Here is a 57,671-nt window from a genome sequence, read left to right as displayed (position 1 = left end):
TGTCTGTTTTTACCCTGCATGTCGTTTGCGGCGAACTTTTCTAATTCCTCCACATGCCCCGTACCATCGACCTTATCAGACGACATGGCGTCGTAGTCGGTCACGTCACGATCTGCTGCCATAGCCGGCGTATTGGAAGTGCCGTAGCTTTCCACCGTGCTCCACGCATCGGCATCGTCAAACCGCCCAGCGTGCGTTTGTCGGCCTTCGCCGGCGCCGCTGGGAGGTTGGGTCATGACCTGCTCCTCGACTGGTCTGGCACCTGGATCGGAGCGCTGCTCGGCGTGATCTACGCACACGGTCGTGTATGGAATGGCCTCTAATCTCTCGTAAGGAATATCATCACCGCAGACCTCACATATGCCATAGTCCCCGTTATCGAGTTTTCGTAACGCGCGATTCACTGCATCCAGTTGTTGATCTATGGTGTCATTCACCGCAATATCCCGGTCGCGTTCAAACATTTCCGTGCCTATGTCAGCAGGGTGATTGTCTGCCGTGGATAATTCGCTGATGGAAGATTTCAATGATTCTTCCATTCCTGCGGCGGTCTCGTCATTTATTTCAAAGTGTTTCTCCAATTGCTGTTTCTCGTCTGTCAACATGTTCCGCAGCTTTTGCTGCTGTTCGCTGGTCAGCTTGCTCATCGGTATGTCCTCCTCCGACAGTATAGTCGCAACGCCGCTTGTATCACGAGCGAAGGTCGCGTGTTCTTTTTTACCCCGTTTGTTTAGCGGATGACGCAGACGTGGGGATGGTGTAACGCGATGGCTTATGCCCTGATGCTAATGGATGCTTAAATGCGTGGTTGGTGAGTTTGTTGTACGCAAGGACGTGAACAGTACCGGCGGAGCGAGAGCAGCTGGCATCTGTAGTTAGGGCGGTTGAAGGCAGCCCAGCTTGGGCGGAGTATCAGCGCGCCACTGCCGTGGAGATGGTCAGGAGACGGCAGTATGGACGTCAATTCGGTGGGTAAGCAGCAGGTGAGTATGCACATGCAGCGGACTCGATCGGGATTAGGCAGTCATGCACGTAAAGCGAGATGGTCAGGATCAGGCAAAGCGTGCACATGAAGCGGGATAGTCAGGCTCAGGCAGTCGTGCACATGAAGCGAGATGGTCAGGAATAGGGAGCCGTGTACGTGGAGCAAAGTCGGTGGAGTATTCACATGCAGCGGATATGGGCAGGAATCGGCAGCGTACATATGACGCGGACGGGTATGGGCATGCGCAGGCTTCGTGCACGTACAGTGAAGTTGTTCGGGCGTGGGCACGATCAACATGCAACTTAGTTGGGGAGAACTGCAGGACGAGGAGGAGAGTACTTTCGTGCGGAGCGTGCGGGCAGGTCACAATTGCAGCCGAACGTTGGGTTGCCGCGGGGATGGCGCGGCAAGGCGAGTGTGGACAGCGTGGAGAGGGTATAAAACAAGGCGTATGCGGCGGTGTATGACTTAAAAACTCCCCCTAGCCAAGCTCAGGGGGAGTGAGGGTACGACATGCAAACGGATAAAAGAGATGAATACGTTGAGCACGCTGTAATGCGTGCACATAAAACTTATGCACTCTGAGCCGTGATTTTACAGACGGCTGGACACGGCCGTGCGATGCATGGCTTTTTTTAATGGCGTTGTGCTATCACTGCAAAGGCACGTTTCGCTGCTGCAACAGTAGTCGCGATGTCTTCCTCGGTATGGGCGGCTGTGACAAACCACGCTTCATACTTAGAAGGCGCAAGACAGATGCCCTGCTCTAGCATCAGGCGGAAAAACAGGGCGAACTGTTCGCCGTCTGTGTCCTGCGCTTCGGCATAATTTGTCACGGGGTGATCGCAGAAATGTGTTGACAACGCCCCACGTATGCGGTTGATTGTCAGTGCGATCCCATGCTCGCGCGCTGCTGCAGCCAAGCCTTCCGCCAGGTTGGCCGTCAGTGCATCGAGCCGGTTGTAGAGGCCTGGCTCCTGCAGTGCCTGCAAGCATGCGATGCCTGCGGAAATGGAGGCAGGGTTACCAGCCATGGTTCCGGCTTGATAAGCGGGGCCGAGCGGAGCTACCTGCTCCATGATATGTTTGCGGCCTCCGTAACCCCCGATCGGCAGTCCGCCGCCGATAATTTTCCCAATGGCCGTCAGGTCCGGCTGGATAGCCGACAGGCTTGGCGCCTGTATACCATCGAAGGTTTGCGCCGCGCCATAGTGGAAGCGGAACGCGGTGATCACTTCGTCATAAATGACTAGCGAACCGTTGCTCCGTGCGGCGGCACACAGCCCCTCAAGGAAGCCCGGCTTGGGCATGACCATGCCGAAGTTGCCGACAATCGGCTCAACCATCACCGCGGCAACGTCATCACCCCAGCGCTCCAATGCGGCCTGCAATGCTTCCAAGTCGTTGTAGGGGACCGTGATCACTTCATTGGCGATGCTCATTGGGATTCCCGCGCTGTCCGGAATGCCCAATGTCGAAGGTCCAGAACCGGCTGCTACGAGCACAAGATCCGAATGGCCGTGATAGCAGCCGGCGAACTTTATTATCTTATTGCGATTGGTGTAAGCGCGAGCCACACGTATCGTCGTCATCACCGCCTCGGTGCCGGAGTTGACGAAGCGTACCTTATCCAGCGACGGAGTAGCTTCTTTGATCATTTTGGCGAATTGTATTTCCAGCTCTGTGGGCGTACCGTACAGCGTACCGTTCTCCGCCGCACGGCAAATCGCCTCGGTCACATGAGGATGTGCGTGTCCAAGAATAATCGGCCCGTATGCGGCCAGGTAATCGATGTACCGGTTACCATCCTCGTCCCAAAAGTGTGCGCCCTGTCCACGCTTCATGAACACCGGCGAGCCGCCGCCGACCGCCTTGAATGAGCGAGAAGGGCTGTTCACGCCGCCAACGATGTGCTGAAGCGCTTCTGCGTATAACGCTTCCGAACGAGGTTTAGCCATATGTGCAATATCTGGTTTTGTCATGTTGTAAAAGCTCCTTTATGTGTAGACTTCTTATTTCAAGAGAAGACCTTTGACTACAATCACCGCTTGACCTCGGATGAGCACTCTGTCGCCGGTCAACTGCAGATGTAAGGTACCGCCTCGCGAGGAGACCTGCGCGGCACGGAATGAACTTTTACCAAGGCGATCCTTCCAGTATGGTGCGAGCCCGCAGTGCGCCGATCCGGTCACCAGGTCTTCATCAAGGCCGACTGGGGAAAAGAAACAGCGTGCAACGAAGTCGAAATCCTCAGTATCCGAGCGGCTGGTCACTACGAGCCCACGTGCAGGCAGCTGCTTGATCTGCAGAAAATCAGGCCGGAGATCTCGGACGGCAGTCTCTGATGGTAATTCGGCGATGTAGTCCAGCCGGTTTTTATATATCGTGACCGGTTGAAGCCCGTGCAAGGCGGCTATTAGCTGCGCCGGCGCGTCACAAGGCGAAGGTGTTTCCACGGGAAAATTAAGCTCAATGCTGCTGTCCATCCGCTTCGCCGTTAAAATTCCACTGAGAGTATGAAAATGAAGCTGTGCATATTGATGTGCCACACCGGTTTGCCACAGAACATGTGCACTGGCTAGCGTGGCGTGGCCGCATAGATCAACTTCTTCCACAGGAGTAAACCAGCGCAGCCTGTATTGGCCGCCCCCGATCTCGGTTAAGAAAGCTGTTTCTGACAAGTTCATTTCGGCAGCTACCTGCTGGAGCCAACGGTCGTCGTCCGGGAAATCGTTCAAGATGCAAACTGCTGCGGGATTACCGCTGAACCGCGGTGTCGGTGAATGCATCAACCGTGTAAATAGGTATCATTCCAAACCACTCCTTTATCTCTCCCTCTGCTGTGAGCTTAACCATACCATCACAGGCATGGCAATTCACGCTCTAGCGGGCACCTGCCTTGTCCGCTTGAATCCATTATAGGCCTGTATCACCGCTACGAACAACCTATTTGATAGATGCCAGAGTCACATGAAGTTATCCGAGTGGACTGAGACACTTGAGGGATGGGCGGCGGCGGAAACGTAACCGAGTGGACTGAGGCAATTGAGGGACTAAGCGGCGCCGGAAACACAGCCGAGTGGACTGAGGCACTTTGAGGGATAGGTGGTCGCGGCTACATAGCCGACTAGACCGTAGTAGCGGAGGGCCGGATGTGGGGGAGGAGTGCAAGTGTACTGTGCGTCGGGAGGAGCGGCGCTTTGCTGACGGCATATGAAAGCAGCCACTGTGAGCATGGGCCGCTATGATGTCCATTTTTGGACATACATAGCGGCCCATGGCTGCTGTCTGTTCTACTGTTGTTGGGCTCGGCCGCGGTTCAGCTGCCTTCCCTTGTGGCACCAGGGGAGCGGGTGCTGCCGCTGTCGTTCAGGGACGGCAGTGCAGCAGCGCCGTTGACTCGGTCAGTGGTGCTAGATGAACGGTCACTGCTGTTGCTTGTCGTAGTTGCGCTGCTTCTGATCGTGGAGCCCGAAGCGCCAGTGCTAGTCGTGTCATTAGACGAGCCGGCGGAGGTGCCACCGCTTCTGCTCGTCGGACCGGAAGTACTAGACTTGACCGTGCTGTTCGCGCCTGTCGACGTGCCTGGCGAGGTTCCGCTGCTGTCGGCAGAGCTGGTGCTGCGGTTGTTGGTCGTGCTCTTCGTGTCAGGTGCCGGGACCTGGCTGGTGCCGCTGATTCTGTCCGCTGAGCCGGTGGTCGGACTGCCGTTCGTACTCTTGGTGCCAGTCGAAGTGGGTGCTGTCGCGCCGCTACTGCGATCTATGGAACCGGCGGGCCGGCTGCCGCCCACACTAGTTGAATCTGCTGGCGGTTTAGTGGTGGTACCGCTGCTTTTGCCAGTGGAATCTGTCGTCCGGTTCGAGTCCGTGCTCTTCGTCTCCCCTGTACTTGTCTTGTTCGATGAGCTAGTGCTGCCGGAGGCGTTCGCAGTCGGCTTTGCAGCCGTGCCGCCGGAACCGCCTGTCCTCGCGGGGCTGGTTTGCGCACTAGGGGCCGCATTGTAGCTGGTCCCACTGCTTTTCGAGCCGCTAGTATTAGAGGTACTCGTCGAGCCGTTTTTAGCGCCGGAGCTTGAGGAGACGCCCGACCCGGTATTGCTTTTAACGAATGGTTGTTCATCATCCTGTAATTCACCGTCGAGGGCCTGATCTCCGCCGAATAGCTCACGGATGTATGCCTGAAGCTTTTTACGATCAACGGTGAGCACCGCTGCTCCACCAACACGTTTTTCAATGAGCAGTTCGGCAGGGGGGATCTGTTCGCTCACCATTCCCTCAGTTTTCGCCTCATAGCCCAAAGAGCCTAGCTTCAACATATCGGTTGTCGACAAATTGGTCTCGATGTAGGGGTCGATGCTGCTCAATATACGCGGCAGCTTAATAATGGACGAGGTGCTCTGCATCTTCTGAGCCAGCGCCCCCAAAAACTTCCTCTGCCGTTCGGTGCGCGAAAAATCGCTCAATGCATCGTGCCGGAATCGGACGTATTGCAAGGCCATTTTTCCATCGAGGTGCTGCATGCCTTTTTTCAAATTAATGTCATATTCGTGTCCATCCGCTGCATCCGAATACTTCATGTCTTTTTCCACTTCAATGTCAATCCCGCCAACTGCGTCTACCAACGCGATAAAGCCCTTAAAATCGGTATAAACATAGTATTGCACAGGAATGCCCAGTAGATCGCTGACGGTTTTCATCGCTAGATTCGGTCCGCCTGTAGCTAGTGCGGTGTTAATACGATCTTCGCCGCTGCCCGGTATTTTAACATAGGTGTCACGCAGTATGGAGAATAAGTATGCTTTTTTTGTCACTGGATCGATAGATGCCAAAATCAATGAATCGGAACGGGGGACTTCGTTAGGCTTCAGCCCGCGAGAATCTCCGCCTAGCAACAAAATGTTAACCCGCTGTTTACCTTCCCATTTCGGTGGGACAAAGTTGTCGCCGCTGGTGCCGCTCTTGGAGGTGAGGGTGCCGAATAGTTTGCTGCCCTCCGGTTTACTTTGGATACTATTCGAAAATTGTACAAAAGCATATGTATAATAGCCGATTCCCAAAACGAGCAGTACAGCTAGCGACAGCAGCGTCCACTTGATTTTTTTTGCCATTCAAGAGGCCCCTTTCATCTGGTGTCGGTACCTTTTCCTTTGTAGTAGCTTCGTGTATCATTGCAGTTATAGGGTTTGGAAATACCAAGGGATCATGCACGGGGGAGTCTGGAAACGTCTGGCACTTTGCGTGAGAAGATGTGTGTCCAGGCACGGATGCAGCTTGAGCTGAATGCTAGAATCCATTGATTAACCTATTATAATTGGTTTGTTTTGAATATATCAAGTTTCGGCAATTTTGGACAAATCTCATCACACGAACGGTGGCGTTTTTCGACGGGCAACTACGCTCACAGGTCATGCAGCATGATCGCCAGGCTCACGGTATATGCGGTGTTGAGGCCATGTGCTGCTATGATCACGGTGCCCTCGGCATATGGCGCACCTATCCGTGCGATCGGATCATCACCAGGCACGCGGCATGCCGTGTTAAGGCAATGCGTGGCGTGATCGCCATGCGCAATTGCGTGGCTTCGTCGCGCCATTGCATAGTCACGCCTACTTGTTCGAGACCACAACGAATGCAGGAGGAGTTTATGAACGCCATTGAAGTGAATAATCTGCGTAAGGAGTTCAGGGTACAAAAGAGCCGGCAGGGACTCACAGGAGCCTTACGCGATTTGTTTAGACGCGATTACAATCATGTGACAGCGGTGAAGGACATCAGTTTTCAAATTCCGAAAGGGGAAATCTGCGGCTACATCGGCGAGAACGGCGCCGGCAAGTCGACCACCATCAAAATGCTCACCGGTATTTTGGTACCAACATCAGGCGATATCCGGGTCAACGGCTACGTCCCTTTCAAAGAACGCGAAGCGTTCGTTAAAGGAATCGGCGTTGTGTTCGGGCAGCGAAGCCAGCTATGGTGGGACATCGGTGTCATTGAATCGTTTGAGCTTCTGAAAAAGGTGTACCGCGTGTCGGAAGCGGATTTCAAGCAGCGGCTGGATGAGCTGGTGCAGAGGCTGCAGCTGGAAGAGCTGTTGAACCGCCCAGTGCGCAAGCTGAGTTTAGGTCAACGAATGCGCTGTGAGCTGGCAGCGTCGCTGCTCCATAATCCGCAAATTTTGTTTCTCGATGAGCCGACGATTGGTCTTGACATCGTGGTGAAGACTGAAATTCGGGAATTCCTTAAATCGATGAATCAGCGCTATGAGACCACCATCTTGCTGACGACGCATGATCTGCAGGACATTGAAGCTTTGTGCTCCCGAGTTATTATGCTCGACGACGGTCGTGTGATCTATGATGGCGGATTGGAAGAGCTGAAAGCCAAATGGGGCAAAGGAAAGGAAGTTATTCTTCAGTTTTCCAGCCCGGTCACAATTGAACGGCTGCAGCGGCTGACAGCGGGACTCGAAGTGGGCTGGTCCCTCGATAACGATTTGACAGCGAAAGTGTGGATCCCGCACAAGCAGGTTAATGTCTCCGAAGTACTGAGCCGCATTGTTGGCGTGATGGACATCGAAGATATCAAAATCGTCGAAACGAACACCGATGATATTGTACGCGAGATCTACAAGTCCGGTTCCGCCGACACGAAATCCGAATATAGATTCAATCACACGATCAAGACAGAGGACGTGGCTGTTCGTGCATAGCGCTTATATTGAGATGATCCACATGCGTTTTCTGATGATGCTAGCCTATCGTGTAAATTATTACAGCGGCATTATTGTTTATGCGCTCAACATAGGAGCGTATTATTTTTTGTGGAAGGCGATATACGGCGGCAGTGAGACACTGGGCGGCATGACCGTTGCGCAAATGACCACCTATGTGGCAGTGTCCTGGATGGCACGAGCGTTTTATTTTAATAATCTGGACCGAGAAATCGCTGCTGAGATCAAAGATGGCAGTGTCGCGATTCAGTTCATCCGTCCTTATAACTACGTTATCACCAAAATGATGCAGGGACTGGGCGAAGGCTTGTTCCGGTTCTTCCTATTTTCGATACCGGGCATGATATTCATATCTTTCCTCATTCCGGTTCAACTTCCAACAGATCCTGCTATATGGAGCATTTTCCTATTTATGCTTCTGATGAGCTTTTTGATCAACACACAGATTAACATCATCACCGGCTTATTCGCCTTTTTTCTCGAAAACAACGAAGGCATGATGCGTATGAAAAGGGTGCTGGTCGATCTGTTCTCCGGGCTGGTTGTGCCGATGTCGTTTTTTCCGGTGTGGGCGCAGGGCGTGCTGCAGCTGCTTCCTTTTCCAGCCATTACATACCTCCCGGGCTCCGTTTTCACTGGCAAAGTGACCGGCGCCGCTGTGTATCACGCGCTAGGGGTGCAGTTGTTATGGTTTGTGCTGCTTATCATACCGCTGTATTTGCTCTGGCGCGGCGCGCGCACCCGTATGTTTGTGCAAGGAGGATGATGAATTTATGTTTTACGCTGGCTTGCTTCTGGATTATTTAAAAAATTATATGAAAACGCGTTTGACTTATCGTGCGGACTTTTGGATCGAGGTCTTGTCCGACCTGATGTTTAACGGGCTGAACTTGTTCTTCATCCTGATCGTATTTCAGCATACCGCCTTGATCGGCGAATGGAATGAGCATGAAATCCTGTTCATCTACGGTTATTTTATGGTCCCGTACGGTATTTTTAGTACCTTTTTTAATTTGTGGGGTTTCACGGAACGCTATATTGTGAAAGGCGAGTTAGACCGCATTCTGACGCGGCCGGCCTACAATCTGATCCAGTTGATGCTGGAAAACATGGATCCGTCCTCGTCGTTCAGCGCTCTGACCGGATTTATTATTATGGTCTACTCCTGGACACATCTTGGATTCAGTCTCACTTGGTATGACCCGTTTGTACTCGTACTGCTGGTGGCGGGCTCGATGATGATCTACGGCGGTATTTACATTTTATTCACTTCACTATCGTTGTTCTCGGACTCACCGACGGGCATTCTTCCTTTCTTGTGGAATTTGCAAAACTATGGCAGGTATCCGATGACGATTTACAACAAGCTTCTCGGCTTCATGCTGACGTGGGTGCTTCCATTCGGTTTTGTCGGTTTTTATCCGGCGGCGTTTTTCCTTGACCGGGAAAATTGGGGCGACTTTGCACTTCTCACGCCGTTGGTCGGATTAGGTTTCCTCACGTTTGCAATCATCATATGGAATTTTGGCATTAAACGTTACCGGGGAGCGGGCTCTTAAATGCGTTCCTTACTCTTGGAAAATCGAATTTAAAAGGGAGTTGTTTTTCGATGGCACAGGCAGAGCAAGGCCAACCGGCACCGGACTTTACGCTTTTGGCAGCGGATGGGGAGAAGGTGAGTTTACAGCAGTTCCGCGGCAAGAAGGTCGTGCTTTATTTCTACCCGAAGGATATGACCCCAAGCTGCACACAGGAGGCGTGCGATTTCCGCGATTACAACTCGCAAATTCGCGAATTGAACGCGGAGGTGGTCGGCATCAGCCCGGATGACCTAAAGTCCCACGGCAAGTTTAGCGCGAAACATGAGCTTCCTTTTGTGCTGTTGTCCGATCCCGATCACGAGGTGTGCGAGCTCTATGGCGTGTGGCAGTTGAAAAAGATGTATGGTAAAGAGTATATGGGCGTGGTGCGTTCCACCTTCATCATAGATGAGAATGGTATGATTGCTCGGGCATGGCGGAAGGTTAGAGTCAAAAACCATGTCAATGAAGTGCTGGAGGCATTGAAAGAGCTGTAGCAGGGCCGCCTGTACAACGAAGTGAAGTTGTAAACTCAGTGCAAACACTGGTCGGGAGCCGCTTGGGACTTAGTCCTGGCGGTTTTTTCGCGTTCGCTAGGGATAGTCTCTGGCGTCACCACGGAAAACGACCAATGTCAGATGCTGCAAGTGATCGCTCGGGTGGCACTTAACTTGCTTTAGCGGTGACAGTTACATTGCGCGCTGGATAGTCAGTGACGTGTAGCCTGGTGTATTTGGTCGAAATTTACAATAACTACACACGAAGTTGCATTTCTATTAACAAATTGAATGTAAACTTTGATGGACTACCAAATAGAGACAAATAAGGAGTGGGCACCATTGAAGTCAGTTTTAAAGCGGAAGTGGATTCCGTTATCCATGGTTGCTGCGGCGATGATGATCACCGCATGCTCGCAGAAGACGGGGCAGTCCAACGACGGCAGAGCATGGCTGGCCGGGGATCACCATGTGCACAGCGAGTGGAGTGTGGGCTGGGACAATGCGACAAATCCGCCTACACCAATTAAAGCAGGAGATGCGAAATATGCAATTTCCCGAAATGCCGAGATGGCCAAAAAATACGGGTTGGAGTGGATGGTCTCGACGGATCATGGCGGTCCGCTGCATTCCAAGGTCAATCTGGAACAGGCGTACCCTGCTGTGCAGGAGGCGCGAAAAGCGGTGCCGGACCTTGTTTTGTTTTATGGTATGGAATTCGACACACCTGCAGCCGATCATACGTCTCTGATTATCCCAAAAACCGATGATGAGGCACAAAAACTGCACGGGATCGAGAGCCAATTCGCTAAACGTGAGCCATGGCCGGAAGACAAGAGCTGGAACACAGAAGAAAAGATGATCAATGCACTGAAATACATAAAGGATTTGAACGAGCCGCCAGTTATGTTCAACAATCACCCCGCCCGTTCCGCGAAAGATAAGGGCGTATGGGGGGACGATACACCGGAGGAGTTTCGCAACTGGAACGACACCGCGCCGAATGTAGCGGTCGGCTTCGAGGGGGCCCCGGGGCACCAAGCAGGAGCGCTGGACACAACCGGTGCTCTGGATCCTGAAGGAGAGCGCGGTGGGTATGGCAACTTCCCGACGATGGGCGGATACGATCAAATGACCGCTGTAGTAGGAGGATTGTGGGATTCCATGCTTGGCGAGGGACGGCACTGGTGGACTACATCGACGTCTGATCAGCACGTGCACTATACAGATGGCGGTACGGATTTCTACCCGGGCGAGTATTCCAAGACGTACGTAAAGGCCAACAAGGACCATAAGGACATTCTCGAGGGTTTGCGCCACGGGCGTATTTTTAACGTGCTTGGCGATCTGATCAGTGAGTTGGATGTCACGGTGGAAGAGGCTGCGCCTGCCTGGAAGCTATGGGCAGACAACAAGTCCGCAGCTGTTGGTGAAACGTTGACATTATCCCAAAAAGGCGCCGACGTGAACGTGACGATCCGTTTGCGCGATCCGAACGCCAACAATGCGCACGGCGACAATCCGAATGTCAATCGCGTGGATTTAATTATGGGCGAGGTCACGGGATCTGTGAAGGATCGTTCGACAGCAACCAATCCGACGTCAAAAGTGGTGCAGCGTTTTGATCAAACTCACTGGAAAAAGGATGGCGAATATATCACCATTTCTTACACGCTGAAGGATGTTGAAAAGAACAGCTATATCCGTCTGCGTGGAACCAACACCAATGAAATGGAGCCCGCAGTTGATCCGAAGGGCGAAGACCCATGGAAGGACCTGTGGTTTTATTCCAATCCGATCTTCATCAAAGTAGAGTAATTTTTTTCGCCTTGTGTGGAGCGTGGGGGACGTGTATCCTCCACGTCTCTCGCACATCAGCGGAATTAGCAGAGGATGGTTGCACAAATGAACTTCAAGTGGTTGAAAACGCTGGCTATTCTCATTCTGCTGTGCTTCTCCGCGCCGACGATGACAAAAGCGCATAATGGTACAAGTGAAGCATACTCGGAATTGACTGTAGAGAGCAACGAGGTCGTCTATAAGCTGAGGATCGATTTGGAAGAGCTGCTCCAGGTGACACGGCCGAGTGCGAATTCAAGCGCCGACATCTTATTGCCACAAGAGCAACTGGACCGACTGGTGAACGAGTCGAAATCTGTCATGGAGCAGTATATCTTGTCGCACATGATTATATACGCAGATGGAGAACCCCTCGAAGGAGAGGCAGCTGATCTCCGCTTGACAGAAGTGAATGACAGAGCATTTGCCGCTGCTGAGCTGCGCTACACCGTTCACTCCACGCCGCAGCATATCGCGTTAGACTACAACTTATTTTTTGATGACGTAGATCCAGCCCATGCGAACTATTTTCAAATGACAATGGATGGAAAAACGCAAGAGTCAGTCCTAACTTATGAGTTTCGGCAAATCGAACTGGGCGAGATGAGTGTTGTGCGGGCCAGCAAGCAGTTTTTACTGCTCGGCATGGAACATCTTTTTACCGGTTATGACCATATATTATTCGTCGTCGCCTTGCTGCTCGCAGCTTCGTCCGTCAGAAAAATTTTGGTGACCGTCACCGCGTTTACCGCTGCACATTCCCTCACCCTATTGCTAGCCAGTCTGCAGATTTTCTCTCTGCCGGCCAGTTTAGTGGAACCGGTGATTGCGCTCAGCATCATCTATGTTGCCTTAAACAATATGCTTCGGGGGCCGTCCAATCACAATGCATGGCAGGCGTTCGGCTTTGGTCTCATTCATGGATTCGGTTTTGCCGGAGTCTTGTCCGAAATGAAATTACACACCGGGGCATTCGCCGCTTCTCTGTTATCTTTCAATATTGGCATAGAGATAGGGCAGTTGATTATCGTCTTGCTGCTGTTCCCACTGATTCAATTTGCCAGAGCCTCACGACCGGCTATAAGATGGTCTATTCCCGCATTATCCGTTGTAATTTCGCTGTTTGGTACTTTTTGGCTAGTCGAGAGAACATTGTTATAACCAGAGCTATGAGAGGAAGGTCCCGATGATTCAGATCAGCGGTTTGGAGAAGTATTACACGATGAGTCATGAAAAGCTGCTTGTGCTTGCACTTGAGCATCTGCAGGTGGCAAAGGGGGAGCAGGCTGCTGTAACAGGCCCAAGCGGATGCGGCAAAAGCACGCTTCTGCATATGGTGGGCGGAGTGGTTGTGCCTGAGCAAGGATCCATCGTGGTTGACGGCGCGGACATTACTTGCAAAAACGAGAAGGAGCGGGATGCGTATAGAGCTCGCCAAGTAGGCTATATATTTCAGGATTTCTACTTGATCCCTAGCATGACTGCGGAAGAAAACGTGAGATTGGTACTGCCGGCCATGCGCAAACAAGAGCAGACGGCGCTGCTGGACGAATGGTTTGAGAAGGTAGGTTTGTCTGAGCGCAGAAACCATCGCCCCGGCCAGATGTCACGAGGACAACAGCAGCGGGTCGCTATTATTCGAGCTTTGATCAACAAGCCGAGTGTGGTTTTAGCGGATGAACCTACCGGCAGCCTTGATTATGAGACGGCGGGAATGATGATGGATCTTCTGCTCGGCCTCTGTAAGGCGAACGGTCAGACGCTGCTGTGCGTCACACACGATTTGCCGTTGGCGGAACGCTTCCCCCGTGTGATCCGGATGCAGGAGTGCAACAAAGCAGTGCAAGATCGGCGGGTGATCGCGTGAGCATTTGGCGCATGTCCTGGAACAACATCGGCTACCGCAAAACACTGTCCATGCTCACAATCTTATCCGTTGCTATCGCTACGGCTCTCATCGTATTTATCAGCCTGTCACAAGCAGGTATGCAAAAAGGGGCCGCCAAAGGTTACGCCCCATTCGATGTAGTGATAGGCGCGGAGGGCAGTTCCGTGCAGATGGCATTGAATACGTTCTACCATGTGGGTGCGCCGACCGGAAACATAGAATACGGCATTTTCGAGCAGCTACAAAGCACTAACCTGGCGGATGCGGCATACGCCGTCACCAAAGGGGATAACTTAAAGGGCTTCCAGATCGTAGGCATTAGCGCCGCATATTTTAACACCCGGTATCCCGGTGTTGTGCCGGCAGAAGGCGCTTACTATCAACACGACGGGGAAGTCGTTATCGGCGCGCATGTGGCTGAACAGCTTGGCCTGAGGGTTGGGGATGAGTTCCAAGGCGGGCACGGTCTGGTGGAAGCCGCAGAAGAGGATCATCATAACTTCACGTACAAAATAGTGGGGATCATGCCATATCTGGGCACGCCGGACGATAAGGCTGTCTTCACCACACTGAACCACGCTTGGATTGTGCATCCGCATGACGCAGGCGGCGAGGCTGAGCACGTTGACCGCGACGCGCACGGTCACGCGGCCAGTGCAGAGACACAGCATCATGAGGCGAGCGCACAAGCTGGGGATCACACGGCAGAGAGCGTGGAGCAGCACGCTGCTGTGGATGGCGAGGGAGAGCATCATGAGGCGAGCGCGCAAGCTGGGGATCACACGGGAGACAGCGCGGATCAGCATGCTGCAGAGCATGGCGAGGGAGAGCATCATGAGGCCAGCGCGCCAGCTGAGGATCACGTGGGAGACAGCGTGGATCAGGATGCTGCTGAGCATCGCGAGGGAGAGCGTCATGAGGCCAGCGCGCCAGCTGAGGCTCATGCGGCAGAGAGCGTGGAGCAGCATGCTGCTGTGGATGGCGAGGGACAGCATCATGAGGCCAGCACGCCAGCTGGGGATCATGCGGGAGAGAGCGTGGAGCATCATGCTGCTGAGCATGGTGAGACAGAGCAGCATGCGGCCGACGCGCAAGCCGCGAGTCAAGCAGGTGATAACCCGGTACCACATGCGGACGGTGCGGGTGCACATGCACATGAGGAGACTGAGCATGCGAAGGGGGATATTACAGCTATTGTTGTGAAGCCGAAGGGTTTGCTGGAAATGCAAATGTTGAAGCAGAAGTTTGGAGAGCTCCCCGGCGTTCAGGCGGCTTACAGCAGCAAGGCGGTTGCGGACGTGCTCAACATCGTTGATGTCGGTGCAAACATCGTGGCCATCATCGCCGGCGCCAGTGCACTTATTGCGGCAATTTCAATTCTGTTATCTTTGTGCGCCGCAGCAGCGGAACGGCAAAAGGACATAGGATTGCTCAGATTATTAGGCAAACCTCAATCCACCATTATGGGTGGCGTGGTGCTGGAAGGTGCCATTTTAACAGGTCTAGGATGCATGCTGGGCTTGCTGCTCGGACATGTAGGAGCTTGGATGCTGAGCGGTATTATTTTTCAATACGCAGGCGTCGAAATTCAACCTTGGACCCCGGTTGTTGCGGAACTGTATATTATCGCTGCGGCATTAGTCATCGGGGTGCTGTCATCCATTTGGCCGGCGGTCAGATCATATCGCGTGCATCCGTTGGAGCTGTTTCGCTAAGGGGGGAAAGATGATTAGAACAATAGCACTTCTGCTTGCTGTCTGCGTCTGCATAACCGGATGTGCGACATCCAATGGAAATGGCATTGCCGGGGCCGAAGCTCCACCTCCCGAGCCATCCATAGAGCAAGCTGCCGCCGATCAAGCGGGTGGGAAGAAACCGCCCCAACCTGCACAAACGGTATCCGATGTGAAAGACGCGAATACGCCCGCGAACTTTTTGACATGGAAAGAATTTTTCGATGATGACAAGCAGTCGCAGCCTTCGGCAAAGTTTAAACAATTCAACGGGCAGAACGTGGTCATTGATGGGTATATGGGAGAGATTTTGTCTATGGATAAAGGATGGTTTTTACTGATCCCGAGGCCGGGCGCAGAGTGTCCATTTGATAACGGGGACCAGAGCTACTGGAATTCCATCATGATCGTGTTCGTCAAGGACAAAGAGCAGCTGAGGCACACTAACGGAGCTCTTCGAGTTACTGGTAGATTGGACGTCGGCGTCAAACAGGATGAATCAGGCTATAAGACAATGTTTCGTCTGTATGATGCGGAATTCGAGAAAAAGTAAATCGCAATAACGGAGGACCCGATACGGCATGTATCGGTTTTTTTGCTGTTCTTCGTAAAAAAATAATTATGGCATACGTTGGAGCGCCCTCCCATATAGTCTAGTATTCGAATTTTTACTAGATTAACGCGGAGGGATCCATGATGTGTGAGTTACGTAATTTTATTCCTTTTCAACGGCTCGGCGTATCGGCCGGATTTGTAGTGATCCTTCTGCTGCTGTCACAGCTTCTCGCGGCAGGTCGAACGCTGGCTGCCGTTAATACGGCAGTCCAACTCAATGAACAAGAGGTTTATTCGCAATTGAACAGCGGCAAGCGGGTTTTGCAGGACAAGAATTATGTAAAACCTGAACAGCCGACGGTTTATTTAACGTTTGACGACGGTCCTAGCGAACATACGGGGGCGGTACTGGACATCTTGAGAGCGGAGAAGGTCGCCGGCACCTTTTTTATGCTGGGTGAGCAGGTGAATTCGCGCCCCGAGCTGGTGCGCCGGGCATTGGCAGAAGGTCATGCCATCGGTAACCACACTTATAATCATCGCTATAAAGAGCTGTACAGCAGTGCCGAGCCGTTTTGGCAGCAGGTGCAGCAAACGGAGCAAGCCCTGCACGACGCGGCGGGTATCAGGACGAGCTTGTTACGCGCGCCGGGGGGAACCTACCGTCATTTTGACGCGTTCTATTTCTATTATATGGATCAAGCCGGGTATGAGGTGCATGATTGGAGCATCGATAGCGGCGATTCGAAAAGAGTGGGTGTGCCGGCGAATGAAATTTTGCAAACCGTGAAGAAAGGGCCGCTCGGCCATCAGGTGATAGTACTGATGCATGATGGAACCGGCCATGCGGAAACGGTTAAAGCGCTGCCTGGCATTATCAGCTGGTTTAAAACGAAAGGCTATGCTTTTGCTGCGCTAAGCCCGCAGGTCAAGCCGATACACTTTTCTTTGAGCACACCAAAGTGGCCGCAATCCGTCAACATTGCAGAACACCAGCGAATGCTGAAGCAGACGGGGGAGTATCGGCTGGCGCTGCAGGGCGGGCGCGACCGTGTGGCAATGGAGGACAGGAGCGGGCAAGAGGAAGTGAAGTCTGTCGTGCGCACAACGATGAATCGGGATCCGCTGTATGGGCATACCTCATTGGAGCCAGGGACTAGCCAGCTCAATGCGATGGTGAGTGTGGGTACCGGGATGTATCAGTCGCCTCTGTACGCGCACAGCCGGTTGGAGTCCGAGCTTGGGGCGTCGGGAGTGGCTGCAAGCGTGGGGACCCCAATGAACTGGGCGTCCGTGGACGGGAGGCGCACCAGGGAGGAGCCCAAGAGCGGGCGGCTGGCAATGCCACTGAGTGTGGGTGCGGAGACGAAGCCAGTGCACGAGCGTGCAGCGATGGAGCCCGGCAGCGAGAGGTTTGAAATGGGGGCGAGTGCTTGGCAGCAGCAGGCGGCGTCGCTACCGCGGCACATTGCCGCGGGAAGCGGGGACACCCACAGCATCCATTTGGGGAAATACCGTGGCACAGAGGACGACCATTTGGTACCGCTGCGTGCATTGCTGGAGGGGTCGGGCGGTCGAGTAGAGTGGCATTCAGCTGATCGTACGGCCGCGGCACTGCTTGGATTTACATCTGTCGAGTATGATTTCTCCCACTATGAAATGCGCCTCCACCAACGAGGCAAAAAGACGACTTATCATCTTCCGCATATGCAGCTGATAGATGGAACTGTCTATGTGCCGCTGCGATCGACAGCGACAATGCTCGGTTTACATATACATATCGCACTATGAGCCATTTCTAGCAGAACGCACGACCTATCAGTGGGCAGATGCACCGCATAGTCTAAATGAGATGGAAGCGGGGAATACTAGAATCGTAGAAGCTGTATCTATGAGGAGGTGTTCGGTGATGCATGTGCATTCATCTCAATTTGAACCGCCGCAGGAAGTATTGGAGCGGGTAGTCTATCAATTGGAAAAAGTGATTATCGGCAAACGGGATACGATAGAAAAACTATTGGTGGCTTTGTTGTGCGGTGGCCATGTGCTGCTGGAAGACGTGCCGGGCGTTGGGAAAACGATGCTGGTGCGTGCTCTGGCACGAACGATGAACTGCAGTTTTAAAAGAATTCAATGCACGCCCGATCTGCTGCCGGCAGACTTGACCGGGAGCAGTGTTTTCAATCAACAGACGTCAAAATTTGAATTTCGGCCGGGCCCGCTAATGGCAAATCTGGTGTTGGCAGATGAGTTAAACCGCACCACGCCGCGCACGCAGGCTGCTCTGCTCGAAGCCATGGAGGAAAACAGGATCACCGTGGACGGGGAAGCGTATACGCTGCCGGAACCGTTTTTTATTTTAGCCACTCAGAATCCTTTCGATTTTGAGGGGACCTTTTTGCTTCCGGAAGCGCAGCTCGATCGCTTTTGTATCAAGCTGAGGCTTGGCTACCCGGAGCCGTCGGAAGAAATGGAACTGCTCAACAGAGTTGAGCAGCGGCATCCTGTCACGCAACTGCGGCCGCTCCTGCTGCCGGAGGAATTCGCCGCTCTGCAAAACGAAGCGCGGCGTGTGCATCTGGATGATACGATTAAAGGTTATATCGTCGAGCTGGCGGCGGCTACCCGAAAGCACAAGGATCTGCTGCTCGGGGCGAGCCCTCGCGCGTCAATCGCCTTGATGCGGGTGTCACAGGCTAGGGCTTTTCTATCAGGGCGAACTTACGTCATTCCCGACGATGTCAAACAGATGGCGGGGCCGGTGCTGGCACACAGATTACTCCTTACGCCCGAGGCGATGATGGGCGGCCGGGACAAGGAAGCCGTCGTAGACGACATTCTTGCTGCGACCGCAATCCCATCCAAGCGCTACGCTCCGGCAAGGTAGGGGGCGGTATTTTTGCGTAATTCATTCACTTTGCTGGTTTTGTTAGGATGCGCCTCGGCAGCAGTCTATTGGGCTGTTCAATTAGGAGGCCGTGCCGCCTGGCTTTGTGTGTATGGAGCAACCATTGTACTGGCGTATTTATGCCTCATACATGTTGGCGTGCTTCGGGGAGTGATCGTGCGCCGCCGTCTGAATCACAAGCGCTGCGCGGCTGGAGAGGCAACGCGCATAGAACTGCAGATGCAATTTCGCAGACCGATTATATCATCCAGCTACCTTGCGATCGAGGAGGCGTGGAGGCATATTGGCACAGGTGAATGGATTCTGCTGCGGGAGATTTGTCGGCCTGTGTCATCACGGAGTGTTAGTGTGGCGCTGACTTTGCCGGGACTGCCGCGGGGGTTATATCGGCTAGAAACGGTGCAGGTCACCATAAGCGACGGGTTCGGACTGCTGCGTCGAAGCAGGCGAATGGCAGCAGGAGAGCACGAGCTGCTGGTGCTTCCGAGGCCGCTGCCTGTGCCGGTGTCGGCAGACGGCGCGGGAGACGATGCCACGCGCTTCAGCCGCCAGCCGCTGCAGCGGCAAGCCGCGTCCCCGTTCGTATACGGGACGCGGCCCTATGCGCCGGGGGATCCGCTGAACCGGATCCACTGGCGCAGCACCGCGCGCACGGGTGCGCTGCGCGCGAAAGAGTCAGAGCAGCCCGGCTCCGACCGGCTGCTCATCTGCATTGACGCGGCCGGGGGCCGTTCGAACGCTGAGGCGTTCGAGTCGGCCATTGAGGCCGCGGCGGGGTTGGCCAAGCGCGGGCTGGAGCTTGGCCTGAGCGTGCGCCTTGCCGCCGGTGACCGGCAAGGGCGTGCTTTGGAGGCGCGCGGGCACGAGCGCCTCCCAGCGCTGCTGCAGCTGCTGGCGCTGCTGCCGTGCGATGGCGATCGCCCCCTGGCGGCATGGGTGCAGCGGGAGACGCTGCAATTGGGCCCGGGGGCAGGGGTCGCCGTCGTCACGGCTCGGCCGGATGCGCAGCTGCTCCGCCTGCTGTGCCGGCTGCGCGGGCGCGCCGTGCACTTGGTTTGCATCCACGGCGCGGGCGATCAGCCTGGCACCGTGCAGCATTGGCGGCAGCAGGCTGAGGCCGCTGGCTGCCGTTTTACGGCGGTGCCAGCGGGCAGAGCATACGCTGCCGAAGGGGGTGAGCGCGATGCCCGGTCGCAAGCCTAGGCCGGAGGCTAACCGGTCGCCAGCGCATTCCCGCAGAGCGCAACTGCCGCAAGGTACAGCACCGCCGATGGAGTCCCTGAGCGTGCCAGAGCCTGAGAACACTGTGGCGGGGAATCAGTCCCGGAGTGCGGCAGAACCTGAGAGCACTGTACCGGGCAAGCAGTCACGACGCGTGCCACAGCCTACAGGCATCGTACCGCCGATGGAGTCCCTGAGCGTGCCACAGTCTGAGAATGTACCGGGCAAGCAGTCACGACACGTGCCACAGCCTGCAGGCATCGTACCGCCGATGCAGTCCCTGAGCGCGCCACAGCCTCAAGGTACCTCGTCGTCCTCACATTGGTACCGCGGAGCTGCCGACATCGCAGAGCAGTCGTGGGGGATACGACTCTGGTCTGCGATGTTGCTTTTTTGGCTGTTACGCGAATGGCTCTTGCCCCTGCAACAGCTGTCCGATGTGACGCAAGTGCATACAATCATGCCTTTTCTGATTACGTTCGGGCTATTTCTGCTCATTGATGTGCTGCGTGTGCCCGGAGGATTAGGCTGGCTGCTGAAGTTGGCAATTATCGCAACCGTCACCGGTGCACTTCATAGCGGCAGCTGGCTGCCCTCCGGCGAATGGTGGGGCGGATGGCTGAATGAACTATCCATAGATGTCATGGATATCATAGACGCGGACTTCGCCGCTTTGGAACCCAGCACCAGGACGGCTATGTTTTTGTCCGGCTGGTCATTCTTCATATGGGTGCTGCACTCGTTCGCCTCAGAGCGGCAGTCCATAGGCTGGTTCGTGTTGATGACGTTGGGTTATCTTGTACTGCTTCAGCTCATGTTTAACATAGACATGTCGTTTGCGCTGATAAGTACTGCGGCGGTCGGACTAGTGCTGCAGGGCCTACTGTACGCTGATCGTTCGCTGCACTGGAAAAGGTGTGGGACAGCGCCGGGTATTACACCGCTACACCGTGGCAGCTTGGACAACAAGCACAGCTCCGGCTCCGGACACAGCTCTGACGATTCCACCATACTTGGCTCGCACGGAGGTACTACCCACGATCGCCTATCTAGAGCGTCTTCGAGCGTAGGAGTCAGCTTGGTGTTGGCGGGATTATGCTTGGGCACAGCTTGGTTTGGCGCTCAGATGCATGCCGCAAAGGGGAAAGCTGTTCACTGGTCCGGCTTTCTGGCCGACTGGGAGGACCGCTTGCCACTATCGGATTGGCCTAAACTGTTCAACGCCGGCAGCGGCCCGACAGCGTCAGCGTCGGTCACGGGGTACGGTCAGGACGACACTCATCTGGGCTATCCGCAGACATCGGATGATACGATTGCGTTCACAGCTCAAACAACACATGTGACTTATTGGCGCGGCGAATCAAAAAGCATCTACACAGGTACGGGCTGGTCCCAATCGGACGCCACGCCCATCCAGAACACAGCGGGCTTCGAATTTGCCGAACAGGTAGAACAACCGAGCGACCCAAGTACAGCGACAACAAAAACTCGGGTAATCCAGGAAATTCAAGTCCGCAGTCCGAAGCTCGCTCATCAGCTGTTCGTAGGAGGAGATTTATTACATGTCGATAGCTTAGTTTCCACCGAGGCAAAGGTGATTTCACCTGAATGGATCTGGCGGAGTCCGCAGTCCGATCGCTATTTCCTTCCGGCGCAGTCCGATCCGCTCGCTTCATACAAGGTACAAGTGATGGCCTGGCATGGGGATGCAGCAGCGCATTTATCCCAATTATCTATGGGCGATTATAAGCTGCCGTCGGACATTGCGGATGCTTACCTGCAGCTGCCTGATCGCCTCCCGCTGCGTGTGAAGCAGTTGGCTGAAAACCTAACAAGCAACTACGAATTGCCCTACGAGAAAGCGAAAGCAGTAGAAAGTTACTTGCGTCAAAACTTCACATACAGCTTAACCGAAACGAGGCCTACCGCGGACGGTGAAGACTTTGCGGACCGCTTTCTCTTCGAACAAAAGAGCGGGTACTGTGACCACTTCTCCACCGCCATGGTTGTGCTGCTCCGATCTGCCGGACTGCCTGCGCGCTGGGTGAAAGGATTCTCGCCTGGCACGGTTGTTGGGAAGCAAGCGCTGCACGCCGAAACCGCTGAAGCTCAGGACGCGTTAACCTATTCGCCACCATCAGCACCAGATACACCTGTGGCACTCTCGGAAGCATTATCATCAGACGCATCGGTAGCAGCCACGGAAGCATCAACACCAGACGCATCGGCAGCAGCCACTGGAGCATCATCAGCAGATGTACCTGTGGCACTCGCGGAAGCGTCAGCATCAGTGGCACCGTCAGCAGCCACGGAAGCATCGGTGGAAACGAAGCCGTCCGCCTCTTGGCAAACGGCAGCGTATACGCAGCCATCAGCATCAGTGGATGTCGACGCGGGTGCCTCAGCCGCCATCAGCTCAAAAGTAGCCGCGGCAACAGGCGGAGCCGCCGCAAGTAGTTCCGAGGATGGCGTAGTCAGCGGCAGCGCTGATGCTCCCGCACACCTGTACAGTGTGCAAGTGCGTAACAAGGACGCACACTCGTGGGTGGAGGTGTATTTTCCTTCGGTTGGCTGGGTGCCGTTTGATCCTACAGCAGGTGTGAGCGGAGCGGGGTTAGCGGGGGATGGACCAATGCTGATCAATGGCTTGCCGGTGGGAGCACCATCCCTCGGAAGCCCAGACGGACACACCTCCGCTGTTTTTCACGAGGAAGGCTTTATGAAATATTTGCCGGCCGTCGATCAGCTTAGGACCACACTGCGGCGGCTGACCGACCGTTTGTTTACCCTTGCAGCAGATGCCGCAGTTATGATCCGCAGAACTGTGATGTGGATGAAGCAATGGACAGTCCCATCCCTATGTATCGCGGCGGCTGCTATTCTGCTCTTTGTCCACTTGTGCAAAAAAGTTTTGCGCCGTCATCCGAAGCCGGATAAACACTCGGCACAAGCTGCGCGGTTACAACTGCCGGCCATCTTAACCGGTATGCGGGAACGGTCAGCCGTGCTGTTGTCCGAGCGTTTGTGGCGCAAGGTGCAGCGCCGGTTCGGTCCAGCTCACCCAGCCCAAACCCTGCGGGAGTATGCTGTATCCCGTCCATCCTCCAGCGACCGGCAGCGCCACGCGCTAGTCCAATTCGTCAGGTTGATCGAGACGGTGCGCTATGAGCAGGGCGGCAAGCGCGTCACAAAACGTCAATTACAAGACTGCTGGCGCGAGCTTCGGCAGTCAACAATACTATCGCGTGATGCGTGACATCGGATTCAAAGTCGCGGCAGGCGATCCCTCTATATCCGCACGAAGATCCCAGACCTCTCCGGCCTGGGATTCGTGCGTTTTCGACTCCGCCATTGCCCTTTCCGCTGCGTAAGCTTATAATATTGTCTATTGATTTAGCAGAGCGTTGGTTTCAAGCGCAGTAGATCCGCCTTTTTGCAGGTACCAAGTGCTTAGCCGGAGCACGAAGAATAGATAATTCACATGGGCGAACATCATAACCCCACTTGAATAAATAAATAACTAGGAGGACATTATGGACAAGCCGAACGAACTCATCGTCGTGTTGGATTTTGGCGGACAATACAATCAGCTCATCGCCCGCCGGATTCGTGATTTAGGCGTGTACAGCGAGCTGCTCCCGTTCAATACGTCAGCGGAGAAATTGAAAGAGCTGCAGCCGAAAGGTATCGTTTTCTCAGGCGGACCTGCCAGTGTATACGGGGAAGATTCGCCTCACGTAGATCCCGCTATATACGATTTGGGTATCCCCATCTTGGGCATCTGCTACGGCATGCAACTAATGGCCCACCAGCTGCAAGGCAAAGTGGAAAAGGCCTCCAAACGGGAATACGGCAAGGCGGATGTGGATTTCGCCGAGCACTGCCAACTGGTGCATGGCCTCGGTCAACAGCAAACCGTGTGGATGAGCCATGGCGACCATGTCGTTGGGCTTCCCGCAGGCTTTGTCGTGGACGCCAGCACCGAGCATGCGCCAGTCGCGGCCATGAGCCATCCGGAAAAAAATATGTTCGCGGTCCAGTTCCATCCCGAAGTGCGCCATTCTGTGTATGGCAATGAAATGATCCATAATTTCTTGTACAAGGTTTGCAGCTGCGAGGGCCAATGGACGATGGAGAGCTTCATAGAGGATACCGTTCGTGACATTCGCAATCAGGTAGGGGACAAAAAAGTGCTATGCGCGCTGAGCGGCGGCGTTGATTCTTCGGTCGTGGCCATCTTGCTGCACAAAGCCATCGGGAATCAATTGACCTGTATGTTTATCGATCACGGGCTTCTGCGCAAGGGCGAAGCGGAAAGTGTGATGGAGACCTTCGTAGGCAAATTCGACATGAAAGTCGTAAAAATCGACGCTCGCGACCGGTTTCTGGGCAAACTGGCCGGAGTGGACGATCCTGAGCAAAAACGGAAGATTATCGGAACGGAATTCATTCGTGTATTTGAAGAAGAGTCGGCACGGTTCGATGATTTCACGTTCTTGGCACAAGGAACTTTGTACACCGATATCGTGGAGAGCGGTACGGCGACTGCGCATACGATCAAGTCGCACCACAATGTCGGCGGTCTTCCCGAGGATATGAAATTCCAACTCGTTGAGCCGTTGAAAGCACTGTTCAAGGATGAGGTCCGCAAAGTCGGTGAAGAGTGCGGTCTGCCGGCAGCTATTGTGTGGCGTCAGCCATTCCCGGGACCTGGACTTGCCATTCGTGTGTTAGGCGAAGTCACGGAGGAGAAATTGACGATTGTACGGGAATCCGACGCCATCCTGCGCGATGAAATCGCGAAGGCCGGCCTTGATCGCGAAATTTGGCAGTACTTCACAGCTCTGCCTAACATGAAAAGCGTAGGCGTCATGGGTGACGCCCGCACCTACTCGTATACCGTGGGCGTTCGCGCAGTGACGTCGATCGACGGCATGACCGCCGACTGGGCGCGTATTCCGTGGGACGTGCTGGAGAAGATCTCCGTGCGTATCGTGAATGAAGTGGACAATGTGAACCGGGTCGTGTATGACATTACGTCGAAACCACCGGCAACCATTGAGTGGGAATAACCGGATAATATACGAACAAAATGGGAAATTTATGTATTTAATGTTCGGAAAATAGTAATTGACAAGATTCGTCAAGGCTCTTAGAATAAGTGATATCTAATAAGGGAATAACAGTTTCGTATAATTTCGGGAATCGGCCCGGAAGTTTCTACGAGATCACCGTAAATGATCTGGCTACGAACAAACAAAAGCGGTAAGACGTGTTTTCGCACCATCTTGCATAGACTCAGACTATAGCTGGGCTTGTGCTTGCGTGGTGCATAATGTCGTTTCGCCTGCCTTTGCTTGCGGCTCAGCATGGTCATGCTGAGCCTTTTCGTTGTTCCAAAACCATGTAGAGGGGGGATCTGGGGAATGGATCGATTTTTTAGGCTAAAGGAAAACGGCACCACAGTTCGTACGGAAATCATGGCGGGTTTAACGACGTTCATGACCATGGCTTACATTTTAGCGGTAAACCCGAACATTCTGAGCAGTTTTGGCACTGGTGCGACAGGTATGGATTGGGAATCCGTATTTCTGGCGACCGCTATTGCCGCAGGCGTGATGACCATTGCGATGGGGCTGTTTGTGAATTTTCCGGTGGCTCTCGCGCCGGGCATGGGCTTGAACGCGTATTTTGCAACCGTCATTCTTTCGTCTGAAGGACAGTTCACGTATCAGATGGGTCTTGCCGCAGTGTTTATTTCGGGCTTGATTTTTATTGTGTTGACAGTGACGAAAGTCCGCCAAATGCTGTTGGTCGCCGTGCCGGACAGCTTGAAGCATGCGATAACGGTGGGAATAGGTCTGTTTATCACTATCATCGGTGTCAAAAATAGCGGAATAATGACAATAGCTGTGGAGCCGTCGGAGGACATCCCGGCGCACACATTCACTAATATGCTCTCATTTGAAACTGTGCTGCATATGGGCAGTTTGACGGATCCTAGTGTGGTTTTGTGCATCGTTGGAATTGTGTTGATTTCGATCATGATGGTACTGCAGGTGCGCGGCGCGATTTTGTTCGGGATTTTGCTGACGACAGTTGTCGGCTATCTTATGGGACAAGTCAATTTGGGTGTTCTGACAGATCCCGACACGACTTGGGTACCGGACTTAACCGAGCTGGCTTTTGCGGAGTTTGACTTTGAAGGTCTGTTGAATGCAGGAATTATCACGGTTATTTTGACGTTCACGTTCGTTGAGCTGTTCGACACTTTTGGCACGTTGGTAGGAACCGCGAATCGTGCCGGCTTTATGAAAAACAAACAAGAGGGCCACAAAAAAGTCGGTAAGGCGATGATGGTTGACGCAGTAGCGGTGAGTGGGGGGGCTCTAGTAGGTACCAGTACGGTTACCGCTTTTGTGGAGAGTGCTGCGGGCGTCGCCCAAGGCGGAAGAACCGGCCTTACCGCCGTAACGACCGGAGTTTGCTTTTTGTTGGCGCTGTTTCTAGCTCCGATTGCGGCACTGGTGCCAGGACCGGCGACGGCCGCGGCTTTGATTATTGTCGGTGTTCTGATGATGCAATCGGTAAAAGAAATTGATTTTCAGGATCTGGTAGTTGCTATTCCGGCTTTCTTTATGATCGTGATTATGCCTTTCACTTACAATATCGCCAACGGCATCTCGTTCGGTATTGTGATGTATGTCATTTTGGCGACTGTTGCCCGGCTAAGCGGACGAGGGGAGCATAAGGTGCATTGGTTGATGTGGATATTGGCCGCGCTGATCGTGCTGCGCTACACAATGATCGGAACAGAGTGATGCGACGAGCTGCATAGTCATGAGGCGGACGAGCCCCGGCGTTGTTATTAGAACGTTCCGGCTTTTTATTGGAGTAAAATTGCAATTTTCAGAAAAATGGCATTGACTTTGAGGGAGCGGTGCGGCTGAGACCGGAACAACGGTATGTAGGCGGCAACGGAGGACCCCCCACGTTAATGGGGAGTGCAGTGAACAGTGGACTGGGGCGGATCATTAGCCTCGCTGTAAACTACTTTGATTTGCACGGTAAGTGGACTCCTGCGCGAAGGGGTCAATCAGAAGGGCACCACGGCAGCCGAAGGCCTGTCGTCTCTAGAATAGAGACGGCGGCCTTTTTTTCATTCCAAGAATGCATTTTTTCTGGTGCAGAACAAAAAAGAGGAGGAATTGACAATGACGTGTGAACCAATTCGGCCTGGAACTGACGGATGAACAGATGGAATCACTCTACGTGCAATTCAAAGAACTCGCGGATGAGCAAAAAGTAGTGCACGACCATCAGCTGATGCAGCTTGTGGGCAAGACGGTTAACACTGAGCTGCAGCCGTACCCCCTGCGCCATGTACAGGTGCTCACAGGCACCGCGGGAAGCAGGATGGCGTCCTGCACAATCATGAATCGCGGCGGGTGTGGAGACGGTATACTCGGGCACCGAGTTGGTTATTATGAGCGACATCTGATGGGGAATTTCGCGACACATCATGTACGTTGTTTAATAATAAGGAAACACAAGGGGCTGTGGACAATAGTTATCCACAGCCCCTGTGTATTATGTGTATAAACGCCAAAAGTGGCTTTGCAGCCCACAAATTCTTGCCCATGTTTTTTTATGAAACGTGGATATATTTTTCACACCTATCTGTGGATAATGTGCATAAGTCTGTGGATTAACGAAGAAGTGGGGATATTTCAACAAAAAATCAGTCCGTTAGGATGTGGACAACCCTGTGGATAGTGACCAGTCACACAACTGCAGCTATGCACAGGGTGGATAACTCGCTGTCCCTTGTGGCATCGTAAACAGCAAACGCTATATTTTTGGCTAATGTGGTGGTGTTTGGGTGGACTCTGTGAGGGATAACCCGGCTCATCACCGGCCGATATCAACGGTTCGGACAAGCATGGGCGGCGCGATCTTACGAATGAGCAAAAGGCGGGTGTAACACGTGGGTAAGCTAAATACCATAGCGGTCTCTGTCATCGTGTGGACAAGTGTTGTCTTAGCACAGCATACCGCCAGCACCGTTGAGGCTGCGGTCACCCTGCCTCAGGAGCAGCAGGCGCAGAAAACAATACCAAATGCTGTGAGAAAGAAAGTGACCATTATATCTGTGCCCGGTTTATCTTTTCTTGAACTGGGCGCTGTGGGCGGCGAGCCCCCGCTGGCTGAAGCAATGCCGCATTTGGCTGAAATCCGGCGCGACGCCGCATGGGGCGCTATGAACGTACGGACGCCGGGCAGAGGTATAGAAGATGTTTATACTTCGTTTGGTGCGGGCCATTTTGCTTACAGTTCAACCGGCATACAAGGGTTACAGGCGGATGAAATGGTCGGTAGTGAGACTGCGCTGTGCCGTTTTGTACGGTTCACAGGCGAGAGCGTGGGGACGGACCGGCCGGGTGGAATCGTTATACCGCGAATGGCGCTGCTCAAGCGAAAAAATGAAATCGGCAGCTACCGCGCTCAGCCGGGCATGCTTGGTGAACAGTTGGCCGCGAGTGGTGTCCGCGTTAGCGTGTGGGGCAACCTGGATTTACTGAAATCCAGCCGGTCTCTGCGTAAGGCGGAATTCGGAAGGAGTTATCGCAGATACGCCCCGTTGATGCTGACCGACACAGCCGGGCGTGTGCCACATGGCGATGTGAGCGGCAGCATTCTGCTGCGTGACGTGTCGGGGCCGTCTGGTTTACGCACCAACTACTCGCGTCTGCTGGAGCTTTGGCGAGTAGAAAAGGGGTCTGCGGTGACGCTGCTGGAGCTGGGGGATTTGCACCGGCTGTATGCGGAGCGAGCATCGTATTCAGAGCAAGCGTTCCGGCAGGCGAAAAACGATGTAGTGAGTGAGATTGACCATTTTATTGGCACGGTGATCAACGATATCAAGGCCGAGCACACAGCGGGCACGGAGGAGCAGCAGGAGTTATGGCTGATTAGTCCACAAGTGAATCCGGATGCGGCCAAGGCAAAAGCGCTGTTGGCACCGGCAATGAACTACCGCCCGGGAGCACCAGAGGCGCTGCTCACGTCGGCCACCACCCGGCGGGCGGGTGTGGTATCCAGCATTGACTTCGCGCCCTCCCTATTGGCGGCCTATGGCATTGTCGAGCACTCCGACATGCTTGGCCTGCCGATGCAGGCTGAGCCATGTGCCGGCGCGCTCACACAGCTCTTGCATGATGTGCGGCGGATGCAGAGCGTGTATCTCATGAGACCGCCGCTGCTGATCGGTCTGGCTGTGTATGAAATTGCTGCAATGATCGGTGCGTTGGCAGCGGTGGGGCTCTTCGGTGACCAAAGGCTCCGAAAGAGAGGGCGTGTGCTGTGGAGATGTGTGTTGTTTTCACTGCTGCTCGCTCCTGCGGGATTGCTTGCACTGGGGCGCATGCCGAATGAACCGGGGTGGCTGCACGTGACGGCGGCCATCGGATCTGTGGTGGCTGTTAGTGCGGTGTTGGCTGCGGCCGCTCAACGCATTACTGGGGGCTACGTGCATTGCCTTGCCGGCATAGGCCTGTTCATCAGCGCGCTTATTCTGTACGACGGGTTTGGCGGGGCAAGGGGGATGCAGTGGTCCGTGCTCGGCTATGACCCGATGATCGGCGCGAGGTATTACGGCATCGGCAATGAATATATGGGCGTGCTGCTCGGCGCCGCGCTGCTCGGCCTGACGGCGCTGCAGCAGGCGCTGCGCCTCCGGCGCCGGCCGCGCCGCGCAGTGCACGGGCCCGGGGGCCCGTTCACTGCTCCCGGCACGTCAGCACCGGCGCCTGCGCTAGCTGCGCTGCCCGCTGCCGCGGCAGGCACGCTCATCGCCGGCTACCTGGCCTCGCCGGCGCTCGGCACTAACGCCGGCGGAGCGCTGGCCGCGGCGGCGGGCTTCGGCGCGCTGCTGGCGCGCCTGGCCGGCGGGCGCAGCTGGCTGCGCGCTGCGCCCGCCCTCGCGCTGCTGATGTGCGCAGCGCTCGCTGGCTTGTGGCTGCTGAACGCAGGCGCAGCCACAGGAGCTATGGCCGATGGGCAGCAGAGCCATATCGGCCGTGCTTTCGAGGCGCTGCACCAGGGGCGGCTCGACACGATCGGTGCCATCATCGGGCGCAAGCTGCAGATGAACTGGCACCTGATCGGGGTCTCGGCCTGGAGCAAGGTGCTGCTCACCGGCCTTGCGGTAATGGCGGCGTTAGTGCTGCGGCCGCGCGGGGTGTTCCGCCGTTGGCAGAGGCGCTACCCGTTCTTGATGTACGGCTGCGCGGCCAACGTGATCGGCACCATCGAGGCGCTGCTGCTCAATGATTCCGGCATCGTCGCCGCTGCAACGATGATTATATACAGCAGCGTCCCTCTGCTGCTGCTCAAACTAGAAGGCGCCTAAACATCGAGGCGCCTTCCTTTACTTTCACCTATAAAAATGTAGTCCAGATTGACACGGACGGCGTGTGCGGTTTGTGTCTTGAGACGTTTTATTCGCCAGTTTCAATCACATATCGTGCTCGCGCAGCTTTTGTTTCAAACCTGTAGCCTGTATACCCGAGCGTATCCCACATCTGCCTACTCAGCCAACTGTTCCCACTGATCATAGTAAGCTGCGAGCTTCTTTCGTTTCGATTCCATGGCTTCGTTTTTTTGTTGCACCAGGACATAGTCGTTGTACACCTCAGGCTCCGCCAGCTCCGACTCAATGGCAGCTACTTCGGCTTCCAGCCGGGCGATGTCCTGCTCGAGCTGCTCCAGCTTGCGCAGACGCGCCCGTTCCTCGCGTTTCGCCTGCTTATTGGCTTCGTAGCCGGCCTCGGCCGGTGCGGCGGCTTTCACCGCGGTGTCCGCCGCGGCGTCGACGATCGCTTTGCTTTTCGCCCCCGGCGTGCCCGCCACACGCTGCCGCTCGATTTCGGCGAGCTCCTGCTTTTTCTCCGTATAGTCGTCGTAGTTGCCTAAGTAGGCGGTCACGCCTTCCCGTGTTAGCTCGAGCATGGACTCCGCCATTTTGTTCAGAAAATACCGGTCATGCGAAATAAATAACAGCGTACCTTCATAATCGATAAGAGCGGATTCGAGCACTTCCTTGCTGTACAGATCGAGGTGGTTGGTCGGCTCGTCGAGAATGAGCACGTTTGCTTTTTCCAGCATCAGCTTTGCGAGGGATACGCGAGCTTTCTCGCCGCCGCTCAGCGATCCGATCTTCTTGAACACGTCCTCTCCGCTGAACAAAAAGCTGCCAAGCACGGTTCGAATCCGCGCCTCCTCGATATGCGGAAACGCATTCCAAACTTCGTCCAGCACTGTGTTTTTCTCATTGAGACCGGTCTGTTCTTGATCATAATAGCCGATCCGGACGTTGGCGCCCCATTGTATAGATCCTGTGTCGGGCTTGCGTTCGCCTACCATTGTTTTCAGCAGGGTTGACTTGCCGATCCCGTTCGGTCCGATTAAGGCGGCGGTGTCCCCGCGGCGCAGCTGGAAATTCACATCCCGCACCAGAGGACTGCGGCCATCATAAGACACTGCGACATCGCTCACCGACAGCACCTCTTTACCTGACATTTGCTCTACTTCAAACGAAAAATGTGCACGCTTTAAGTCGCCGAGCGGCTTCTCGATACGTTCCATTTTTTCCAACGCTTTGCGGCGGCTTTGGGCCCGCTTGGTGGTGGAGGCGCGCACCAGATTGCGCTGGACGAATTCTTCCATTTTGGCGATGTGATCCTGCTGCTTCTCAAATTGTTTAAGCTGGCTTTCGTATTCGGCTTGCTTCGTTTCAATGAATTTAGAATAATTTCCTGTGTACCGTTTCGAGCTTGTTCTTTCGATCTCATAGATCGCGTCCACCAGAGAGTCGAGGAAATACCTATCGTGCGACACAACCAGAATCGCCCCGGGGTAAGAGCGCAGATAGCCTTCCAGCCAGGTCAGCGTCGGTATATCCAGGTGGTTGGTAGGTTCATCTAGAAGCAGCAAGTCGGGCTCCTGCAGCAGCATTTTGGCGAGTGCGAGCCGCGTTTTTTGACCGCCGCTCAACGTGTTGACAGGTGTATCCGGTGCGAAGTCGCCAAAGCCCATCCCATGCAGCACTCCGCGAATGCGGGCATCCTTTTCATATCCGCCCTGCTCTTTGAACCATTCGGACCGGCTGGCATACCGTTTCATCGTATCCTCCGTCAGCTTCGCATCAGCGAGCACCTCCGGATCCGACATCATGGTCTCGAGCTTGCGCAGCTCCTGCTCCGCCTCCTCCAGATGTGCGAACACCGTGCGCATTTCATCCCAGATTGACCGATCGGTAAACAGGCCGCTGTTTTGCTTCAGGTAGCCGATTCTCGTTTCCTTCGCTTTGAAAATGTCCCCGGAATCGTAAGACATCTCGCCTGCGATAATTTGCAGAAGCGTGGATTTGCCTGCGCCGTTTACGCCGACCAGACCAATGCGCTCCCGCGGTTCGATTTGTAACGTTATATTTGAAAGTACGGTATTGATCCCGTAACTTTTTGTAATTCCTGATGCCTGCAAAAGCATGTTGATCCTCCCAAACTTTGTGCAATTGGAGACGCGCCAGCCTAGCAAGCTAGCAGCATCTTTTCTATTAATAAGTGTACCATGTTCCATACTATTTTTCAGCACCGGCCTTGTTCGCGCGTTCCCATCCATTCCTTGTATACAATGCAGACCGGTTTGTCGTATGCTTGATTTATAACCTTACCGTTGTCCGGGCACTGATGTGCTCTTTTATTTTGTGTAAAAATATGATGAAAGGGGGCGGAGAAGATGCAGTTGAATGTTTCCACCGGGTTTCCTGTCATGGGGCCGGGGTTAGGCGAAAGCGTACTGCTGGTTCTGATCGTTGCGCTGATCGCCGCCTCCCTGTTCTTAACCTATCGTAGGTCTGCCGCCGCTGAATCGTCTGCTTCACATATATCCGGGTCTGCACCCGCGGGCAAGCATACCTTTATGACTTTTAACATTCGCCATGCAAAAGGAATGGACCTGCAAGTCCGGTTGGACGCGATCCGTGATCAAATTGGGCGGGAGGGCGCGGACTTTGTCGCACTGCAGGAGGTCGACCGTTACCAGTGGCGCAGCGGACTGCACGATCAAGCCCGATATTTGGCGAACAAGTTGGATATGCACTACAGTTTTGCACCAGCGCTGAAACAGGGCTTTTCTGAGTACGGAGTGGCGCTTCTCAGCCGTTATCCTATGCATGATGTGCATACGTATCCGCTGCCTGGGGAGAAAGAACAGCGCGTTCTTCTGACAGCGAGGACGAACATCGACGGCAGGCCGGTCACACTTGCCACTACCCATTTGGGTGTGTCGGCAGATGAACGCGCGCTGCAGATGCCTATTTTGCACGAAATACTGCGATCTATCGGCACGCCTCTCGTGCTGATGGGGGATTTCAATATGTCCGCTGATGACCCGCTGATGCAAGAGTCACTAGCGTTCCTTCATAAAGTGCCTCTCGTGGAACCCGGCAAAACGCTGCACAGTGGCGGGGAGATCGATCATATTTGGACCAGCTTTCCTAACGACGACTCTGCGCGGGCGGTGTGGACCCGGGCTTCAGACCATCTTCCGGTGGTATATGCGAAGAGCTTTTCTGAGGCGGCGTAGGGTTGCAAGGGGCTCGAGCAGTCGGCGCATTGATCGGGAGGTCAACAATCAGCGGTGTCGCGCCCCGCTGTCATGCTTTGCCGTGACCGGCTTGGCCGTGCGGCCCGGACGGTATAATCGTTTGTCACACAGCTTGTCTCACACATCCTTGTCGTGCCAGACTCTGGAAATACAGCTTTTCGCGCTGGTTTGTCGCAGCATTTGGCGGGCACCTGAGAAGGTTATGCTCCATCATAGTACTTTGTACTCGTTATTTGAGCGGTTTTTGTGTTAAACTAAGGAAATACATGCATTATGGGATAACTTTTTCCTGCAATGGATTTGCCGCAATTTCCTGTACGGTAGTACATGATGTTAAATTATGCTCACGACCCCATCAAAGAGAGGCTGTACCAATGAATATCAAAGAACTGAAAATAGAGCTTCGTCGGAGGGCGGAGGCCAAACGGAAAGCTTTACCGCCTGATGAGCGGTTTATTAAAACCAAACGGATCAACCACCTGCTGATCCATAGAATAAGCGAGGTTCTGGAGTCTCGTGCAAAATCGGGACGCAGACCGACTCTTTTCACTTACATGCCTATTAAGTCTGAAATTGATATCACGCCGGTGATGGAAGCCTGCTGGAGTAAACAGTATCGCGTCTTGATTCCCAAAGTCCAGCCGGAGCAGCGGCTTAAGCTGTTCGAGGTACGTTCACATGCGGATTTCGAACCGGGCACGTGGGGGATTTTGGAGCCTGTGTCCGATGCGCCTCAACTTTTGGACATAAAGCAAATCGACGCTGTGCTGGTGCCTGGTTTGGCTTTTGACGTTCGGCTTGGCCGGCTTGGCTACGGGGGCGGTTATTACGACCGTTTCATGCAGCAGTTTATCCGCAACAGATATCCGAAGCCTTACATGATTGCGGGTGCCTTCGATCTGCAGGTGATCAAGGAGGTCCCGATGGGCTTGTTCGATTTTCGGCTGGACGAGTTGATCACTGAGGAAAGAACGATCCGCGCGGCCAAGATTGTCAAGTAGGTCATTGTTACCCCAAACATTTTCGCTTGCCGCCTTACCTTATTTTTCGCCATTATCAAATCCAGAGAGGAGCGCTCAGATGTCAGATTCAACCCCGTTGACACATTTCAATGAACAAGGACGTGCCCGCATGGTGGATATCTCGGAGAAACAAGAAACGAGCCGTACTGCGACGGCACGCACGACCATCACGATGCTTCCTTCCACATTGCAATTGATTAAGCAAGGCAAGATAGGCAAAGGCGATGTGCTCGCGGTATCGCAGGTGGCAGCCATCATGGCCGCCAAGAAAACATCAGATTGGATTCCGATGTGCCATCCGCTGGCTTTAACCGGTGTGGACGTTCGTTTTTCCGACAATGAGCACAATGAACTTTACATAGAAGCGACGGTCAAGACCAAGGGCTTGACCGGTGTCGAAATGGAGGCTCTTACCGCCGTTTCGGCTGCGGCTCTTACGGTGTATGACATGTGCAAAGCGGCGGAAAAAACGATGGAAATCGGTCCCACCCAGCTTCTGAGAAAGTCCGGCGGTAAAAGCGGCGACTTTCATAGAAACGAAATTGATAATTGATTTAATCATAAACATGGACCCATGGAGAGGAGTAAGCTTATGCGTTGGAAAGTGGCGATTTTGACCGCAAGCGACCGAGGATCCCGGGGAGAACGGGAGGATACGAGCGCCCAAGTCATTCGGGAGCTGATAGAAGAGGAAATCAACGGCGAAATCATCGAATACCGGGTCGTACCGGACGAAAAAGACGAGATCATGGCCGCCCTCATTGAGATGACTGACTATTTCAAAGTTGATTTAATTCTGACCACCGGTGGTACGGGCCTCGCGCCGCGGGATGTTACCCCTGAGGCGACGCTGAGTGTCATTGACCGTGCAGCTCCCGGCTTTGCTGAGGCGATGCGAATGATATCTATGCAAAAAACACCCAAAGCAATGCTATCCCGTGCGGTATCGGGCATTCGCGGCAGCACGCTTATTATTAATCTGCCCGGCAGCCCTAAGGGCGTGTCTGAAAATTTAGGGGCGATCATGGATCAGCTCCCTCACGCTCTCGGTATTTTAACCGGCCGCGAAGGAGATCACAGCTATGAAGCTTGAATCGATGCTGCGTGAGGTAAAGGTGGAGGATGCGGTAGGCTTGGTGCTGGCTCATGATTTTACGCAGATCCTGCCAGGCAGCTTCAAAGGCCGCTTGTTTTCCAAAGGCCATGTCATTCGCAAGGAGGACATCCCCGCGCTGTTGAGCATTGGCAAAGAACACATCTATGTTATTGATTTGCAAGAGGGCTGGCTGCATGAGGATGAGGCTGCGCTGCACTTGGCACGTGCCGCTGCGGGCGCTAATGTTGCGTTAACGGAACCGCACGAAGGCAAGATATCGCTGAAGTCAACCATACATGGATTGGCGAAAATCGACAAAACACTGGTCGACGCGGCGAACGCCATCGATCAGGTTGTGGTGTCTACTATTCTAACGAATACCGTAGTGAAGCCTGGGCAGCTGCTGACTGGAACGCGTGTAATTCCGCTGCTGGTCGAGGAGAGCAAGGTTGCTCAAGTAGAACGGCTCGCTGAGGTCCCGCTGGTCGAGGTCAAGCCGTTTCGTGCTCTGCGTGTCGGCTTAATTACAACTGGGAGCGAAGTGTACAAAGGGCGGATACAGGATAAATTCGGCCCGGTGGTGCGGGACAAAGTCGCGGCGCTAGGCTCTGAAGTGATTGAACAGCGGCTGGCACCGGATGAGAGCGACAAGATCGTCACTGAAATCCGTTATTTTTTGGAGGAGCGAAAGGCGGACTTGATCTTGGTCACCGGCGGCATGTCCGTTGACCCGGACGACCGTACGCCCGGCGCCATTAAGCAGGCCGGAGCACGCATCGTGAGCTACGGGACGCCAATGCTGCCCGGCTCCATGCTGTTGATCGGTTACTTGGGTGAAATACCGATCATGGGTCTGCCCGGCTGTGTCATGCACGACCCTCACACCTCGTTTGACGTGCTGCTGCCGCGCATATGTGCCGGGGAAGTTATCGTGCGCGAGGATATTACGTCCATGGGCTACGGCGGGCTGCACAATTGTTAGCCTAGGCCGGAACCGTGAGAGAGGAGTTGACGGCAGTGTTTAGTGCAGGTGAAATCATACTCATTGCGATCGTGGCGTTATTTTTATTCGGGCCGACCAAATTGCCGGAACTGGGACGGACCCTTGGGCGTACGCTAAGTGAATTCAAGAAAGGTGCGCAGGGTTTGATGGAGGATGCGCATGCCGCAGCACCGCAGGACGTGCGACAAGATGCGATGCAGCGCCCAGTGCCGGATCCCGTGTCCGAGCTGATCACTGCTCCTGTCCAGACTGATCACGCAGTGCCGGCCCAGCTTCAGCAGACACCCTCATCTCGCGACAAGCGGGAAGACTTGCGTAGGCTGCCGGAATAAATTTTCATACGGGCTTCTGTATCAGGTCTCGTATGGCCTCAGAGGCGGGATCAGCGGCCGCGATCGGCTGCGCCTTGCTGCTGCTTCTTGCAGCATGTGAGACCTGTCGGCAGATGATGGCGACACGGGCAGTGTACGCTGGTTCACCAAAAAGCGTCCCCAAGCCCGAGCCACTTCGTTGCGCGTGCCCGTGCCGGTATTGTCCCGCTGAGGAGTATGTCCAATATAACCTGTTTTTGCGGCTATTGTTTCGCCGCAGAGGCAGGTTTTTTCATATGGATTAGGATTGAATAATTTACCATTGCATGGGTAAAATGATTGGGGTATGAAAAATCGGTAAAAGCACTTGCAAAATATCTCCAAACTGATTATCATAATAAGTGTTGTTAGCACTTATCATGTTAGAGTGCTAACAGGGAAATTCAGAACCATATCTCAAAGGAGGCTATATTCTCATGATCAAACCGTTAGGTGATCGCGTTGTCATTGAAGCTATTGCTAAGGAGGAAACGACTGCAAGCGGTATTGTCCTGCCTGACACTGCCAAAGAAAAGCCGCAAGAAGGTAAAGTCATCGCAGTAGGTAGCGGTTCTTTGAAGGACGGCGAACGCACTCCGCTTGAAGTTAAGGAAGGCGACCGTATCATTTTCTCCAAATATGCCGGCACTGAAGTGAAATACGATGGCCGTGAGCTTCTGATTTTGCGTGAAAACGACATTCTTGCCGTTTTAGCCTAATTCGTGGAGCCTGCTTAAGACTTACTTAAGACAAGATAATCAGCTGCTAATGTGGTCATTAGCGCAGTATATACTTACGGAAATATGAAGGACACGCTTCTAAATACACATTTTTTTCGGGAGGGTATCACACATGGCAAAAGAAATTAAATTTAGTGAAGACGCTCGTCGCGCGATGCTTCGTGGTGTTGACGCGCTTACAAATGCCGTTAAAGTAACTTTGGGACCAAAAGGCCGCAACGTCGTTCTTGAGAAAAAGTTCGGCAGCCCATTGATCACTAACGACGGTGTGACCATCGCTAAAGAAATCGAATTGGAAGATGCGTTCGAGAACATGGGCGCGCAGCTCGTTAAAGAAGTAGCTACGAAAACCAACGATGTTGCCGGTGATGGCACAACTACCGCCACTGTTTTGGCTCAAGCTATGATCCGCGAAGGCTTGAAAAACGTAACCGCAGGCGCTAACCCAATGGTTATCCGCAGAGGTATCGACAAAGCGGTGAAAGCCGCAGTATCAGAGTTGCAAAACATCTCCAAGACCATCGAAGGCAAGCAGTCCATCGCTCAAGTAGCGGCAATCTCCGCAGCTGACGAAGAAGTAGGCGAATTGATCGCTGAAGCTATGGAAAAAGTGGGCAAAGACGGCGTTATCACCGTTGAGGAGTCCAAAGGCTTCGCAACTGAGCTTGAAGTGGTTGAGGGCATGCAGTTCGACCGTGGATATATCTCCCCTTACATGATTACTGATACAGACAAAATGGAAGCTGTATTGGAAAATCCATACATCTTGATCACAGACAAGAAAATCGGCAACATTCAAGAGATCCTGCCTGTGCTTGAGAAAGTAGTACAGCAAGGTAAACCGCTTGTTATCATTGCTGAGGACGTTGAAGGTGAAGCGTTGGCAACTCTGGTTGTGAACAGACTTCGCGGTACGTTTACTTGCGTAGCTGTTAAGGCACCAGGCTTCGGAGACCGTCGTAAAGCTATGCTGCAGGATATCGCTGCATTGACTGGCGGTCAAGTGATTACTGAGGAATTGGGTCTTGACTTGAAGGCCACAACTCCTGATCAATTGGGTTCCGCTCGTCAAGTTCGTGTAACTAAAGAAAACACGATCATCGTTGACGGCGCTGGCGATGCGAAAGATATCGGTGCACGCATTTCCCAAATCCGTACTCAGTTGGAAGAAACAACTTCCGATTTCGATAGAGAGAAGCTGCAAGAGCGTCTTGCTAAATTGTCCGGCGGCGTAGCGGTAATCAAAGTTGGTGCAGCTACCGAGACTGAGTTGAAAGAACGCAAACTGCGTATCGAAGATGCTCTGAATGCAACTCGCGCTGCTGTTGAAGAAGGTATCGTATCCGGTGGTGGTACAGCACTGATCAACGTATACGCTGCAGTATCCAAAGTTGAAGGTACCGGCGATGAGCAAACTGGTGTGAACATCGTTCTACGCGCTCTGGAAGAGCCTGTACGCACGATCGCGGCTAACGCTGGTCAAGAAGGATCTGTTATCGTTGAGCGCCTGAAAAAGGAATCTGTGGGCATTGGTTACAACGCAGCTACAGGCGAGTGGGTTAACATGTTCGAAGCAGGTATCGTTGACCCTGCAAAAGTGACTCGTTCTGCACTGCAAAACGCAGCATCCGTCGCAGCTATGTTCCTGACAACCGAAGGCGTGATCGCCGACAAGCCGGAAAAAGAGAAACCAGGCATGCCTGACATGGGCGGCATGGGTGGCATGGGCGGAATGGGCGGCATGATGTAATAAACATCAGAAAGCCTAGGTATTTAAAGGGTTCTAGTGGATACAGCGCATGTTCGTGCTTTTGCTTATCGCTAAGCACAAAAATGTCCGCTTTTTTCACAGAAACCATTCTACAAGAGAAGGTCTTTCATCAGTTTCTTTGAACTGGTGGGAGGCCTTTTCTTCATATTGTTGTTATGTGACGGCCACCGCAACCGTGCATAGTGCTGCGCCGCGGAAATACGTAGAAATCTCCCCCACGCACCCACTCAATTCCTCGCACAACTCGGAGCTAGTGACCCACCCAGTGAAACATTTTTCTAACATTTGGCAATAAAACCTCCTATTGGCTAACGCACCCTGGATTCAGCACAGTTGCGACCATGCGAGCGGCATTGGGTCATGCCGCTCGGATGTTGGGCCTATCCAAACAGATATTGGGGATAAAGTATGGGCAGGTTCCTTGTGCCGAATAAAATAAAACAGGCGTATCGATCGATCAATCCAGCTCGTGATGGATTCGCCTGTTTTGAATTTTTACTAGACTAGAGTTGTGGACGGCATACTATAGTGCTCTTATTCGAAAAAATTTGCAGCTGTGACGTGCACACATCACCACGCCCGGAGAGAGCACGCAACGTACTGATTCACAGTGTATTGGTATCATTAACGCGTTGCCAGTGCTTTAAGAGTTTGCGGTGCACACCGACACCGGTGAAAACAGAAACTCTTTCTCACACGTGCCGTAGGAAGGACTAACGTACGCAATTGGCTGATGTGGCGACAAGGCATCGATCGCATTGCCGGCCTCGGTCAGGAGGTGCGAACCTCCCGCGACGCTGTTGTTTTATCAAACAACTGTGTGTGATGAAACTATTCGAAACCAACGAACGCAGCCCATAAAAAAAAGACTCGATACCGAAGTATCGAGTCCCTTCCTCATTAATGATTAGTTAATGAAGTTTGCCAGGCCCAAGAAACGCTTCAACATGGTTGTAGATTGTGCGCGAGTAGCTTTCTCAGCGGAACCGATAGTAGTATCAGTCATGCCTTCGATGATACCAGCGTTAACTGCAGCAGCGATTTCTTTTTCTGCCCAAACGATTTTGTTAGCATCCGTGAACTTGCTCAATACGGATTGAGGGTTAGCAACATTCGTAGCGATGTCTGCATAATTCATAGCGCGAATGACCATAGCAGCCAATTCTTCACGAGTGATTTGAGCATCAGGACGGAATGTGTTGTCTTCATAACCATCAATAATACCAGCGTAAGTAGCAGTTGCTACAGTGCTTGCATACCAAGCGCTGGAGCTAACGTCTTTAAAGTCTGTTGTAGCAGAAGTTACAGGAGTCAAACCAAGGGAACGGACAACCAACGCAGCAAACTCAGCACGGTTGATGTTACGCTCCGGCTCGAAAGTTGTGTCGGAAGAACCTTCTACAACCAATTTGTTTGCAAGAAGCTCAACATCGGCTTGGGACCAGTGAGAAGCAACGTCTGCAAAGCTTTTGTTGGACTCAACAACAGTGTAAACGCTGTTGCCGTTACGCTTCAACGTAGCTACAGTAGCATCATCAGTCGTTGAGAATGTGGAAGGAACGAAAGTTACTTTCTTAGTAGTTGCATCGTACAGAACGCCTGTTGTTGTCTTGGAATCAACGGATTTAGAAGCATTCAAAGAGCGAGAAACATAAGTTTTACCGAAGTCAACCGCTGCAGTCTCTCCATTAGCGGCTGTAGCTACAACATTGAAGTCAACAGCTTCTGCAACCTGTGTACCGCCAACCGCGGAGATAGCGGCTTTCACGTCGTCAGCTGTTTCACTGGATACGTCTGCGATGGAAACTTTGATGTTCATGTCATCCACTTCTACATCAAGAGCTGTTGCCAAAGCATTCAGATCAAAAAGAGATACTGGAAGAACATAAGAACCGTTGTCGTTAGTAACAGTGATTGTTCTGCTAGCAGCGTCAACCAATGCAGAAGCTGGGATGTTAACGAATTCACCGGAAAGCTTCAAAGTCACATCGCCGTTTGCAAGCAGGTTAGTCAGCGTGAAAGCATTGACGGAACCGTCGGCACCTACGTTAATAGTGGATCCATCAACGCTGCCTCCGAGCCAGCCACCGCCACCGCCACCGCCACCGCCGCCACGACGGCTGTCACGGTATACGTCTTGGTACACAGACTCAACTACTTCTCCAGATGCATCATAAACCACAGACTGCACTGTTACATGGTTGTAAGCACTAGAAAGGTTAGCGCTAAAGTTATAGAATGTACCTTTAGCAGCATCGTAAGTAGTGCTATAAACAGCATCAACACTGCTGATGTGTTGCTTATCAGGAGCAAAGAAGTGTAGCTTAACTGTCTCTCCTTGATTGTATGTGTCGTGGTAAACAGAACCTGATACGTTGCCGTTTCTGCTATAGGTCAGGTTCGAGAAACCGGTAGCTGCGAATGCCAGAACAGGCACCATAATTGCTACGATGAGCATTAATGAAAGCATTGCGGAAATTTTCTTAACGATTGCACGATTTAACAAAGTATTTCTCCTCCTATTACTATCTCTGTTTGAAGAAAGGGTATTATTTTCATTCGCCATTTGTTTTCACCTCCTTTTTAGCGCGAGTTCTATAACAAGGCCGTGGCCTTTGTTAAAATAAGCAAATGCACCTAAAAATAGACAGAGTTTATTTTACCACCTATTTGCCTACATTGGTAGCTTTTTGTAACAACAAATCCATCCATAAGTTAGAACGCCAATCAGTTTAAAAAGTTGCGTTTACCAGCTTATTAATTTCGTTGCGTTCTGTAGGGTCGGCTGCTACTAATTCATCGAACAGAGGTTGGTCGGTTTTATTTTGCTTTTGCAGTGCCGCAAGATACCATCTGGCAGCATCACGACTGACGGGATCCTCAAATTTATCGGATAGATTGATTTTGAAGAAATTTATCGCAGATTCATAATTCCCGCGAATGTACTCGATTTGCCCTAAATTCAAGGATATATTGTTAGTGACGTGAAACGCACGGCCTGCAATCTGCTCTTTCGGCAGGCTTTCCAGCTTTTTCATTTGGTTCGTAATGGTATCATGCATGGTGAAGGCGTGATCCCAATATTGTCGTTGTAAAGCCGTATTACTGGCTGCTCTCGCCTTTTCCGACAGCTGCAAATCCAGCTCGATACTTCGTTCATACAGAGTGATGTCCCAAGGGAAATTATTTATATTTGCGTTGATCAGGTCGGAGGCTTTTTCCAGCTCGCCTTTCATTGCGTAAGCATGAAATTCCATTTCAAGCAGATTACGATTATGCGGTTCGCTTGCTTTCGTTTTGTTGATCAATTGCAATAACTCCTTGTAAGCCTGCTCATCCTGATTTTGCTCGTATACCTGAGCCAAGATCTGCATTTTCAGCAAAGCGTAGTCCGGATGACTGTCACGGGTACTCAATGCGCTGTTTAACGGTGCAAATATCTCATTCAGTGAACCCTGGCTGCGCGCAGCCTGGTTTGCGGCCAAAAACTCGCTGTTGGCACTTAAATTTTTGGCTGAAATGAAGAACATCACGAGGGACACAACCAATAATACCGCAGGGTAAGTTTTGTGTAGATAGCCCTTCTCTTCATCTTTGATAGCCGAGAAGCTGAGTGGAAATTTAGTATGAGAAACCATCGCGCCTAAGCTGAGAAACACGAGAGTCCCCAGAAATACATAGCTCAAGTCAAAATCGATGACACTGTGAACAAGGATCGAAATAGCTATAATGAAGAACAGATGTCGATCAGGCGTATTCTCATCCTCACTCAGCTTATTCCGAATGTATAAACCGAACACATAGACCAAGAAGCCGATCAGTATTAAAATACCGACCACGCCTGTTTCAACCAGATACTGTATGAAAAAGTTATGGGCTTGTCTGCTGACGTAAGGGTTATTCTGGTATTTTTCATAAAGTGCCGCCCAGGCACCACCACCTGCGCCAGTCACTGGATAGTCGCTGAATAATTTCATGGCGTCTTTATAGAACGTTCCTCGTTCCAACACACTGTGCTGGGCAAAGTTGATGTTCTCAATACGCTGTTTTATAGATTCCGGTAATAAGTTCGTAACGCCCGTATTACCAAACAGCAGGAATAGACCGAGACTACCTAAAACCAAAGCGGCTGCCGGCAGTAAAAAGTTCGCGTAACGCATTTTTAATTTCGATTCTACAAAGCCTTGTACAGTGTTAAACACGTATTTTTGCAGCAGCCAGATGATCACTGCACAAGCTGCTGATGATCCGATCAGGATCCATAGCCCGGTCGAAGCGGATGATAGATCCTGAAGCTTGTGAAACTGCTCTCCGATCGCGGTGATCTTTCCCAAGATTAGCAGAGATATAATTGCGGCGACGCCCAAATGAACGAACATGAAAATTTGGCGGGTTAACTTCATAAATGGCAAGAGCAAAAGCATCACGACAGGCAGCACGACCAGTCCGCCCCGCGATAGCGTGAGCAGGAATGAAATTATAATCGGAACCAACATAAACCCATGGATGAGAATGCTGTGCGGCCTTTTTCGCGTCACCACAAGATAGACGGCCCCAAGCAACATCGCAATCAGAAATGCCGCATATGAGTTAGCATATTGAAAAGTCGATGTGAGACGCAGCTGGCCATCGGCGGACATCACGGCATCCCGGTATTCCAATTGGCCGGGCAGATCCACGAACCATTGTATGGCTCGTGCCGAGCCCTCCTTATAGCCTAGCCAGTTGAACAAACCAAACCATACAACTACGTACCCAGACAGCATTAGACCGTTAGAAATGATGCGGTTTCCAATACTGCCTCTGCATAAATAAATCCCCAGAATAAAAAACACAGCGTACAATATTTGTATGTATAGCATATTCGTAGCATAGTATTGGGACGCTGCCGAGATTTTTGATATCAGATAAGTTAACGGCAGCAGCCAAACCAATATACTCAGAAGATCTCGATGATCTTGCAGCTTCCAATGATAAAATAAATATAATGACGCTACCACCAGCGCAATGAAGCCCCACACCAGTGAAGTATATATGTTACGTTCGAATTCAAATGTATTTCCGTTAAATAGCGCTTTTTGAAACGGAGCCCAGAAAAGAAACAAGGTGACAAAACCTGTCAGCAGCCAAAATAAAATCGAGTTCCTTTCTTCATTCGCTAAATCCTTTTTATACATAGCTGTACTCCTTTTGTTTTACTGTATCGCCTTTTTGATCTAACGCAGCAATGATAAAATTCGAGATTTGTTGCTTGAACCTTCTTTCGTTAAATTGATCTGCGTGCCGGCGTATAAATTGCGGGTCAAAGTAAAGGGTATGAAAATGTTCCACCGCCTCCGCCAACGAAGCAATTGAATGCTCATGGAAAAATACCCCGGTCTTACCCTCCACGACCGTTTCGAGCGCGCCGCCCTTTCCAAACGCAATAACAGGCTTGCCATTTGCCTGTGCCTCAAGCGGCGTGATGCCGAAGTCTTCCTCGCCAGCTAATATAAAAGCTTTGCATTTGGCATAGTATTCGGTAATAGTTTCATCTGACTGATAACCAAGCATAGTAACGGTAGGACCGGCAAGTTTTTTAAGACGATCGCGATCATAGCCATCGCCGATAATGACCAAAGGCAGCTTTAATCTATTAAACACCTCAATCACTAAATCTATTCTCTTGTATGGAATTAAGCGGGACACAATCAAGAAATAATCTTCCTCTTGATCCGTTGGTTGAAAACGGTCCACCGCTACCGGCGGATGTATCACATGACTTTCTCGTTTGTAGTATTTACTGATTCGGCGAGAGACGTTATGTGAGTTGGAGATGTAATGATCAACCCTGTGGGAACTTATCTGGTCCCAATTCCGGATCCGATGCAAAATGAACGGCAGAACTTTCTTGAACAGCGGATTGGATATCTCCTCCATGTACTGATGGTAAAGATCCCATACGTACCGCATTGGTGTGTGACAGTAGCAAATATGGAGCTGCGATGGATTTGTCAGAATGCCCTTAGCAAAGGCGCTCGAGGAGCTCAGGATGAGGTCGTATCCACGTAAGTCAAACTGTTCCACGGCCAGGGGAAACAAGCCCAGCATTTTCTTATACTGTGTCCTTGAGAAAGGAATATTCTGCACAAAGGAATTATGTATTTTCGCCTGGCGAAAACGTTCAGGCATTTTGGATAAGTCCGAGATGATAGTGTAGACCGGCGCCTCCGGAAATAAATCCATGAAGCATTCCAACACACGCTCGGCCCCTCCGTACTGGTTCAAATAGTCGTGCACGAGTGCTACTTTCATCGGCATACCTCTTTCCACTGGTTCAATGGGAAGAACCCAGTGTTTTTTCGTATACTTTTTTAGTTTCTGCGGCAGTATTTTGCCATGTGAATTGCGAGGCGCGAAGTAGAGCCATCTCAGAGTAATGCGTCCGTAACGATAAATCAGAAATCACATTATGCATTGCGTTGGCCCAGGCGGAGTGATCATTCGGAGGGATCAGTAAACCCGAATCTCCTATGATTTCCGGAATGGACGAAACATTAGAGCCAATCACCGGCGTCCCACACTGCATGGCCTCCAGGAGCGGCAGACCAAAACCCTCATAAATCGATGGCATCACTACCACGGTGGCCCCGCTGTAAATAGCGGGAAGATCTTCATCGTCGATAAAACCGGTGAACACTACATCATGGGTTAAATCGTTTTCTTTTACCCAATCAAAGATCGGTGTAAATTTCCACCCTTTTGCACCTACTATAACGAGTTTATGCAGTGAGCCGTATTCTTTTTTTAACAGTAGAAAAGATTTCAGCAACCCGACTAAGTTCTTTCTCGGCTCGACCGTACCAACAAATAAAATGTATTGCTCTGGCAGATTATACTTGGTGAGTATAGGTGCGCGATCGGCAATATATTGAAATTGCTCATCCGCTGCAAGATACACCACATCAACTTTATCCTCCGGGACATGCAGAAGTTCAACTATGTCACGCTTTGTTTGTTGCGAATCAGCGATGATGCGGTCACTTTGCTGCGCACTGTAAGGCACCCACTTACTATGGTGTTTTAGGATTAGTTCGCTTGTTGATTCAGGGTATCTCATGTACGCCAGATCATGTATGGTGATAATGCTTTTGCCCTTTCTGATAGGTGTGAAGGTAAAATTAGTGCCGTGAAAGATGTCCGCGTTGTTCGAAGCGGCTATATCATATGGAATATGGTACAACAAGTTAGGTTTGCATAATCTCCTGATTACCTTGTAAGGATACACATTATTTCTTAATTGAAGTTGAAAATCACGTTCTAGTGTTAAAACGTGATTTTCGCGCACACTTTTTGCTATTCGGTTGAAAGCCAGATGAACGCGCAATTCGGGATCATATGACAGCTGCTTTCCAAGGCATTCTACATAGCGCGCAATCCCTGACCGTGGACCTAACAAGGGCTGAGCATCTAAGAATATCTTCAAATTAATAAGCTCCTTCCCCTTTTAAAACGACAGGTATCGTTTTAAGCAAGATCTTAATATCGAACGCGATACTCCAATTTTCTATGTAATAGATATCGAGATGCATCCATTGGTTAAAGGAGAGGTCACTGCGCCCGCTTACCTGCCATAAACCAGTGATTCCGGGAAGAACCTCCAGTCTTCTCCATTCCCAATCCCCATAGTGCTCTACCTCGTTCGGCAGTGGAGGCCTGGGTCCCACCAAGCTCATATTGCCTATCAGAACATTGAACAGCTGTGGTAATTCATCGATCGAATATTTTCTTATGAACCGTCCTACTGTGGTCACCCTGGGGTCGTCTTTCATTTTAAAAGCGATACCATCTGCTTCGTTGTGTGATTCGAGCTGTGTAAGCAAGCTATCAGCATTCGACACCATGGATCGAAATTTATACATGTAGAATGGTTTGCCGTTTTTGCCGATTCGTTGTTGCTTATAAATGATTCCACCCTTGGAATCCAGTTTTATGGCAACTGCTGTCATCAGAAAAACAGGCGCGACCAATATTATAGCTAATGCTGAAGCTAATATATCAATGAATCTTTTAGTCACTAGCCCTAAGCCCCGCATGGGGGTTTTCACTAGCGTGACAACAGGCAGAGAATTAATGTTTCCGATCTGAACAGTGCTCATGACCAGATTATACAAATCGGGGACAATCTTTATGTTAATATCCAATTTTCTTAAATCCGTGATTAATCTATTAACTAAGTCTCTTTCCGATGGAATGGTGATGATGATTTCTTCCACAAGAGAGTTTTTCAATACCTCACGTAAGTTCGAGATGGGGCCTAAATACTTGTTATGATGAACATCATTTCGCTCGTGATCATCCACAAAACCGACAATGTGATATCCGAGATAGCTGTAGTTTGTCAGTTCTTCCATTAATGCTTTTCCAAATTTCCCGGCGCCGATAATTACAACATTTTTGCTCAATGCCCCACGCTTAGCCAGTTGGATATATACCATTCTCTTCAGTCCTCTAATTGTGCAGGCAGCGCAAATGGCCAGACTCCAGTAACTCACGACCACAAGTCTTGAAAAGTCGGTATATTTAAGTAGAAAGCTGATTCCTATGGTAAGTACTATTGCAAACGAAAACGCCTGTATCACTTTATAAAGTTCATCCGCCAAACCCGAGCTCGCTCTAAAACGGTAAAGCTGATAGCGATACACCAAAATGGTATAAATAACGGAGGATATCAAAAAAAACACCATATAATTCGAGAAACGGGGCGAGTCGATGTTCCAAAACGTGATGTCGCGGTTAAACTCCTGTGTTATTCGGTAATCGTATAATAAAAAGAAGACCACACTTACCGCTAGCACTTCAAAAAACAAAAAGGATACAGCCAGGAGACTGGAATAATTTCTTTTCATTTGAATCTTTTTGTTAATTTCTAGGGTAGGTATATAGTGTTCCTTTTTGGCTTGAACAGAAGCATATTGATAATTCAAAACAATTACCTCCAAGAGTCGACTCTATGTTACTTAATTTTATTCTTAAGCATTGGAGTAAAGCAAGCGATGCCATTGCATTTATTACCAACATTGAGGCGGATGCAGGCCGTGTATGCTATGTCACCCGTAAGTAACGTGTTCTTGCGTGATTTTTTTACCACAATAGTCAGTATACTGCTATACTTAGAATAATTAAACAGAAATTCCACAAGTGATTGCCTTGTCGTAAATTGTTAAGCTATAATGTTATAGTTAATTTATAGCATATCGTTTTATGTCGATATTTGGAGGGGTTGCAATGACCATTACCGCGGTTATTATGGCGGGGGGGAAAGGCGAAAGATTTTGGCCTAAAAGCAGAACTAATTTACCCAAGCAGTTTCTGAACATTTCCGGCAATAAATCAATGATACAACAGACAATTGCAAGGTTGGAAAAACTGATAGATATTTCAAGAATATTTATCGTTACCAACGAACTGTATGCGGAATTAATTCGGGCACAGCTTCCACTCTTGCCCTTAGAAAACATAATCATTGAACCAATTGGAAGAAATACTGCGCCTTGTGTTGGTCTGGCCTCTCTAATTATCGAAGAGAAGTATCCAGATAGTACCATGGTGGTTTTGCCGTCTGACCACATTATTCAAAACGAAGAAGGGTTTATCAAGATTTTGCAAACAGCGGTGGAAGTCGCGCAAGACAACAGCAACTTAGTGACGTTGGGCATTAAACCTACATACCCGGAAACCGGCTATGGCTACATCGAGAGCACGAACCAGGTCAGTGCGATTAATGGTTTAGAAGTTCACAAGGTGAGCAAGTTCGTTGAGAAACCAGATCAAGACACCGCGCAATCGTACCTGGAGGCCGGTAATTTCTTCTGGAATAGTGGAATTTTTGTGTGGAAAACATCAGTTATTCGTAATTATATTCATGAATTAATGCCGGAGATGCATGATCTGCTGCAAACAATGCGAGCTGCTTTTCAAACCTCGGGGCGCAACGAAGTAATTCGGGCGGAATTTCACAAAATGCCCGATCAGTCGATCGACTACGGCATTATGGAGAAAGTGTCAAATATCTACGTGATACCATGTATATTTGGCTGGGATGATGTGGGAAGTTGGACGGCGCTTGACCGAATAAACGAGCGAGATGAGCATGGCAATGTCATTAAGGGCAACATACTGAACCTTGATACGAAGCGGTGCATCATCGAGAGTGACGGCAAATTGATTGCGACACTTGGCGTTAAAGATCTAATTATCGTAGATACAGAAGACGTAACTTTAATTTGCACGAAGGAAAAGGCGCAGGAAGTTAAGTTGCTGCTGAAAGAGCTTAGAATGCAAAAACTGGACCATTATTTGTAGAAGTGCCTATTATTCATCAACGGTGAGGAGCAAGTAAAATCATGTCCAAATCAGCTTTAATCACAGGTGTGACCGGGCAAGATGGGTCGTACTTAGCGGAATTACTTCTTTCTAAAGGATATAAGGTGTATGGCTTACGCAGAAGAACTAGCGTGCCTGTTATGGAAAATGTTGAACACATAAAACACGAGATCGAATTTATCGATGGTGACCTGCTTGACCAAGGATCATTAATAAACGCAGTGAAAGTGTCTAATCCGGATGAAGTGTATAATTTAGCCGCACAATCTTTTGTTGGAACATCATGGGTTCAACCAGTGCTGACAGGTCAAGTAACCGGCATTGGTGTAACAAACATGCTTGAAGCGGTAAAACTTACAAAGCCTGCAGCTAAATTTTATCAAGCATCGAGCAGCGAAATGTTCGGTAAAGTTGTGGAAACCCCCCAGAAGGAAACTACTCCTTTCTATCCAAGAAGTCCGTATGGCGTCGCCAAAGTCTACGGCCACTGGCTCACGGTGAATTACCGTGAAAGCTTTGATATGTTCGCCTGCTCAGGTATCTTGTTCAATCATGAGTCCCCCCGGCGCGGGGTTGAGTTCGTTACGCGTAAAGTGACCGACGCAGCAGCTCGCATTAAGCTTGGTATTCAAAAAGAGCTGCGCATGGGCAATTTGGATGCAAAGAGAGATTGGGGATTCGCAGGCGACTATGTTAAAGCTATGTATCTAATGCTGCAACAAGAGGAGGCTGATGACTATGTGATTGCGACCGGGGAAACGCATACCGTACAAGAGTTGGTGGAAATCGCGTTTGGTCATGTTGGATTGAATTGGCAGGATCATGTGGTGGTTGATCCCAAATTTGTACGTCCCGCTGAGGTTGATCTGCTGCTTGGCGACTGCTCCAAGGCGAAAAATAAATTGGGTTGGAAGCTGGAAGTTGGTTTCGAGCAACTTGTTACTATGATGGTTGAAAGTGATTTGAAAAAGCTGCAGGGTCAGGCGCGATGACTCGGATGTTAGTCACCGGTGGCACTGGCTTTGTAGGTACGTACATGGTGAATCTACTGCGAGACCTTGGATATCAAGTATCATCCACTTCACACTCCAGGCCTGAGCAAGCCAATCATTTTTACTTAGACCTGACGAACACATCAAACGTGCAAGCAGTGATTCAGCAGGTCAAACCTACTCATATCATACATCTCGCTGGGCAGAGTTCAGTTCAACATTCTTGGAAATTCAAGCAACAAACCTTCGACATAAATTTGTCGGGAACGATTAATCTTCTAGACGCGATTCTGAAATTCTCACCCGATTGCAGGGTGCTGTCGGTCGGATCATCTGAGGAGTATGGCTGCGTTGACCAAAAAGATACACAGATAGATGAAATGTATTTCACCAGACCCATGAGCCCTTATGGTGTAAGCAAACTGTCCAGCGGGCTTATCTGTATGCAATACGCGAAAGCTTACTGTTTGGATATCGTTCACACTAGAACGTTCAATCACATTGGACCGGGGCAAAGCTTGGGTTTTGTCACACAGGACTTTGCTCAACAGATTGCACAGATACAATTAGGTAAAAGGCAACCGGTGATACACGTGGGAAATCTCGAGTCGATCCGGGACTTTACGGACGTGCGGGACATTGTCAAGGCTTATGAGAGATTGTTGTTCAGTAGTAGCACTGGCGAGATTTTCAATGTTTGTTCCGGAGTGGGCATCAAAATGGCGGACATTCTAAAAACACTGATCGATATTTCCAATGTAAAAATAAATATTCAGAGAGATCCCGAGAAAATGCGCCCCTCCGATGTGCCAATCCTGGTGGGCAATAATGATAAGATTACATCTGCCACGGGATGGGCGCCGCAGATTGGAGTAGCGGCCTCGTTAGCTGACATTTTGCATGATCGTTGGAGTAAGGAACACGCACAGAGGTGATTAATATCATACAGGCTTTGTGGCACTACAAAGGATTTATATTTGGACTTGTCAAACGCGATTTTAAAACTAGATACCTGAATTCTGCGTTTGGTTCAATATGGGCCGTTCTGCATCCGATAGCGCTGATTTTTGTGTACACGGTAATTTTTTCTCAAGTGATGGGTGCGAAGTTACCGAATTCCAATGATACTTTAGCTTACAGTATATATTTATGTGCTGGACTCTTGCCTTGGCAGCTGTTTTCCGAAACTATCATGCGGATGCAAAATGTATTTCTCGAACAAAGCGGAATAATGAAAAAGGTGAGTTTTCCAAGGACATCATTACCTGTATACATCTTAACGTCCACGTTGATCAACTTCCTTATCATTTACGGTATTTTCATGGTATACCTTCTCATAGTTGGAGAATTCCCGGGGATCTCTATATTGCAGATAATTCCGTTATTAGTCATTCAACAGATATTTGCTGTCGGACTAGGAATCATTCTCGCCACACTAAACGTGTTCTTTAGAGATATCGGCCACTCATTTGCTATTGTGTTGCAGTTTTGGAGTTGGTTAACGCCAATAGTCTATACGGTTGAGATAGTGCCGGACAAATTTAAAACTTATTTTGATTGGAACATTCTATTGCCGGTGTTTCAAGGTTATCAGTCACTTATTATAAACGGCGATTGGAATAATTGGAGCTCACTGTGGTTTCTAGCGTGTGTCAGTGTTGTGCTGTTATCCATTGGTTATTTTATTTTCAAAAAGTTAGATACAGAAATGGTGGATGAGTTATAGTGCCAATTATAAACGTCCAAAACGTGGGAAAAAGATATAAACGCTACTCGACCAATCTTTCGCGATTGGCTGAATGGATATCCAGAGTCAAAAGGCACGAAGAGAAATGGGTGTTACAGGACATCTCGTTTCAGATGGAAAAAGGGGAATCGATGGGCATTATCGGCCATAACGGCGCTGGGAAAAGTACGCTGCTAAAAATTCTGACCGGCACGACTAAGCCATCTCAGGGAAGTATGGAGATCAACGGTAGAGTGTCCGCCTTGCTTGAGCTCGGACTAGGCTTCCATCCTGATTTCACTGGCGTAGAAAACATTTACATGCTAGGACAGCTAATGGGTTTGAACAATCAAGAGATTACTACCGTGTTGCCTGACATCATAGATTTTGCTGAAATTGGTGATTACATCCATCAACCGCTAAGGACGTACTCAAGCGGTATGGGGGTCAGATTGGCATTCGCGACCGTGACAGCAGTGCGACCAGATATACTGATTGTGGATGAAGCATTATCGGTTGGGGACGCATATTTCCAGCATAAGTGCTTCAATCGAATCCGGACTTTTAGGATGCATGGCACATCGCTTCTCTTTGTCTCTCATGATCCAATAGCGGTGAAAAATCTATGTGATAGAGCTATATTATTGGACAATGGCCAATTAATAAAAGATGGACTGCCCGATGAAGTAATGGATTATTATAACGCGATTATCGCAAAGCGTGAAGCTGACGCACAAATTGCGGAGAGCATCGGTTTGAACAATAAGAAGGCCGTCAGATCAGGAAACAAGGATATTGAGATAGAAGAGGTATCACTAGAATCAAATGGTGCTAAGATCAATGCATTGCAGGTCGCTGAACATCTGGATATCAAAATCACGGTAAGAGCTAACAAGGAAATATTGCATCCCACTGTCGGCTTCGTAATTAAGGATCGCTTAGGCAATGAGGTATTCGGCACCAACACTTTTCATTTAAATTATGATCTCGATAAATTTGAAAAGGACACCACTTACACGGTGATCTTTTCGCAAAAGTTGAATATTGGGACAGGAACATACAGTATCACTGCCGCAGTGCATGACAGTTATCACCATCTAGATAAGAACTATGACTGGCTAGAGCAAGCAGCAACCTTCCAAGTTATCTCGGGAGCGGAAAGCTCGTTCGTTGGCGTCGTGTATTTGGATTCATCTGTTCATTTAGAAAGGGAGGTTGTGTCATGTCCGAGCAGCCCATAACCATCGAAGAGATAATGACCCGCATAAAATCCACAATGGATGTTGCAAAAAAGAATCGGAAATCGATAGAACCACAACGGCCACCTTTGAATCAAAATTATGACATGAAATATATGCGGTTACTCAGCGAAATAGAGCAGAATAATAGGAATTGGAATGTTTCCGCTGAGCATCCTATCACATCCCATCGTCCAACGCTTGGGCGATTTATCGTTTTCGGCAAGAAGCTCGTGAGGAAATTGCTGAGATGGTACATCAATCCCGCTTTTGATAAACAAAGTAATTTTAATGGCAGCGTGACTAGATCGTTGAATAATGTGCGTGACATTTTGGCAGAATTGACTAAAGACATAGAATACGTAAACGAACAGAGCAGTAAATTTTCGAGCGAGTTAGACACCGATATATTGAACAAGATAAAAAAAGTGTTCTCGGAAGAAAAGGATCAAATTATTGACAATACAATAATTAACAATATATTAATTACCCAGGAAAAATTAGAGCAGAACATTGGACGTTTAAATGAAAAGCTGGACGCCGCACTGAATTTATCCAATAATTTTGTGCACCACGAGAAATTTGAGCAGATGGAGGCAAACGTGCAGCGGAACGTTGATACGTTGAGCAGTAAACTGACGTCAGAAATTGAAAATGTGAACAAGAATGTCGAAAAGCTCGACGATTTGATAATGCTGCTCAACGCGAGAATTAAGAAGTCAGCCATTGTGAAGGCGCGACCAGCGCATAACTCCGCTGAACCAGTGAAAATGCCTGCGCTTGTCAGCAACGCTGTTGAGCCAAAGGACAGCCGTGTTGATATAGACTATTTTCTTTTTGAACAGAAGTTCAGAGGCGCGAGAACTGCAATTATGGAAAGACAGAGAGATTATCTGCCACTCTTTGCTAACCGAACGCATATTCTTGACATTGGGTGTGGTAGAGGTGAATTCATTGAGCTGCTACAGAAGGAATATAACGTCACAGTGAAGGGCATCGATATAAATAGTGATATGGTCGGCTATTGCCAGGAACGAGGATTCGACGTCGAACTCATTGATGCCATGGAGTACCTAGAGACGCTCGAGGAAAATTCATTAGATGGAGTCTTCATGGCGCAAGTGATTGAGCACTTAACCTCAGATCAGGCAATGCAGCTCATTAATTCTGTATATAGGGTGCTGAAGCCAGGCGGTCTGTTTGTGGTAGAAACCATCAACGTACAAAGTGTTTACGCCATGTCAAATTGGTTCTATATGGATCCGACCCACATTAAACCCGTGCACCCAGTGACTCTTAAATTTATCTTCCAAGGGTCTAGCTACAGCCAAGTAGAAGTAAAATACCTGTCACCCGTTCCAGATAAAGGTGTGCCCCATCTTGAAATTGAGGGCATCGATTTAGGTCGATTCAATGAATCATTGAATGATCTTAATGGTTTGCTGTATGGCTATCAGGATTATGCGATTTGCGCTTACAAGTGAGATCGGACGAGAGGTGCTAGACTGTGGAGATAATTTTGATGCATCAGACTTTTGCTGACGGCGATGCTATTGGTCACGATATTCAAGGAATGTACGATGTTTTTGATAAAATGAATGTTAGCGTGGCCGTTTTTTGCGAATACAATCTGGCTGATCCCAAATATCGCACAATTGACGCAACCTCATTACGCAAGAAGATAAAGGTCAAGAATAACATCGTTATCTATCATCACAGCATTCATTGGGAATTTGGAGAAACAGTATTACAACAGGCGAGTTGTCAGATAGTGGTGAGATATCACAACATTACGCCTACAAAGTTTTTCAAGGGATACAGCAAGAAATATGTTCAAATTACGGAGGCTGGGAGATTACAAACTCAGCGTTTAGCTGAGAATTACAATTTCTATTGGTTATCGGCCTCTAATTATAATAACTTAGAGATCCTGGGGTATGGGGTAGATGTGGCATCCACCGACGTGGTCGCACCATTTCATAAAATTGAGCATATGGATGACGTGCCGGCGAACCAAAATGTACTGAGTACACTGATTAGAACTTCGATGGTCAATGTTCTGTTCATCGGGAGAGTTGCCAGTAACAAGGGGCACAAAAGAATTTGTAAAGTAGCGAGAGCGTATAAGGAGCTATTTGGCAATAATTTTGTATTCTGGATCGTCGGTGGCTTTGATAATGAAATCTCAAAATACAACGAAGAATTGCAAAACTACATCTATAAGTGGGGGCTACAGGATAATGTTATCTTCACTCAAAAAGTCCCAATTGAAACCTTGAAATCTTACATATTGGGCTGTGATTTGTTTCTCTGTGTGAGTGAACATGAGGGTTTCTGTGTCCCTCTTATTGAGTGCCAATACCATGGATTGCCGGTAGTTGCATGTGAGAGCACCGCAATAGGCGAGACCTTAGGTCAAGAGCAGCTTCTATTCTCTGAATTCGACGAGGATTTAATAGCTAGCGCTATACATGAGGTTGCTACGGATAAAGAGACGTCTAGTTATCTGATAGAAAAGGGCAGAGAGAACTACTATTCGAGATTTACAAATGAAATTCTAGCACAACGCTTTTTCCAATTCATCGACAAAGTCTCAGGAGGCACATTATCTTGAAGATTGCTATAGCCAGTGTTCAAGTTCCATTCATACGTGGTGGGGCAGAATATCATGCTGAAAATTTAAGAGCCCAATTAGAGAAGAGGGGCTACGAGGCGGATATTATTACAATCCCATTTAAATGGTATCCGGCGAAAACGATTGTAGATGGTATTATGGCTGCGCGTCTATTAGATTTATCCGAGGTAAACGGAAAGACAATTGATCGTCTTATTGCCTTAAAATTTCCCATGTATTGTGTAAAGCATCCCAATAAGGTGGCATGGGTGCTGCATCAACACAGACAAGCATACGAGTTATGGGGGACTGAGTTCGGCGATTTGGAGCACATGCCAAATGGTCATGAAGTCAGAGAAATAATTACAAACGCGGACAATACATTTTTACGAGAGAGCAAACATATATTTGCCAACTCAAAAACCGTAGCTAATCGGTTGTTGAAATTCAATAACATAAACGCGTTGCCATTGTATCATCCACCAAGCGACTATGACAAATTGCATTCCAATGACTTTGGCGACTATGTGTTTTATCCTAGCAGATTGAATGAAATAAAGAGACAACATTTAATAATTGAGGCCATGAAATACACGAAGACTGATGTCAAGCTTTTATTGGCGGGCACTGGGGAGAAAGAGTATACAGCGTCTCTTAACAGAATTATTGAACAAAACAATCTGCAAGCCAAGGTCAGGTTATTAGGCCGTATCAACGAAGAAGAGAAGATTCAATATTATGCTAACGCTTGCGTGGTGTATAATGGACCGTTTGAGGAAGATTATGGTTACGTGACCTTGGAGGGTTTTTTCTCGGGTAAGCCGGTGATAACTCATACGGATTCTGGTGGGCCCCTTGAATTTGTGCAGGACGACGTCAATGGCTATGTGGTTGAAGCTAACCCTGAATCACTTGCCGCTAAGATTGATTCTTTGTACGCGAATAAACATATGGCAAAGGAATTTGGCCGCAATGGATTGGACTTAATGCATAAGTTGAAAATCGACTGGGATCACGTTATTGAGAGGTTGCTGCAATGAAAATAGCGTATTTTAGCCCATTTCCTCCTCAAAAAAGCGGCATCTCCGATTATTCAGTATACTTGGTGGAGGCGTTGAGCTCTTTTGCGGAAGTCGATCTATGGGTGG

44 protein-coding genes, 1 pseudogene and 1 riboswitch (2 of these 46 cut by a window edge) are annotated in these 57,671 nt (G+C 50.5%); of the genes and pseudogenes, 33 read left to right on the top strand and 12 right to left on the bottom strand.

Annotated features, from left to right (window positions below):
- The 5 genes and pseudogenes from CBW46_RS11930 to CBW46_RS11910 all read right to left on the bottom strand — a co-directional run.
- On the bottom strand, window positions 1-647 hold the 5' portion of the coding sequence (locus tag CBW46_RS11930) for a TraR/DksA C4-type zinc finger protein (protein WP_089200221.1). 112 nt of this gene lie to the left of the window's left edge; the window shows 647 of its 759 coding nt (coding positions 1-647); the start codon lies at window positions 645-647; the stop codon falls past the left edge of the window.
- 973 nt (window positions 648-1,620) lie between these two features.
- On the bottom strand, window positions 1,621-2,943 hold the full coding sequence (locus CBW46_RS11925) for a glutamate-1-semialdehyde 2,1-aminomutase (RefSeq protein WP_089200252.1): 1,323 nt from the start codon (window positions 2,941-2,943) through the stop codon (window positions 1,621-1,623).
- Window positions 2,944-2,997: 54 nt separating this feature from the next.
- Window positions 2,998-3,723 carry a PhzF family phenazine biosynthesis protein gene (locus CBW46_RS11920; RefSeq protein WP_341538181.1) on the bottom strand — a complete coding sequence of 242 codons (726 nt, stop codon included), beginning with the start codon at window positions 3,721-3,723 and terminating at the stop codon, window positions 2,998-3,000.
- A gap of 1,453 nt (window positions 3,724-5,176) precedes the next feature.
- A pseudogene (locus CBW46_RS21790) lies at window positions 5,177-6,095 on the bottom strand (LCP family protein); the annotation flags it as partial.
- Between the two features lie 290 nt (window positions 6,096-6,385).
- On the bottom strand, window positions 6,386-6,580 hold the full coding sequence (locus CBW46_RS11910) for a hypothetical protein (protein ID WP_089200219.1): 195 nt from the start codon (window positions 6,578-6,580) through the stop codon (window positions 6,386-6,388).
- 51 nt (window positions 6,581-6,631) lie between these two features.
- On the opposite strand from CBW46_RS11910, the gene CBW46_RS11905 reads away from it, so the two are divergent.
- From CBW46_RS11905 to CBW46_RS11835, 15 genes are all read left to right on the top strand, one after another.
- Entirely contained in the window at window positions 6,632-7,696 is a 1,065-nt protein-coding gene (locus CBW46_RS11905; protein WP_089200218.1) for an ABC transporter ATP-binding protein, read from the top strand.
- A complete protein-coding gene (locus CBW46_RS11900) occupies window positions 7,689-8,483 on the top strand; it encodes an ABC transporter permease (RefSeq protein ID WP_089200217.1) in 795 nt (264 codons plus the stop codon). Before CBW46_RS11905 ends, CBW46_RS11900 begins: the two co-directional genes overlap by 8 nt.
- 7 nt (window positions 8,484-8,490) lie before the next feature.
- A complete protein-coding gene (locus CBW46_RS11895; protein WP_089200216.1) occupies window positions 8,491-9,276 on the top strand; it encodes an ABC transporter permease in 786 nt (261 codons plus the stop codon).
- A 50-nt stretch (window positions 9,277-9,326) separates the two neighbouring features.
- On the top strand, window positions 9,327-9,794 hold the full coding sequence (gene bcp, locus CBW46_RS11890; RefSeq protein WP_089200215.1) for a thioredoxin-dependent thiol peroxidase: 468 nt from the start codon (window positions 9,327-9,329) through the stop codon (window positions 9,792-9,794).
- Window positions 9,795-10,136: 342 nt separating this feature from the next.
- Window positions 10,137-11,612, top strand: a complete 1,476-nt coding sequence (locus tag CBW46_RS11885) for a CehA/McbA family metallohydrolase domain-containing protein (RefSeq protein ID WP_243633280.1) — start codon at window positions 10,137-10,139, stop codon at window positions 11,610-11,612.
- Window positions 11,613-11,699: 87 nt separating this feature from the next.
- Window positions 11,700-12,794 (top strand): HupE/UreJ family protein, encoded by a 1,095-nt coding sequence (locus tag CBW46_RS11880; RefSeq protein ID WP_165842276.1) that lies wholly within the window; start codon window positions 11,700-11,702, stop codon window positions 12,792-12,794.
- 25 nt (window positions 12,795-12,819) lie between these two features.
- Window positions 12,820-13,500 (top strand): ABC transporter ATP-binding protein, encoded by a 681-nt coding sequence (locus CBW46_RS11875; RefSeq protein WP_089200213.1) that lies wholly within the window; start codon window positions 12,820-12,822, stop codon window positions 13,498-13,500.
- Between the two features lie 11 nt (window positions 13,501-13,511).
- Window positions 13,512-15,236, top strand: a complete 1,725-nt coding sequence (locus CBW46_RS11870) for an ABC transporter permease (protein WP_133253971.1) — start codon at window positions 13,512-13,514, stop codon at window positions 15,234-15,236.
- Between the two features lie 10 nt (window positions 15,237-15,246).
- On the top strand, window positions 15,247-15,807 hold the full coding sequence (locus CBW46_RS11865; protein WP_089200211.1) for a hypothetical protein: 561 nt from the start codon (window positions 15,247-15,249) through the stop codon (window positions 15,805-15,807).
- Between the two features lie 140 nt (window positions 15,808-15,947).
- Window positions 15,948-17,600 (top strand): polysaccharide deacetylase family protein, encoded by a 1,653-nt coding sequence (locus tag CBW46_RS11860; protein WP_089200210.1) that lies wholly within the window; start codon window positions 15,948-15,950, stop codon window positions 17,598-17,600.
- Between the two features lie 118 nt (window positions 17,601-17,718).
- Window positions 17,719-18,696 carry an AAA family ATPase gene (locus CBW46_RS11855; RefSeq protein WP_089200209.1) on the top strand — a complete coding sequence of 326 codons (978 nt, stop codon included), beginning with the start codon at window positions 17,719-17,721 and terminating at the stop codon, window positions 18,694-18,696.
- 12 nt (window positions 18,697-18,708) lie between these two features.
- Window positions 18,709-19,920, top strand: a complete 1,212-nt coding sequence (locus CBW46_RS11850; RefSeq protein ID WP_111361069.1) for a DUF58 domain-containing protein — start codon at window positions 18,709-18,711, stop codon at window positions 19,918-19,920.
- On the top strand, window positions 19,901-23,194 hold the full coding sequence (locus CBW46_RS21785; RefSeq protein ID WP_243633279.1) for a transglutaminase domain-containing protein: 3,294 nt from the start codon (window positions 19,901-19,903) through the stop codon (window positions 23,192-23,194). Before CBW46_RS11850 ends, CBW46_RS21785 begins: the two co-directional genes overlap by 20 nt.
- A 277-nt stretch (window positions 23,195-23,471) precedes the next feature.
- Window positions 23,472-25,010 (top strand): glutamine-hydrolyzing GMP synthase, encoded by a 1,539-nt coding sequence (gene guaA, locus CBW46_RS11840; protein ID WP_089200207.1) that lies wholly within the window; start codon window positions 23,472-23,474, stop codon window positions 25,008-25,010.
- Window positions 25,011-25,106: 96 nt separating this feature from the next.
- Window positions 25,107-25,207, top strand: a riboswitch (purine riboswitch).
- Between the two features lie 157 nt (window positions 25,208-25,364).
- Window positions 25,365-26,759: an NCS2 family permease gene (locus CBW46_RS11835; RefSeq protein WP_089200206.1), complete on the top strand. Its 1,395-nt coding sequence runs from the start codon at window positions 25,365-25,367 to the stop codon at window positions 26,757-26,759.
- 442 nt (window positions 26,760-27,201) lie between these two features.
- Here CBW46_RS11835 and CBW46_RS21295 read toward each other — a convergent pair whose 3' ends face one another.
- Window positions 27,202-27,435 (bottom strand): hypothetical protein, encoded by a 234-nt coding sequence (locus CBW46_RS21295; RefSeq protein ID WP_165842275.1) that lies wholly within the window; start codon window positions 27,433-27,435, stop codon window positions 27,202-27,204.
- A 490-nt stretch (window positions 27,436-27,925) separates the two neighbouring features.
- On the opposite strand from CBW46_RS21295, the gene CBW46_RS11820 reads away from it, so the two are divergent.
- A complete protein-coding gene (locus tag CBW46_RS11820; protein ID WP_089200204.1) occupies window positions 27,926-30,349 on the top strand; it encodes a hypothetical protein in 2,424 nt (807 codons plus the stop codon).
- A 176-nt stretch (window positions 30,350-30,525) separates the two neighbouring features.
- Here CBW46_RS11820 and CBW46_RS11815 read toward each other — a convergent pair whose 3' ends face one another.
- Entirely contained in the window at window positions 30,526-32,487 is a 1,962-nt protein-coding gene (locus tag CBW46_RS11815; RefSeq protein WP_089200203.1) for an ABC-F family ATP-binding cassette domain-containing protein, read from the bottom strand.
- Window positions 32,488-32,736: 249 nt separating this feature from the next.
- Here CBW46_RS11815 and CBW46_RS11810 point away from each other — a divergent pair, with 249 nt between their 5' ends.
- From CBW46_RS11810 to groL, 8 genes are all read left to right on the top strand, one after another.
- Window positions 32,737-33,585 carry an endonuclease/exonuclease/phosphatase family protein gene (locus tag CBW46_RS11810; RefSeq protein ID WP_089200202.1) on the top strand — a complete coding sequence of 283 codons (849 nt, stop codon included), beginning with the start codon at window positions 32,737-32,739 and terminating at the stop codon, window positions 33,583-33,585.
- A 395-nt stretch (window positions 33,586-33,980) separates the two neighbouring features.
- On the top strand, window positions 33,981-34,607 hold the full coding sequence (locus CBW46_RS11805) for a 5-formyltetrahydrofolate cyclo-ligase (RefSeq protein ID WP_089200201.1): 627 nt from the start codon (window positions 33,981-33,983) through the stop codon (window positions 34,605-34,607).
- Between the two features lie 79 nt (window positions 34,608-34,686).
- The gene (gene moaC / locus CBW46_RS11800) at window positions 34,687-35,181 is read left to right on the top strand and encodes a cyclic pyranopterin monophosphate synthase MoaC (protein WP_089200200.1); all 495 of its coding nucleotides are present in this window, start codon (window positions 34,687-34,689) and stop codon (window positions 35,179-35,181) included.
- Between the two features lie 39 nt (window positions 35,182-35,220).
- Window positions 35,221-35,721, top strand: coding sequence for a molybdopterin adenylyltransferase (gene mog, locus CBW46_RS11795; RefSeq protein WP_089200199.1), 501 nt, complete (start codon window positions 35,221-35,223; stop codon window positions 35,719-35,721).
- On the top strand, window positions 35,711-36,706 hold the full coding sequence (locus CBW46_RS11790) for a molybdopterin-binding protein (protein ID WP_089200198.1): 996 nt from the start codon (window positions 35,711-35,713) through the stop codon (window positions 36,704-36,706). The genes mog and CBW46_RS11790 overlap by 11 nt, the downstream gene beginning before the upstream one ends.
- Before the next feature lie 53 nt (window positions 36,707-36,759).
- Window positions 36,760-37,059, top strand: coding sequence for a twin-arginine translocase TatA/TatE family subunit (locus CBW46_RS11785; protein WP_207802281.1), 300 nt, complete (start codon window positions 36,760-36,762; stop codon window positions 37,057-37,059).
- A 455-nt stretch (window positions 37,060-37,514) separates the two neighbouring features.
- On the top strand, window positions 37,515-37,796 hold the full coding sequence (gene groES / locus CBW46_RS11780; protein WP_089200196.1) for a co-chaperone GroES: 282 nt from the start codon (window positions 37,515-37,517) through the stop codon (window positions 37,794-37,796).
- A 133-nt stretch (window positions 37,797-37,929) separates the two neighbouring features.
- Entirely contained in the window at window positions 37,930-39,567 is a 1,638-nt protein-coding gene (gene groL / locus CBW46_RS11775) for a chaperonin GroEL (RefSeq protein WP_089200195.1), read from the top strand.
- Between the two features lie 928 nt (window positions 39,568-40,495).
- On the opposite strand, the gene CBW46_RS11770 is transcribed toward groL, so the two are convergent.
- The 5 genes from CBW46_RS11770 to CBW46_RS11750 form a co-directional block, all read right to left on the bottom strand.
- Window positions 40,496-42,154, bottom strand: coding sequence for an S-layer homology domain-containing protein (locus CBW46_RS11770; RefSeq protein ID WP_089200194.1), 1,659 nt, complete (start codon window positions 42,152-42,154; stop codon window positions 40,496-40,498).
- A 166-nt stretch (window positions 42,155-42,320) separates the two neighbouring features.
- Entirely contained in the window at window positions 42,321-44,765 is a 2,445-nt protein-coding gene (locus CBW46_RS11765; protein ID WP_089200193.1) for an O-antigen ligase family protein, read from the bottom strand.
- Window positions 44,758-45,882: a glycosyltransferase gene (locus tag CBW46_RS11760; protein WP_089200192.1), complete on the bottom strand. Its 1,125-nt coding sequence runs from the start codon at window positions 45,880-45,882 to the stop codon at window positions 44,758-44,760. The genes CBW46_RS11765 and CBW46_RS11760 overlap by 8 nt, the downstream gene beginning before the upstream one ends.
- Before the next feature lie 22 nt (window positions 45,883-45,904).
- A complete protein-coding gene (locus tag CBW46_RS11755; protein ID WP_089200191.1) occupies window positions 45,905-47,053 on the bottom strand; it encodes a glycosyltransferase family 4 protein in 1,149 nt (382 codons plus the stop codon).
- Between the two features lies 1 nt (window position 47,054).
- On the bottom strand, window positions 47,055-48,554 hold the full coding sequence (locus CBW46_RS11750) for a sugar transferase (protein WP_243633277.1): 1,500 nt from the start codon (window positions 48,552-48,554) through the stop codon (window positions 47,055-47,057).
- 301 nt (window positions 48,555-48,855) lie between these two features.
- On the opposite strand from CBW46_RS11750, the gene CBW46_RS11745 reads away from it, so the two are divergent.
- The 9 genes in view from CBW46_RS11745 to CBW46_RS11705 are tightly spaced (at most 41 nt apart) and all read left to right on the top strand, a layout consistent with a single transcriptional unit that may run on beyond the window.
- A complete protein-coding gene (locus CBW46_RS11745) occupies window positions 48,856-49,932 on the top strand; it encodes a mannose-1-phosphate guanylyltransferase (RefSeq protein WP_089200190.1) in 1,077 nt (358 codons plus the stop codon).
- A 41-nt stretch (window positions 49,933-49,973) separates the two neighbouring features.
- Window positions 49,974-50,945: a GDP-mannose 4,6-dehydratase gene (gene gmd, locus CBW46_RS11740; protein ID WP_089200189.1), complete on the top strand. Its 972-nt coding sequence runs from the start codon at window positions 49,974-49,976 to the stop codon at window positions 50,943-50,945.
- Window positions 50,942-51,880, top strand: coding sequence for a GDP-mannose 4,6-dehydratase (locus tag CBW46_RS11735; RefSeq protein WP_089200188.1), 939 nt, complete (start codon window positions 50,942-50,944; stop codon window positions 51,878-51,880). Before gmd ends, CBW46_RS11735 begins: the two co-directional genes overlap by 4 nt.
- Window positions 51,877-52,671, top strand: a complete 795-nt coding sequence (locus CBW46_RS11730) for an ABC transporter permease (protein WP_089200187.1) — start codon at window positions 51,877-51,879, stop codon at window positions 52,669-52,671. Before CBW46_RS11735 ends, CBW46_RS11730 begins: the two co-directional genes overlap by 4 nt.
- Window positions 52,671-53,912 (top strand): ABC transporter ATP-binding protein, encoded by a 1,242-nt coding sequence (locus tag CBW46_RS11725; protein WP_089200186.1) that lies wholly within the window; start codon window positions 52,671-52,673, stop codon window positions 53,910-53,912. Before CBW46_RS11730 ends, CBW46_RS11725 begins: the two co-directional genes overlap by 1 nt.
- Window positions 53,894-55,393, top strand: coding sequence for a class I SAM-dependent methyltransferase (locus tag CBW46_RS11720; protein ID WP_089200185.1), 1,500 nt, complete (start codon window positions 53,894-53,896; stop codon window positions 55,391-55,393). Before CBW46_RS11725 ends, CBW46_RS11720 begins: the two co-directional genes overlap by 19 nt.
- Before the next feature lie 38 nt (window positions 55,394-55,431).
- Entirely contained in the window at window positions 55,432-56,523 is a 1,092-nt protein-coding gene (locus CBW46_RS11715; RefSeq protein ID WP_089200184.1) for a glycosyltransferase, read from the top strand.
- Complete coding sequence (locus tag CBW46_RS11710; protein WP_089200183.1) at window positions 56,520-57,563, top strand: glycosyltransferase family 4 protein; 1,044 nt, start codon at window positions 56,520-56,522, stop codon at window positions 57,561-57,563. Before CBW46_RS11715 ends, CBW46_RS11710 begins: the two co-directional genes overlap by 4 nt.
- Window positions 57,560-57,671, top strand: the beginning of a protein-coding gene (locus CBW46_RS11705) for a glycosyltransferase family 4 protein (protein ID WP_089200182.1). 1,229 nt of this gene lie beyond the right edge of the window; only the first 112 of its 1,341 coding nucleotides appear in the window; it begins with the start codon at window positions 57,560-57,562; the stop codon falls past the right edge of the window. The genes CBW46_RS11710 and CBW46_RS11705 overlap by 4 nt, the downstream gene beginning before the upstream one ends.

Origin of the sequence: Paenibacillus xerothermodurans, from assembly GCF_002220865.2 — a bacterium.
GTDB lineage: Bacteria > Bacillota > Bacilli > Paenibacillales > NBRC-103111 > Paenibacillus_S > Paenibacillus_S xerothermodurans.
This window is presented reverse-complemented; position numbering and strand designations above follow the sequence as displayed.

Excerpts from the sequence above, each read along its gene's own strand:
- groL (WP_089200195.1), top strand. The coding sequence starts at position 37,930 with ATGGCAAAAGAAATTAAATTTAGTGAAGACGCTCGTCGCGCGATGCTT.
- CBW46_RS11875 (WP_089200213.1), top strand. The coding sequence starts at position 12,820 with ATGATTCAGATCAGCGGTTTGGAGAAGTATTACACGATGAGTCATGAA.
- CBW46_RS11905 (WP_089200218.1), top strand. The coding sequence starts at position 6,632 with ATGAACGCCATTGAAGTGAATAATCTGCGTAAGGAGTTCAGGGTACAA.
- CBW46_RS11815 (WP_089200203.1), bottom strand. The coding sequence starts at position 32,487 with ATGCTTTTGCAGGCATCAGGAATTACAAAAAGTTACGGGATCAATACC.
- CBW46_RS11835 (WP_089200206.1), top strand. The coding sequence starts at position 25,365 with ATGGATCGATTTTTTAGGCTAAAGGAAAACGGCACCACAGTTCGTACG.
- CBW46_RS11770 (WP_089200194.1), bottom strand. The coding sequence starts at position 42,154 with ATGGCGAATGAAAATAATACCCTTTCTTCAAACAGAGATAGTAATAGG.
- gmd (WP_089200189.1), top strand. The coding sequence starts at position 49,974 with ATGTCCAAATCAGCTTTAATCACAGGTGTGACCGGGCAAGATGGGTCG.
- groES (WP_089200196.1), top strand. The coding sequence starts at position 37,515 with ATGATCAAACCGTTAGGTGATCGCGTTGTCATTGAAGCTATTGCTAAG.
- CBW46_RS11790 (WP_089200198.1), top strand. The coding sequence starts at position 35,711 with ATGAAGCTTGAATCGATGCTGCGTGAGGTAAAGGTGGAGGATGCGGTA.
- CBW46_RS11735 (WP_089200188.1), top strand. The coding sequence starts at position 50,942 with ATGACTCGGATGTTAGTCACCGGTGGCACTGGCTTTGTAGGTACGTAC.
- CBW46_RS11870 (WP_133253971.1), top strand. The coding sequence starts at position 13,512 with ATGTCCTGGAACAACATCGGCTACCGCAAAACACTGTCCATGCTCACA.
- CBW46_RS11765 (WP_089200193.1), bottom strand. The coding sequence starts at position 44,765 with ATGTATAAAAAGGATTTAGCGAATGAAGAAAGGAACTCGATTTTATTT.
- moaC (WP_089200200.1), top strand. The coding sequence starts at position 34,687 with ATGTCAGATTCAACCCCGTTGACACATTTCAATGAACAAGGACGTGCC.
- CBW46_RS21785 (WP_243633279.1), top strand. The coding sequence starts at position 19,901 with ATGCCCGGTCGCAAGCCTAGGCCGGAGGCTAACCGGTCGCCAGCGCAT.
- CBW46_RS11760 (WP_089200192.1), bottom strand. The coding sequence starts at position 45,882 with ATGAAAGTAGCACTCGTGCACGACTATTTGAACCAGTACGGAGGGGCC.
- CBW46_RS11745 (WP_089200190.1), top strand. The coding sequence starts at position 48,856 with ATGACCATTACCGCGGTTATTATGGCGGGGGGGAAAGGCGAAAGATTT.
- CBW46_RS11810 (WP_089200202.1), top strand. The coding sequence starts at position 32,737 with ATGCAGTTGAATGTTTCCACCGGGTTTCCTGTCATGGGGCCGGGGTTA.
- CBW46_RS11720 (WP_089200185.1), top strand. The coding sequence starts at position 53,894 with ATGTCCGAGCAGCCCATAACCATCGAAGAGATAATGACCCGCATAAAA.
- bcp (WP_089200215.1), top strand. The coding sequence starts at position 9,327 with ATGGCACAGGCAGAGCAAGGCCAACCGGCACCGGACTTTACGCTTTTG.
- CBW46_RS11715 (WP_089200184.1), top strand. The coding sequence starts at position 55,432 with ATGCATCAGACTTTTGCTGACGGCGATGCTATTGGTCACGATATTCAA.
- CBW46_RS11855 (WP_089200209.1), top strand. The coding sequence starts at position 17,719 with ATGCATGTGCATTCATCTCAATTTGAACCGCCGCAGGAAGTATTGGAG.
- CBW46_RS11805 (WP_089200201.1), top strand. The coding sequence starts at position 33,981 with ATGAATATCAAAGAACTGAAAATAGAGCTTCGTCGGAGGGCGGAGGCC.
- CBW46_RS11895 (WP_089200216.1), top strand. The coding sequence starts at position 8,491 with ATGTTTTACGCTGGCTTGCTTCTGGATTATTTAAAAAATTATATGAAA.
- CBW46_RS21295 (WP_165842275.1), bottom strand. The coding sequence starts at position 27,435 with ATGTCGCTCATAATAACCAACTCGGTGCCCGAGTATACCGTCTCCACA.
- CBW46_RS11880 (WP_165842276.1), top strand. The coding sequence starts at position 11,700 with ATGAACTTCAAGTGGTTGAAAACGCTGGCTATTCTCATTCTGCTGTGC.
- mog (WP_089200199.1), top strand. The coding sequence starts at position 35,221 with ATGCGTTGGAAAGTGGCGATTTTGACCGCAAGCGACCGAGGATCCCGG.
- CBW46_RS11910 (WP_089200219.1), bottom strand. The coding sequence starts at position 6,580 with ATGGCGCGACGAAGCCACGCAATTGCGCATGGCGATCACGCCACGCAT.
- CBW46_RS11925 (WP_089200252.1), bottom strand. The coding sequence starts at position 2,943 with ATGGCTAAACCTCGTTCGGAAGCGTTATACGCAGAAGCGCTTCAGCAC.
- guaA (WP_089200207.1), top strand. The coding sequence starts at position 23,472 with ATGGACAAGCCGAACGAACTCATCGTCGTGTTGGATTTTGGCGGACAA.
- CBW46_RS11860 (WP_089200210.1), top strand. The coding sequence starts at position 15,948 with ATGATGTGTGAGTTACGTAATTTTATTCCTTTTCAACGGCTCGGCGTA.
- CBW46_RS11865 (WP_089200211.1), top strand. The coding sequence starts at position 15,247 with ATGATTAGAACAATAGCACTTCTGCTTGCTGTCTGCGTCTGCATAACC.